A 56,269-nucleotide genomic window follows, 5' to 3' on the forward strand; every position below is an offset into this window, starting at 1 on the left:
TCTTCGGCGCGATTGGACGGGCCGCGCGCCTGCAGATCGGTGATGTCGATCGGCTCCATCAACGATTCCTTGGCCAGCAGCATCGCCTTCTCGGCGGTGCCGCCGATGCCGATGCCCAGCATGCCCGGCGGGCACCAGCCGGCGCCCATGGTCGGCACGGTCTTGAGCACCCAGTCGACGATGGAATCGGAGGGATTGAGCATGGCGAACTTGGACTTGGCCTCCGAACCGCCGCCCTTGGCCGCGACGATCACATCGACGGTATCGCCCGGCACGACCTTGACGTTGACCACGCCCGGCGTGTTGTCCCTGGTATTGGTGCGTTTGCCGGCAGGATCGGCCAGCACCGAGGCGCGCAGCTTGTTGTCCGGATGGTTGTAGGCGCGGCGCACGCCTTCGTGGACCATCTCCTCCACGCCCATCGTGGCGTCGTCCCAGCGCACGTTCATGCCGATCTCAAGGAACACCGTGACGATGCCGGTGTCCTGGCAGATCGGGCGGTGGCCTTCGGCGCACATGCGCGAATTGATCAGGATCTGCGCGATGGCGTCCTTGGCCGCCGGCGATTCCTCGCGCTCATAGGCGGCGGCGAGGTTCTTGATGTAGTCGACCGGGTGGTAATAGCTGATGTACTGCAGGGCATCGGCGACGGACTGGATGAGGTCTTCTTGCTTGATCGAAGTCATGTAGGCAAAAGCCGGGGCTGCCGGTGGGTAGCGGGCGGGAACCGCCATTTTAGGCCAAAGTAGCGCCCCGGCCGGTGTCACGGCCGGCCATCCTGCCCCGTCCTGGCGCCATGAACACAGAAAACGCCTTCGAAACCCACCGCTCCCGCCTGTTCGGACTGGCCTACCGGTTGCTGGGCAGCCGCAGCGACGCCGAGGACGTGGTGCAGGACGCCTGGTTGCGCTGGCGGCAGGCCGACCGCGCCAGCATCCGCGATCCCGAAGCGTGGCTGGTCACCGCAACCACCCGCCTGGGCATCGACCGCCTGCGCGCTGCGCATACGCAGCGCCAGCACTATGTCGGCCCATGGCTGCCCGAGCCGCTGGAGATCGATGAAACCCCGGGCCCCGGCGACCGGGCCGAACTGGCCGAACAGGTTTCGCTGGCGTTCCTGGCGGCGCTGGAACGGCTGGGCCCCGAGGAACGGGCGGCATTCCTGCTCAAGGAAGCCTTCGACTACGACTATGCGCAAATCGCTTCGCTGCTGGGCCAGAGCCAGGCCAACTGCCGGCAGATGGTGCACCGTGCGCGCGAGCGCATACAGGCCGGGCGGCCGCGCTTCCAGGTGGCGCCGGAACAGCACCGCCGCCTGCTGGAGCGCTTCATGCACGCCGCCCGCGTCGGCGACCGTTCCGCCATCGCCGCGCTGTTGAGCGAGGATGCGCGGCTGGTGTCCGATGGCGGCGGCAAGGCGGTGGCGGTGATTCGTCCCCTGTTGGGCGCCGTGCGCATCGCGCGGCTGTTCTGGGCCGCCTATCGCCGGGCCGACCCAGCGGTCGAATGGCGCATGGGCACGGTCAACGGCGAACCGGCGATCCTGCGCTACCGCCACGGCGCGCTTGCCGCGGTGATGGTGGCGGTCAGCGACGGCGACCGCATCAGTGAACTGCTCACCGTGGCCAATCCGGAAAAAATCGGCCGCGCTGTCACGCCGGCATCCGCTGGCGCGTCCTGGTAGTGAAGGCGGCCATGGTGGCCGCCACTCCCCACTGCCATGAAATTCCATCGCGTCGAATACCCCAGGTACGTTCCCGAAGCCTTCCGCGGCCTGTACACGATCAGCCAGAGCCTGCATGGCGGAAAACTGGGCAAGGAGTTCGTCGAACTGATCTTCCTGCGCGTTTCGCAGATCAACGGCTGCGGATTCTGCCTGGACATGCACTCCACCGCGCTGCGCAACGCGGGTGTGGAGGGACGCAAGCTCGACACCCTCGCCGGCTGGCGCGAAAGCCGCTTCTTCGACGGGCGCGAAGGCGCGGCGCTGGCCTGGGCCGAACAGCTGACCACCCTGCCCTCCGGTGCGCCGGCCGATGCCACCTATGAGGCATTGAAAGCGCATTTCGACGAGCACGAGATCGCCGAACTGACCATGGCCGTGGCCACCATCAACGCCTGGAACCGGCTTGGCGTGGGCCTGCAGCCCGAACTGCCGTAAGCGCAAGCGAGCCGGCTGCACCACCCTTGGTGCCGCGCCCAGGGCCGCCCTGGGCGCAATCTCACGAGCCGGGGCGAGCCTGGCGCTGCGCCGATGCGCCCAACCGAGGCACCGGCCCGACGAACCGTGAGGGCGCGCCGGGCCGGCGGGTTTACCATGGCCGCACCTGCGTCAACGCCGAACCGCCATGGCCATCGCCGCCTCCCACCCACTCGCGCTGCCGCGGCGCGAACAACTGTTCTGGCTGCTGCACATCGGCGGCTGGACCGGCTATTTCAGCCTGGGCTACCTGTCGGCATTGGCCTACGGCAAACCCGCCGGCTACTGGATGGTGCCGCTGACGGCAGCCATTACCGGCTCCGTGGTGACGCTGGGGCTGCGCCTGCTGTTGAGGGCCTGCTGGGGCCAGCCGCCGATGCGGCTGCTGGCGATCATGGTGCTGCCGGTGCTGGCCAGTTCGGCGGTGATGGATCGGGTGACCCGCAGCGTATTGATCGAGTTCTGCCCGACCTGCGGGCCGGACAGCCGGCTTGCCTATGTGGCTTACGCGTTCACCTACATCTACGTGGTGCTGGCCTGGGTCGGCCTGTACCTGGGCGTGAAGTACTACCGGCAATTGCAGGACCAAACCCAGCGCGCGCTGGCCGCGCGCAACATGGCGCATCAGGCGCAGCTGAAGATGCTGCGTTACCAGCTCAATCCGCATTTCCTGTTCAACACGCTCAATGCCATCTCCACGCTGATCCTGGACCGCGACAACGCCACCGCCAACCGCATGGTGCAGGGGCTGTCGGCATTCCTGCGCCATTCGCTGGACAACGACCCGATGCAGCGGGTCACGCTGAGACAGGAACTGGATGCGCTGACCCTGTACCTGGGTATCGAGAAGATCCGCTTCGCCGAACGGTTGCGGATCGAAACCGACATCGATGCCGACTGCTGGCGCGCGCTGCTGCCCAGCCTGCTGCTGCAGCCGCTGGTCGAAAACGCCATCAAATATGCCGTTGCGCGCGAGGTGTCCGGCGGAACGCTGCGCATACAGGCGCGCCGCGAGGATGCGCAACTGGTGCTGAAGGTGATCGACGACGGCCCGGGCTGCGCCGCGCTGGAAGGCGGCGAACTGCCGCCGGGCAAAGGCGTGGGCCTGCGCAACACGCGCGAACGGCTCAACGTGCTGTACGGCGACGCCGGCGGCTTCTCGGTGCGCAACCTGCCCCGCGGCATCGAGGTCTGCCTGCGCCTGCCGTTCGAAACCGCGGCCACCGCCATCGACAGGGCCGGACATGAAGACTGATGCGATCGCAGCGGTAGCGGCGCAGCGCATACGCACGCTGATCGTCGACGACGAACCGCTGGCAAGGCGCGGGCTGGAGCTGCGGCTGGCCGAACACGCCGACATCGAAATCGTCGGCCAATACGGCGACGGCGCCGCCGCGGTCGCCGCCGTGCACGCGTTGCGGCCGGATCTGATGCTGCTGGACGTGCAGATGCCGGGCGTGGACGGGTTCGGAACGCTGCGGAACATTCCGGCCGCGGAAATGCCGCTGGTGATTTTCGTCACCGCCTACGACCACTACGCGATCCGCGCGTTCGAGACCTCGGCGGTGGACTACCTGCTCAAGCCGGTGGAGGACAGCCGCCTGCATCAGGCGCTGGCGCGCGTGCGGCAGACGCGCGCCCAGCATGCGGCCAAAGGCCATTGCGCGCGGCTGCTTGGGTTGCTGGGCCAGCTCAGCGGCCGGCCGCTGGATCTCCACGAAGCCCTGCAGCCTGATTTCCTCGAGCAACTGCGCCGCGAAGACAAGCTGGCCGTGCGCGATGGCCAACGCACGGTCAAGGTCGACCTGGCCTGCATCCGCTGGATCGACGCCGCCGGCGACTACATGTGCATCCACACCGACGGCGACACACCGCAGGGCAACACCATCATCCTGCGCGCCACCATGCGGGAACTGGAACAGCAACTGGATCCTCAGCGCTTTCCGCGCATCCACCGCTCCACCATCGTCAACGCCAGGCGCGTGGTGGAACTGCGCCCGCACACCAACGGCGAAAGCTTCCTGCGACTGGACTGCGGGCAGGAACTCAAGCTTTCGCGCACGCATCGGGACAAGCTGGCGGTGTTGATCTGAGGCACCGGCAATCTCTCCTTGTGGGAGCGACGCGAGTCGCGATGGGCTAACGGCAACGCTTCATCGCGACTCACGTCGCTCCTACAGGGGAAGATCCCGGGCATCCGCCCAACGCTTCGGCGCACGCCTTCCACGGTTCAGCGCAACGCGCGCAGCGGTATGACTTCCGGCCCATTTCTGCATCGATGCACGCGCGCATCGTGCCGCCGCCCCCTCTGCAGATGCGCCGATGAAGATCACCGAATCCGCCCTCCGCAATCCCGCCGCCGTCGCTGCCGTGGTGGCGCTTGCCTGCCTGTTCGGCGCGCTGAGCCTGCGCAGTCTTCCGCTGCAGCTGTTTCCCGACATCGAGCGTCCGCAGATGTCCATCCAGACCAACTGGCGCGCCGCTTCGCCGCAGGAACTGGAATCGGAAATCGTCGAGCCCATCGAGGCGGTGATGCAGGGCCTGCCGGGGCTGGAGGAAATTGCCTCCAACATCAACACCGGCAACAGCTTCATCAACCTGACCTTCGCCGTCGGCAGCGACATGGATGCGATGCTGGTCGAGGTGCTGGCGCGGATGAACCGGCTGCCGCCGCTGCCGCGCGACGCCAATCCGCCGGTGGTGCAGGCCGGCGCCGACAACGCCAACAACTCGCTGACCTATTTCTTCGTGCAGAAGATGCCGGGGACGCCCGGCAACATTCTCGACTACCGGCAGATGATCGAGGACCGCATCGTGCCGCGCCTCGCTTCGGTGGAAGGCGTGGCCGGCGTGGACATCAACGGCGCCGCGCCGGAAGAACTGACCATCACGCTGAACCTGGAACGTGCCGCCGCGCTGGGCATCCAGATACCGGAAATCGCCGCGCAGGCCGCCCGCGCCACCGACGTATCCGGCGGCATGATCGAGTCCGGGCGCCGCGAATACATCCTGCGCTTCGCCGGCCGCTACTCGCCGGAGGCACTGGGCAACCTGATACTGGCCTGGCGCGACGGGCGACCGATTCGCCTGGGTGATGTGGCCACGGTGGAAGTCAAGCGCCCGGAGCAGCGCTTTTTCGCCTACCAGAACGGCAACCCCGCCATCGGTCTGCGCATCCTGCGCGAAAGCGGCGCCAATGTCCTGGATACGCTGGACGAGGTGAAACGGGTCGTGGCCGAAGTGCGCGAAAGCGAACTGCGCCCGCAGGGCCTGGATATCGCCCAGAGCTTCGATGCCTCGGTCTTCATCAACCGCGCCATCGGACTGCTTTCGGGCAGCCTGCTGGCCGGCGTGGTGCTGGCGGTGGGCTGCCTGTGGTGGTTCCTGCGCGACGTGCGCGCCACCGCGCTGATCGCCTGCGCCATTCCCATCTCGCTGTTGGCCACCTTCATCGTGCTGCAGCTGACCGGGCGCAGCCTCAATGTCATCTCGCTGGCGGGGCTGGCCTTTGCGGTCGGCATGGTCATGGACGCGGCGGTGGTGGTGGCCGAGAACATCGTGCGCCTGCGCGAATCCGGCCTGCCGGCCCGGCAGGCGGCGCTGGACGGCACGCGCCAGGTGGGCGGCGCGCTGGTGGCTTCCACGCTGACCACGGTGGCGGTATTCGTACCGGTGATCTTCATGGAGGACGTGGAAGGCCAGCTGTTCGCGGACCTGGCGTTGACCATCTCCATTGCGGTGGGCATCTCGCTGCTGATCGCGGTCACGGTGTTGCCGGCGGCTGCCGGCAGCTGGCTGCGGCAGCGCCAAACTGCCGTCCGCAGCGACAGCTGGCTGCGGGTCAGCCGCTGGGCGTTGCAGGTGACCGATGGCCGGCGCCGCCAACTGGCCTGGGTAGGCGCCCTGGTGCTGGCGCCGGCGCTGCTGGCGGTCGCGCTGATGCCGCAGATCGACTACCTGCCGCCGGTCAAGCGCGCGGCGGTGGACGCGTTCTTCAACTTTCCGCCCGGCATGAGTCCGGAACGGGTCAACCGCGAAATCGCGCCCATCCTGCTGCAACGCATGCGTCCGTACATGGACGGCGAAAAAGGCCCGCAGCTGAGCAACTGGTATCTGAACCTGTGGCCCGGCGGAGGCACGTTGGGCGCGCGCGTGGTCGATCCGGCGGACATTGGCGAACTCGAACGCATTGTCCGCGATGAAATCGTCGTCGGTTTTCCCGATACGCGCGCCTTCGCCAGCGAGGGCGAACTGTTCGGCAGTTTCGGCGGCTCCGCCCGCGCCATCGCCATCCATCTGCAGCATGCCGACGGCGATGCGCTGACCCAGGCCGCCGAAACCGGACGCCGGTTGCTCAGCGAACGCTTCCCCGGCGCCAATGTGCAGGCCTGGCCCAATGCCGATGCCGGCACCCCGGAGCTGCGCATCAATGCCGACGACCGGCGCCTGGCCGAAGCGGGCTGGCGGCGGCCGGAGCTGGGCACGGTGGTACGCACGCTCGGCGAAGGGCAATGGCTGGGCGAACATTTCGATGGCGACCGCCGCTTGCCGATCATCCTGCGCAGCGACCGCGACAACGCCTTCGAGCGGCTCGGCGCCGCGCCGCTGGCGACGCCGGCCGGCGGCATCCTGAGCCTGGGCGAGCTGGCGCAGGTCGACACCGTGCTGGCGCCCAACCAGGTGCGCCGCATCGATCGCCGCCGCACCGTCACCCTCACCGTCGACCCGCCCGCGGCGCTGTCGCTGGAGGCGGCGCTGGACATCATCGACAGCGACATCGTCCCGGAGTTGCGCGAATCGCTGCCCGCCGACGCCGCCATCCGTATCTCCGGCAGCGCCGACCGGCTGGGCGAGGTGGTGCGCAGCATGGCCGGCAATTTCGCGATGGCCCTGCTGGTGCTGTTCCTGCTGATGGCGGCGATGTTCCGCTCCCTGCGCGACAGCGCCTTCGTGATGGCGACGTTGCCGATGGCGGTGCTGGGCGGCGTGCTGGGCCTGCACGCGCTGGATCTGGCCGCCGGCCAGACCCTGGACCTGCTGTCGATGATCGGCTTCATCATGCTGCTTGGCATGGTGATCAACAACGCCATCCTGCTGGTCGCGCAGACGCGCGAAGCGCAGGCTGCCGGCGCGTCCATCGACGATGCGTTGCGGCAGGCGCTGGAACAGCGCCTGCGTCCGATCCTGATCGCAGCGCTGACCGGCGTATTCGGCGCGCTGCCGATGGCGATCAATCCCGGTCCCGGCGCCGCGATCTACCGCGGCCTGGCGGCGGTCACCGTCGGCGGCGTGGCGCTGAGCCTGCTGTTCACCATCGTGCTGGTGCCGGCGCTGTTGCGGCTGGCCGCGGCGCGGCAACCGGCCGTCGTGGCCGGCGCCGAAACCGGCACCCTGCCCCAATCCGCTTCCTGACGTTGTTGGAGACCCCCCATGCGCATGCTGCCAAAATGCCTGCTTGCCGTTGCCGTAACCACCGCAGCGGCGGCGCTGCTGTTCGACCGCGATGCCGATGCCAGCGCCCCGGCCAAACCGCCGGCGCCGCCGGCTGCGATCGTCGATGTGGCTCCGGCGGTCGCCACTTCGTTCGCCCCGCGCCATTGGGCGCCGGGCAGCGTGATCAGCCGCGACGATGCGCGCGTAGCCAGCGAACAGGGCGGCCGCATCGTCCGCATCGCCGAGGTCGGCACGCGTCTGCGCAGCGGCGATGCGCTGGCGGTGCTGGACGATACCGCATTGCGCCTGCGCGAACGCGAGGCCGCCGCCAACCTGGGCCGCATCCGTTCGCAACTGGATCTGGCCATCCGCCAGGAAGCCCGCTATGCGCAATTGGCCGCGCAGCAGAACATCGCCCGCGCCCAGCACGATCAGTTGCAGGCCGACCGCGACATGCTGGCGCAGGAACGCGCCAGCGCCGAGGCGCTGCTGGCGCAGATCCGCCACCAGCGCAGCCAGATGGTGATCCGCGCGCCGTTCCCTGGCCTGGTCGTCGAGCGCCTGGCGCAGTTGGGCGAATACCTGGCGGCCGGCGAGGCGGTCGCGCGGCTGGTCGATACCGACGACCTGGAAGTGCGCGTGCGCGCGCCGGTGGATCTGGCAAAGAACCTGCGGGTCGGCGGCAACGTGCTGGTGCGGGTGGCCGGTACCGAGTCGGTCAACACGATCAGTGCGCTGGTGCCGGTTGGCGATGAAGCCTCGCGGCAGCTGGAACTGCGCATCGCCATGGCTTCCCTGCAGTTGCCGGTCGGCACGGCGCTGGAAGTGGGGCTGCCCAGCGCAAGCGAGCGCAACGTGCTGGCGGTACCGCGCGATGCGGTGATCCTGCGCCGCGAAGGCAGTTTCGTGCTGCGGGTGGACGCAGCCGACAAGGCCGAGCGTATCGCGGTGGAAACCGGCGCCAGCCTGGACGGCCTGGTCGAAGTGCAAGGCGATCTGCGCGCCGGCGACCGTTTGATCGTGCGCGGCGGCGAGCGCGTGCAACCGGGCCAGACGGTGGCCATCCAGGAGCTGGCGCAGGCCACCGCGATGCGCTGATTGCCTGGCAGCTCTCGTCACCATGTTGTGGGAGCGACGTTGTAGGAGCGACGTGAGTCGCGATGGGCTTCCACGGTAGAGCTTCATCGCGACTCACGTCGCTCCTACATAGGTATCAGGAGCAGAACCGGCGCTTTACCCATTCAGAGGCGAGTGCAGGCACAATCCCGGCATGGTTTCGACCCACGCCCCCCATGCCGGCAGCGCCCCGCCAGGCGGCAAGCCCAACCTGCGCGAACGCTTCAATGCGATGCGCAACCTGCCGCCGTTCCTCAAACAGATCTGGCAGACCAGCCCCGGCCTGACCATCGCCAGCCTGGGCCTGCGCGTGATCCGCGCCTTGCTGCCCATCGTCACCCTGTACATCGGCAAGCTGATCATCGACGAGGCGATCCGGCTGGTCGGGCTGGGCCTGGGCTTCCAGTCGCTGGGCGGGGCCTGGCGCAGCGGCCAGCTCAATCCGCTGCTGTGGCTGCTGGTGCTGGAATTCGCGCTGGCAATCCTGTCGGACCTGCTGGGCCGGCTGGTCAGCTATGCCGATGCGCTGCTGTCGGAACTGTTCACCAACGCCACCAGCATCCGCCTGATGGAACACGCGGCCACACTGGACCTGGAGGACTTCGAAGACCCCGACCTGCAGGACAAGCTGGACCGCGCACGCCGGCAGACCATGGGCCGGATGAACCTGATGAGCATGCTGTTCGGCCAGATGCAGGACGCGATCACCGTGGTCAGCTTTGCCGCCGGCCTGCTGATCTACGCGCCGTGGCTGATCGTGCTGCTGGCCATCGCGCTGATCCCGGCCTTTGTCGGCGAGGCGCATTTCAACGCCTTGGGTTACTCGCTGAATTTCCAGTGGACGCCCGAGCGCCGCCAGTTGGAGTACATGCGGCAGATGGGCGCCAGCGTGGAGACGGCCAAGGAGGTGAAGATTTTCAATCTGCACCGCTTCCTGATTTCGCGCTACCGCACGCTGGCCGACAAGTTCTTCCTGGCCAACCGTTCGCTGGCGCGCAGGCGCGCGGTCTGGGGGGCGTTGCTGGCGGCGCTGGGCACGCTGGGCTACTACGTGGCCTATGGCTATATCGCCTGGCGCACCGTCCGCGGGGATTTCAGCATCGGCGATCTGACCTTCCTGGCCGGCAGCTTCCGCCGCCTGCGGCAGTTGCTGGAAGGCCTGCTGGTGGGGTTTTCGCAGGTCGCCGGACAGGCGCTGTACCTGGACGATCTGTTCTCGTTCTTCGAACTGGAACCGGAGATTACCTCGCCGGAAAACCCGGTGCCGGTGCCCAGGCCAATGGCGCGCGGCTTCACCTTCGAGAACGTCGGCTTCCGTTATCCCGATGCCGGGCGTTGGGCGGTGCGGCACCTGGATTTCGAATTGCGCGCCGGCGAGGTGCTGGCGCTGGTTGGCGAAAACGGCGCCGGCAAGACCACCCTGGTCAAGCTGCTGGCGCGGCTGTACGACCCCGACGAAGGCCGCATCCTGCTGGACGGCCGCGACCTGCGCGACTACGACATCGACGAGCTGCGCGCCAATATCGGCGTGATCTTCCAGGATTTCGTCCGTTACCACCTGACCGCCGGCGAGAACATCGGCGTCGGCCGGATCGAGGCGATGGACGACACCGCACGCATTCGCGAGGCGGCCCGGCGCGCGATGGCCGACGAGGTCATCGCCTCGCTGCCGATGGGATACGACCAGTTGATAGGCCGCCGCTTCAAGACCGGGGTGGATTTGTCCGGCGGACAATGGCAGAAGATCGCCATCGCTCGCGCCTATATGCGCGATGCGCAGGTGATGATTCTGGATGAACCCACCGCGGCGCTGGACGCGCGCTCCGAGTTCGAAGTCTTCCAGCGCTTCAAGGAATTGTCGGACAATCGCACCGCAGTGCTGATTTCTCACCGGTTTTCCAGCGTGCGCATGGCCGATCGTATCCTTGTACTGAATGAAGGCCGGCTGGAGGCCAGCGGCACCCACGAACAACTGCTGGCCGCCGGCGGGCGCTACGCCGAACTGTTCGAACTGCAGGCCGCCGGCTATCGTTGAACCCCCACAGGAGAATTCCCCTTGCTTTCGACATCCGTGCTTTCGACATCCTTGCTGCCGACCCCGCGTCGTCTGGCCCTTGCCATTGCGCTCTCGGTTTCCGTTGCCGCCTGCCAGCCACCCGCCAACGGCGAAGCCTCCGCCAATGGCGCCAGCGCCGCCACGGCCAGCGAGCAGTCGCCGCAGGCCCTGGCCAGCAGCGCCGGCCAGTACCAGATCACCGAAGTCGTCAGCGGACTGGACCATCCGTGGGCCATCGCATTTCTGCCCGACGGCTCATCGCTGATCACCGAGCGCTCCGGCGCGCTGCGCCGTCTGGGCAGCGACGGCACGCTGTCGGCGCCGCTGGCCGGCGTGCCTGCGGTTTTCGCCGAAGGCCAGGGCGGCCTGCTGGACGTGGCGGTGGCGCCTGATTTCGCAAGCAGCCAGCGCATCTACCTGAGCTATGCCGAGCCCGGCGAAAACGGCACCGCCGGCACCGCGGTGGCGATGGCCACGCTGGGCGATGCCGGCCTGAGCGAGGTCAAGGTGATCTACCAGCAGCAACCGAAGCTGGAAGGCCCCAACCATTTCGGCTCGCGGCTGGTGTTCGACGACCAGGGCCATCTGTTCATCAGCCAGGGCGAGCGCAACCATCGCCCGACCTCGCAGGAACTGGACAAGCTGCAGGGCAAGCTGGTGCGGCTGAACCTGGACGGCAGCGTGCCGCGCGACAATCCGTTCGTCGGCCAGGCCGGCGCGCGCCCGGAAATCTGGAGCTACGGCCACCGCAACATGCAGGGCATGGCCATCGATCCGCGCACCGGCAAGCTGTGGCAGAACGAGCACGGCCCGCGCGGCGGCGACGAGATCAACCTGCCGCAGCCGGGCAAGAACTACGGCTGGCCGGTCATCACCCACGGCATCAACTATTCCGGCCAACCCATCCCCGAAGCCGAAGGCCGGGAGAAGCCTGGCATGGAGCAGCCCCACCACGTCTGGGAAAAATCCCCGGGAGTGTCGGGCATGGCCTTCTACACCGGCCGTCCCGGCACGCCGTGGAACGACAGCCTGTTCATCGGTTCGCTGGCCGAGCGCAACCTGATCCGGCTGAGCCTGGACGGCGACAAAATCGTCGGCGAAGAGCGCCTGCTCAATGAAATCGGCGAGCGCGTACGCGATGTCCGCATCGGTCCCGACGACCATGTCTATGTGCTGACCGATGAAGTCGACGGCAAGCTGTTCCGCATCCAGCCGCCGAAGGCGCCATGAAGGGTCGCAAACGCCTTCGGGCAATCGCCTCGCACCGCATGCGGCAGTTTCTACCGGCGGCACTGGCCGTGCTCGCGGTCGCCGCACTGGCACAGGAAACCGAGGGCTACGCGCAAGCCAAGGCCAAGGCCGACGCCGATGAAGCATCGCTGCCGGCGGCCGAGAAGCAGCAGTTGGTGGCGGCGCAGGGTCGGTTGCTGGAACAACTGGCCTCGGCCTGCGCCACGCCCCGGCCCGACGTCTCATCGTTCGTGGTGGTGATGGAACTGGACGCCGAAGGCCGCGTCGTCGGTACCTGGCGCCAGGGCAGCACGCCACTGGCGATCTGCTTCCAGAAAGGCGTCGCCAACCAGACCCTGACGCCGCCGCCACGGGTGCCGTTCCATACCTCGCTGGAACTGACCTTCACCCCGTAGGCGCTGCGGCGGCGCCCAACTGCCGTCTTCCGGGAACCCAGGTCGCTGGGTCCCGGCCTGCGCCGGGATGACGAAGCTGTCAGCTAGATCGTCCGCGAATGCCGCACCGGCTGGCCGGGCAGATCCAGGTAGCGGTCGAAGCGCATCGCAATCACCCGCAGCAGTCCCCTGCCGCGGGCAGTGACCTGGATGCGATCCTGCAGCACCTGCACCAGGCCATCCTGGACCAGCGGCGCCAACGCGTCGATGGCATCGTGGAAGTAGTCGCCGAACACGATGCCATGCGAACGCTCGACCGGTTCGAACTCGACCTCGCCCAGGCACATCAGCCGCTGGATCACGTCCGCGCGCAGCACATCGTCGTTGTCCAGCAGCAGTCCGCGCATGATCGGCAGGCGGCCTTCCTCCAGCGCCGCCTGCCAGGCCGGCAGTTCGCGCTGGTTCTGGCAGAAGCTGTCGCCGACGTGGCTGATTGCGCTGACGCCCAGCCCCAGCAGATCGGTCTGGGCGTGCGTGGTGTAGCCCATGAAATTGCGGTGCAGATCGCCGCGCCGCTGCGCCACCGCCAAATCGTCCCCCGGCAGCGCGAAATGATCCATGCCGATGTAGCGGTAACCCGCAGCCGACAGCGCCTCCACCGCCAGGCCCAGCAGCGCCAGCTTCTCCTCGGCGCTGGGCAGGTCCTGCTCTTCGATCTGCCGCTGCGCCCGGAACAGCCGCGGCAGGTGCGCATAGCCGTAGACGGCCAGCCGGTCCGGCCGCAACGCGATCACCTGCTCCAGCGTGCGCGCAAAGCCGCGCTGCGTCTGCAACGGCAGGCCGTAGATCAGATCGATGTTGACCGAACGCATCTTCTGGTCCCGGCAGGCGTCGACGATCTCCCGAGTCTGCTCGAGGCTCTGGATGCGGTTGACCGCCAGTTGCACCTGCGGGTCGAAGTCCTGCACGCCCAGGCTGGCGCGATTGAACCCGGCCCTGGCCAGCACCGCGATGTCGTTGGCGTCGACAAAGCGCGGATCCAGCTCGATCGAAAAATCCCTGCCCGGGTCGTCGCTGAAGGCGAACAAGCGGCCCAGCTCGGCCACCAGATCCGCCAGCTGCGCCGGCCGCAGGAAGTTCGGCGTGCCGCCGCCCAGATGCAACTGGATGACCTCGCGGCTGCCGTCGAACAGCGGCGCGACCAGCGCGATTTCGCGCTTCAGCAGCGCCACGTACTCATCGCCCTGCGCCTGGTCGCGGGTGATGCTGCGGTTGCAGCCGCAATAGAAACACGGGCTGCGGCAGAACGGGACGTGCAGGTACAGCGAAAGCAGCCGCGAAAATGCCCCGACATTGCTGTTGACCGCCGCGCGGACGAAATCCTGGGCGGAAAAATCGGCGCTGAAATGCGGCGCCGTCGGGTAGGAGGTGTAACGCGGGCCGGGGCCGTCATAGCGCCGCAGCAGTTCGGCATCGAAAGGCCAGTCGTGCGGTTTCGGGAGCGGGAGCGTCATGGCCGGATCTTCCGCGTCCGTGGCGCAGGCCGCCTTGACTTGAATCAATGCCCGCTCAACGCAGGCCGCCGCCGCGTTCCCAGGCGACCTCTCTACCGCCGGTCCGGGTCAGGTTGCCGTTGCCACCTCCGGACAACAAAGCTTGTCCGGACCTTTCCCAGCGGCAGAGCCCTACTGCAGTTCGAAGCGATCGGCATCGAGCATCGCCGGGAAATTCTGCCGGTGCGCGGCCAGCGCCTGGGCGGAAATCACCGCGGTGGCGATGCCCTCCTGCTCCCCCATCTCGGCCAGCGGTTGGCCAAGGAAATCGATCACCGCGCTGTCGCCGGCATAGTCCAGGCGGTTGCCGTCGCGGCCGACCCGGTTGACCGCAGCCACGTAGCACAGGTTTTCGATCGCGCGGGCGCGCAGCAACGTCTTCCACGGGTAGGCGCGCGCGGCCGGCCAGTTGGCGACAAACAGCTGCAGGTCGAAATCCATGCCGCCAGGCCGCTCGACATCGAAACGGTTGCGGCAGAACACCGGAAAGCGCAGGTCGTAGCAGACCTGCGGATTGATCCGCCAGCCCTTCCATTCCACCGTCAGCCTGTCCCGGCCGGCGGCATAGCGGTGGTGCTCGTTGGCGTAGCGGAACAGGTGGCGCTTGTCGTAATGCCGCAGCTGGCCATCGGGCGTGGCCCACAGCAGACGGTTGAACACCCCCTGTGCAGTGCGCAGCTGCACGCTGCCGGTCACCGCCGCACCCAGCAGTTCGGCCTGGGTGCGGATCCACGCCACCGTTTCCCCTTCCATGCCTTCGGCCCGGTCGATGGCCTCGTTGCTGAAGCCGCTGGTGAAGGTTTCCGGCAGGATCACCAGATCCGTCTGCCCGGCCAGCGGCGCGATCAGCCCGCCGTAGTAGTCGCGGTTGCCTTCCGGGTCGTGCCAGCGGGTGGCGCCCTGGACCAGGGAAATTTTCAGGTCTTGCATCGGAAAGGCCTTTCAGTTCGCAAGTGTTCTGTGTGCGGAAAAACCGCCCGCTGCGCGGGCTGCGAAGCCGGCGGCGATGCCGCCTGCGCATGGCGAAGAAGACAGCGCCTGTTCTTCGCCCTTGGCAGGTGCCGCAGGCGCGATCTCACGGTTCATCATTTCCTTCTTTACAGCTTCTTCAAGCGTTCTATCGCCGCATCCAGCGTCGCCTGGTTCTTGGCGAAACACAGCCGCGCCAGCCGTTGGCCGGCGGGCGGCACCTCGTAGAACGGCGACAGCGGGATCGCGGTGACACCGTGTTCGACGGTCAGCCATTTCACGAATTCGGTATCCGGCAGGTCGCTGACCGCCGAGTAGTCCACCAGTTGGAAGTAGCCGCCCGGCACCGGCAGCGGCTTGAGCCGGGTGCCCAGCAACTGTTCGCGGAAATGGTCGCGCTTGGCCTGGTAGAACGCGCCCAGTTGCTCGTAGTGCTCCGGTTGCTCGCGGATCATCGCGGCGAACGCGAACTGCGCCGGGCTGAACGTGGTGAAGGTGTTGTACTGGTGCACCTTGCGGAATTCGGCCGTCAGCGCGGGCGGCGCGATCGCGTAGCCGACCTTCCAGCCGGTGCAGTGATAGGTCTTGCCGAAACTGGACACCACGAAGGCGCGCCCGGCCAGTTCCGGCCAGCGCAGCACCGACTCGTGGCGGCGGCCGTCGAAGATGATGTGTTCGTAGACTTCATCGGACAGCAGGAAAATACCGGTGTCACGCAGTATTTCCGTCAATTCCTGCAAGTCGGCTTCATCCAGCATCGCGCCGGACGGGTTGTGCGGGCTGTTGATCAGCAGCAGCCGGGTCCTGGGCGTGATGGCCGCGCGCACCCTGCTCCAGTCGACCGCAAAGGTCTGCGGGTCCAGCGCCACATGCACCGCGCGCGCGCCGGCCAGTTCGATCGCCGGTTCGTAGCTGTCGTAGGCCGGGTCCAGCACGATCACCTCCTCGCCCGGGCGCACCACCGCATGGATGGCGTTGAACAGCGCCTCGGTGGCGCCGCTGGTCACGGTGACTTCGTTGTCTGCATCCACTTGGCGCCCGTAGCAGCGCAGCGCCTTTTCGGCGATGGCCTGGCGCAGCGGCGCCACCCCGGTCATCGGTGCGTACTGGTTGTGGCCGGCGCGCATGGCCGCGTCCAGTTCGTCGACCAGCCGTTGCGGCACAGCAAAGTCGGGGAACCCCTGGCCCAGGTTGACCGCACCGTGCTCGGCCGCCAGCTGCGACATCACGGTGAAGATGGTGGTGCCCACCTTGGGCAGTTTGGTTTCTAGCGGCATCCGCCTTTCCGGTTGCGGGGGGGAAACCCACAGTGTACGCAATGACGAAGACCGGCGATGATGGGGCCATGGCTCAACACAGCGTTCCCGACGCGGAAAAGGTCCGGCTGGCCGCCGCCTGGGCGGCCGCCCATTATTTCGTCGCCATCGCCGGCCGCGACTGGCTGTTCACCATCGGCCAGCCGGCGACCGATATCGAACGCCAGCTGATGGCCGAACGCTATCTGTTCATCACCGCCTGGAACCCGCCACCGGGCCTGCAGCCGCGCGAAGCCAACCTGGCCGCCGACCAGCGCCTGCAAACGCGGCTGGTGCACGAGGGCCTGCGCCACCATCCGGCGTTGGGCTGCGACGCCCACGGCGGTGAAGTCGAACGCGGCTGGCTGGCGCTGGACGCGCCGCTGCCGCTGTCCGATGCGCTGGGACGGGAATTCGGCCAGGGCGGCACGCTGGCGTGGTCGCAGGGCGAACCGGTCAGATTGCGGATGCTGTGGCCGCGCCCGGCCGGCGCCTTTGACGATGGCTACACCGACTGGGTCGGTTGACGCTCGTCCCGCCAAGGCAAAACCTGCCGCTGCGAATACAATAAGCGGCTCCAATGCGCCGGTCTGCACCGACGCAGCGCCCGGCCGACGACGACTTGATGACCGATTCCCCGCATTCCCACCCGCCGCTGCTGGCCGCGCGGGGACTGGCGTTCTCGCGCAACGACGAGCCGGTGTTCGGCCCGCTGGACTTTGCGGTGGATGCCGGCGAAGCGCTGCTGGTGCAGGGCGGCAACGGCGCCGGCAAGACCACATTGCTGCGGGTACTGGCCGGACTGCTGCGGGCCGATGCCGGCGAAATCGACATCGGCGGCCACCCGGCCGGCCCGACCAGGCGTTCGCGCGCCATCGCCTACCTGGGCCATCTGCCGGCGCTGAAGGCGGATCTGGACGCGCTGGAGAACCTCGATTTCCTGTGCGGCCTGCATGGCCGCCGCGCGCGCCAGATCCCCGGCAACGCGCTGGCCATCGTCGGCCTGGCCGGCTACGAGGACACCCTGGCCCGGCAGCTGTCGGCCGGCCAGAAGAAGCGCCTGTCGCTGGCGCGGCTGTGGCTGTCGCCGGCGCCGCTGTGGCTGCTGGACGAGCCCTACGCCAACCTGGACCTGGAAGGCATCAACCTGGTCAACCGGATGATTTCCGCGCACCTGCGCGAAGGCGGCGCCGCCCTGGTCACCACCCACGGCGCCTACGCCGCGCCGCCGGTGCAGACGCGGATGCTGGTGCTGGGGGGAGACCGCGATGCGTAGCATGACCACGCCTGGCCTGCTCCAGTCCGCCCGCGCCCTGCTGGCCCGCGATCTGCGGCTGCTGTGGCGCCGCCGCGGCGACAGCCTGCAGCCGGCGCTGTTCGCGCTGCTGGTGGTGGTGATGTTTGCGCTGGGGCTGGGCGGCGAGCCGCAGGCGCTGGCGAACGTGGCCTCGGCGGTGTTGTGGGTGGCGGTGCTGCTGGCCGGCCTGCTGTCGCTGGACACGCTGTTCCGCGGCGATGCCGAGGACGGCTCGCTGGAGCAATGGGTGCTGGCGCCGGTACCGCTGGCCTGGCTGGTTGCAGTGCGCGTGTTCAACCACTGGCTGACCACCGTGCTGCCGCTGATCGTGGCCACGCCGCTGCTGGGCGAACTGCTGCATCTGCCGCGCGAGCAATTGCCGGTACTGCTGGTGTCGCTGGCGCTGGGCACGCCGCTGCTGAGCCTGCTGGGCGCGGTGGTGGCCGCGCTGACCGTCGGCATGCGCCGTTCGGGCATCCTGGTGGCGCTGCTGGCGCTGCCGCTGTACGTGCCGGTGCTGGTGTTCGGCGCCGGCAGCGTTGCCGCCAGCGCCCAGGGCCTGGACGCGGTTGGCGCGTTGCTGCTGCTGGCCGCCGGACTGGTCGTGGCGCTGGTGCTGGCGCCGCTGGCCGCCGCCGCAGCCATCCGCATTGCGCTGAACTGAATCGCGGTAATTGATCCAGCGCAATTACAGCCCCCCGGAAAGCGCCTAACGTGCGTCGGTATCCCTACCTTTCCGGAGCTTCCTGATGACCCGCAAGACCCCCTTGGCGCTGATGCTGACGCTGGCCCTGGCCGGCCTGGCCCCCGCCGCCTTCGCCGCCTGTTCGATCGAACTGGAAGGCAACGATGCGATGAAGTTCAACCTGGCCAACATCGACGTCAGCAAGAAGTGCACCACGTTCGAGGTCAAGCTCCGCCATACCGGCAAGATGGCGCGCAACGTGATGGGCCACAACGTGGTGGTCAGCCGCACCGCCGACATGGCCGCCATCAACGCCGACGGCATCAAGGCCGGCCTGGCGACCGAGTACGTCAAGCCGGGCGATGCCCGGGTCATCGCCCACAGCAAGGTGATAGGCGGCGGCGAAAGCACCTCGTTCGTGATTCCGGTCGGCAAGCTGAACGCCGCCAACGGCCCGTACTCGTTCTTCTGCAGCTTCCCCGGCCACGCCGCACTGATGAAGGGAACCGTCACCCTCAAGCCCTGAGCAAGGGCTTGGCCCGGCAGCGGCTGCGGCGCCTGCCGGGCCAGTAGCGGCGCACCCTTCCGGGCCTGTGCCGCCGCCGCCGCCAACAGACGGCCAGTATCGATATGTCGGCCGTTTGGCCGGGCTGGTATCCTTATGCGCTCGCGGGCGTTGCCTGGCGGCTGCCGCCGGCACGCAGGCCGGCAGGCGCCCATCACTGCCGGCGATGGCTGGCCCCTGGGGCGGATGCCCGCACCGCAATCCGAGTAGACCGCCCACGCATGAGTTCCGCCGCACGCAATCCCCTGGTCCGCTGGTTCCACCAGCTCGGCTCGCCGCCCTACTTCGACCGCTTCGCCGCGCGCTGGGCGCCGTGGGGCTATGGACTGGGCCTGCTGGTGATGGCCTACGGGATCTATGCCGCCCTGTTCGTCGCCCCGCCCCACGAAGAGCAATTGGACGGTTTCCGGATTTTCTATGTCCACGTACCCAGCGCCTGGATGAGCATGGCGGTGTTCGCGCTGATGGCGTTCTACGCGGCCATCGCGCACATCTGGCGGATCAAGCTGTGCGAGATCCTGGCCATGGCCTGCGCGCCGATTGGCGCCGCCTTCACCGTCATTACCCTGGTCACCGGTTCGATCTGGGGCTACCCGATGTGGGGCACCTGGTGGGACTGGGACCCGCGCCTGACCACGGAACTGATCCTGCTGTTCCTGTATCTGGGCGTGATGGGCCTGAACAACGCCATCGACGATCAGCGCGCCGCCGCCCGCGCGGCCGGGCTGCTGGCCATCGTTGGCGTGGTGCTGCTGCCGATCATCCGTTACTCGGTGGTGTGGTGGAACTCGCTGCATCAGGGCGCAACCATCAATATCTTCGGCGAGACGCAGATGCACCCGGACATGCTGTCGCCGCTGATCTGGATGCTGGTCGGCACCAAGCTGTGGTTCATCGGCGCGCTGCTGGCGCGTGCGCGCGCCGACAACCTGCGCCGCGAATCGGGCAAGGCCTGGGTGGCCACGCTGGCCGGAGGCCGGCAGCCATGACCCATCTGAATTTCATCATCGCCGCCTACGCGGTGTTCGTGGCGGTCCTTGGCTGGGACTACCTGTCCACCCGCCTGCAGATCCGCCGCCAGCTGCGCAACGCGCGCCTGCGCGCGGCGCGCGAAGCCAGCCGGCCCGGCCCGGGCGACAAATCCGCAACCGAGTTGATCCGATGAATCCTGTCCGCCGCCGCCGGTTGTTGTTCGTGCTGCTGATCGTGGCCGTCGCCGCGATCGCCACCACGCTGATCGTCCTGGCCCTGGAGCGCAATGTCGCCTACCTGTACACGCCGGCCGAAGTGCTGCGCGGGGAAGCCGGCGAACGCGCGCGCTTCCGCCTGGGCGGGATGGTCGAGAAGGGCTCGTTCCGGCGCGAGGCCGGTTCGCTGGAGGCGCATTTCCGCGTCACCGACGGCGATGCGCAGTTGCCGGTCGTCTACGACCGCATCCTGCCGGACCTGTTCCGCGAGGGCCAGGCGGTGGTGGCCACCGGAACGATGAAGGACGGCGTGTTCGTTGCCGAGAACGTGCTGGCCAAGCACGATGAGTCCTACATGCCGAAGGAACTGTCCGACAAGATGGGCACCGCGCACCAGAAGCACGATGTGCAGACGCCTGCGGCGGAGTCGGCGAATTGATCGCTCCAAGCGTTCTTTCCCTGTCTGGGTTCCTTGCATCACTGGCGACGAAAAGCGTTTCGCGCTGTACGCGCGGGTTACTTTCTTTGCTTGTGCAAAGAAAGGTAACCAAAGACAGCACACCCCGGCGGCACGCCCGATGCGCCGCGCACATCCGGTCCGCGTCCGGCACAGGGGGCCCGGAAGAACAAGGGCAAAAGCAGAACGCCCTTGAAAGCAACTCGCGCGTCAGCACGGCTTTCAACGCCGGGGCCGGCCAGGCTTCTGCTTTCGACTCGCGTTCAATCCCGAACCTCGGCACCACTGAATCATAGAATGCAAAAGCATGCTGCCTGAACTCGGTCAAATCACCCTCATCCTGGCGCTGCTGGTTGCCACCCTGCAGGCGGCGCTGCCGCTGGCCGGCGCCCGGCGCGGCCGCGACAGCTGGATGGCGGTGGCGCGGCCGGCCGCATACGCGCAACTGGGATTGCTGGCGCTGGCGTTCGCGCTGCTGACATACGCCTTCGTCACCCAGGATTTCTCGGTCAAGTACGTCGCCACCAATTCCAACACGCTGCTGCCGATGATCTACCGCTATTCGGCGGTATGGGGCGCGCATGAAGGATCGCTGCTGCTGTGGGTGCTGGTGATCGCGGTGTGGGGCGCGGGGGTGGCGCTGTTTTCGCGGGCATTGCCGCAGGTGGTGATGGCGCGCGTGCTGGGCGTGATAGGGCTGGTCAGCGTCGGTTTCCTGGCCTTCCTGATCTTCACGTCCAATCCGTTCGACCGTCTGCTGCCGGCGCCGCTGGAAGGCCGCGATCTGAATCCGCTGCTGCAGGACCCCGGCCTGGTCATCCATCCGCCGATGCTGTACTTCGGCTATGTCGGCTTCGTGGTGCCGTTCGCGTTCGCCATCGCCGCGCTGATCGACGGCCATGTCGATGCGCGCTGGCTGCGCTGGACGCGGCCGTGGACCAATATCGCCTGGGGCTTTCTGACCATCGGCATCGCGTTGGGCAGCTGGTGGGCGTACTACGAACTGGGCTGGGGCGGCTGGTGGTTCTGGGATCCGGTCGAAAACGCCAGCTTCATGCCGTGGCTGGCCGGCGCGGCGCTGATCCACTCGCAGGCGGTGACCGAAAAACGCGGCAGTTTCCGCGGCTGGACGCTGCTGCTGGCCATCGCCACCTTTTCGCTGTCGCTGCTGGGCGCCTTCCTGGTGCGCTCGGGCGTGCTGACCAGCGTGCATTCATTCGCCGCCGATCCGGCGCGCGGCCTGTTCATCCTGATCTTCCTGGGCCTGGTCATCGGCAGTTCGCTGCTGCTGTACGCGCTGCGCGCGCCGCGGCTGGAAGGTGGCGCGCCGTTCGCCGCGTCCTCGCGCGAAACCCTGCTGCTGGCCAACAACGTGCTGCTGACCTCGGCCTGCGGCATGGTGCTGCTGGGCACGCTGTATCCGCTGCTGGCCGACGCGCTGGGCCTGGGCAAGATTTCGGTCGGCCCGCCCTACTTCGGCCTGCTGTTCCTGTTGCTGATGACGCCGCTGGTGCTGTTGCTGCCGTTCGGGCCGCTGACCAAGTGGCAGCGCGAACAGCCGTCCAGACCGCTGTCGATGCTGTTGCCGTGGGCGGCGCTGGCAGTGGTTGCCGGGGTCATGGCCTGGTTCATGGCGCCGCAGGGGCAGTGGAAAACCGCCGCCGGCATTGCCGGCGCCAGTTGGGTGCTGCTGGGCACGCTGCGCTTCGTGTGGTCGCGGCTGAAGGCCAGTGGCCGGATGACGCCGGAAATGCTGGGCATGACGCTGGCGCATGTGGGCATTGCGGTTTTCGTGGTCGGTGCGTTGCTGGTCGAAGCGCTGAACGTGCAGCGCGAAATGGCAATGAAGCCCGGGCAGACCGTCGAGATCGGCCGCTATGCGTTCCGCTTCGAAAGCGTCGAGGAAAAGCGCGGCCCCAACTATCTGTCCGATCTTGGCCATGTGCAGGTATTGCGCAACGACCGACCGCTGGCGCTGCTGCATCCTGAAAAACGCGCCTACGCCAGCGGCGGCCAGGTGATGACCGAGGCCGGCATCCGGCCCGGTCTGTTCGGCGACGTCTACGTGGCGTTGGGCGAGTCGCTGGGCGACGGCGCCTGGGCGGTGCGCGTGCACATCAAGCCTTTCGTCCGCTGGATCTGGCTGGGCGCCGCGCTGATGGCGCTGGGCGGATTCGTGACCGCGGCGGACCGGCGCTTCCGCCGCCATTCCGCGGTTGAAAACCGGCAACCGGAGAAGAAAACGGCATGAGCGATACGAATACGCCTCCCCCGTCCCAGCAGCGCGCGCCCTCGGCCGGCGCGCTGACCTTCGCCATCGTCATCATCGGCCTGTTCTTCGTCGGCCTGATGGGACTGCTGTTCTACGGCGTCAAGCAATCCGGCCGCGCCGACCGCGAATCGCTGCCGTCGCCGCTGATCGGCAAGCCTTCGCCCGCGTTCGATCTGCCGCAACTGCATTACCCGGACCGCCGGGTGACCAATGCGGATCTGGCCGGCGAACCCTACGTGATGAACGTCTGGGGCAGCTGGTGCCCGGAATGCCGCGTCGAGCATCCGGTGCTGACCCGTTTCGCGCTGACCAAGCGGGTGCGCTTCATCGGCTACAACCTCAAGGACGAGCGCGAAGACGCCTTGCGCTGGCTCGAGCAGTTCGGCAACCCCTATGTGCTGGTGCTGGCCGACATCGAAGGCCGTACCGCCATCGACTGGGGCATCTACGGCGCGCCGGAAACCTTTCTGGTCGACGGCGACGGCATCGTGCGCTGGAAGCACGTAGGCGCGGTGACCGACGAGATCATCGCCAACGAGTTGCTGCCGGCGCTGGAAAAAGTGGAAGCGGGCAAATGAGCGCGCGCACGTCCGGCAAAACCGAGCTTGCCCGGCGGCTCTCCTTTCCGGCAGGGAGCCGGGCACGCTCGGCTCTACGGCTTGTTGCGTCGACCGGCCCGATAGCGGCGATGGCGCAATGGCGGGCCTGGGCCCGCCCCACGGCTTTGTTGGTGGTGCTGTTGATGGCCTTCTGCGGTCATGCATTCGCCCAGGCCAGCGATCCTACGCCGCTGCGGTTCAACAGCGCCGCCGAGGAAACCCGTTTCCACAAGCTCACCGCCGAGCTGCGATGCGTGATGTGCCAGAACCAGTCGCTGGCCGATTCCAATGCGCAGATCGCCCATGACCTGCGCCGCGAGGTGCTGGCGCAGATGCGGCTGGACAAGTCCGATGCGCAGATCAAGCAATACCTGGTCGAGCGTTATGGCGAATTCGTGCTGTACAAACCGGAAGTCCAGCCCGGCACCTGGCTGCTGTGGTTCGGACCGGCGCTGCTGCTGATCGGCGGCGCTTTCGTCGTGCTGCGCATTGTCCGCAAGCGCAGCCGCAACCCGGTCCCCGAACCCGACGACCACCAGGAGTGGTGATGCCCCTGTTCGCTGCCCTTGCCGTTTCGTTGACGCTGCTGGCGCTGATCGGCGCGCTGTGGCCGCTGTGGCGCAACTCGCGCGGACTGGCGCTGGGCATCATCGGCGCGCTGGTGGTTGCCACGCTGGCGCTGTACAGGCTGGTGGGCACGCCGGCGGCGCTGCAGATGGCCGAAACCGACCCCGCACGGATGCCGGCCAGCCTGACCGAAGCCATCGCGCAGCTGGAGGCCGAGCTGGTCAAGCACCCCAACGAGCCGGAAGGCTGGCGCCTGCTGGGCCGTTCGTACGCCTCGCAGGAACGTTATGCCGAGGCGCGGGACGCGTTCGCCAAGGCGGTAAAGCTGCTGCCGGACGATCCCAACCTGCTGACCGAAGCCGCGCAGTCGCGGTTGTTCGCCGACCCCGAGCGCAAGCTCGATGCCGAAGCGGTGTCGATGCTGCAGCATGCGCTGGTACTGGACCCGCAGCACCAGCGCGCGCGCTGGTTCCTGGGCGTATCGCAGCGCCAGAACGGGCAACCGGCCGAAGCGGCCAAGACCTGGGAACCGCTGCTGGCGCAGGTCGATGCCGGCACCGGCGCCACGCTGCGCGCGCAGATCAACGAAGTGCGTGCCGAAGCCGGGCTGCCGCCGCTGGCCGATGCCGCTGCCCCAGCCCCGGCCGCGTCGCCGAATGCGCTGACGGTGAAGGTCGCGCTGGATCCGGATTTCGCCGCGCGCATGCGCCTGCGCGGCGAGACCAGCGTGTTCGTCATCGCGCGCATTCCCGACGGCCCGCCAATGCCGGTGGCGGTGCAGAAGCACGGCCTGCAGGATCTGCCGCTCAACATCACGCTCAGCGACAACGACAGTCCGATGCCGACGCAGAAACTGTCGGCCTTGCGCGAAGTGGAGCTGGTGGCGCGGCTGTCGGCCAGCGGCAACGCCATGCGCCAGGAAGGCGATCTGGAATCGGCCCCGGTGCGCGTGAGCCTGCCAGCCAGCGCGCCGGTGGAACTGGTGATCGGCGCGCAATAGCGGAAGCTCCAGCCCTGTAGGAGCGACGTGAGTCGCGATAGATGAGCCCGAAGAGCATTCGAAGCCTGTTTATTCGTCATCTGGACGCGCTGCGGCGCGTTCTTCATCACGCGTACCGAATGACTGCCGGGGCGCCATCGCGACTCATGCCGCTCCCACAGGACTGCCCAAACACCGCTCACCGAAAACAGCATTCCATAACCATCGCGGCCAGCCCGCCGCCTGCACCCGTTAGAATCGCCGGATGACCGAATTCATTCCGCCCGGCACCCGATTCCATGCCCTGCCCTCGCCGTTTCCCATGAAACGCGGCGGCGAACTGCGCAACGCGCGCATCGCCTTCGAAACCTGGGGCACGCTGAACGCGGCGCGCGACAACGCCATCCTGATCGTCACCGGCCTGTCGCCGGACGCGCATGCCGCACGCAACGACGCCAATCCCGAAGACGGCTGGTGGGAAGCGATGCTCGGCCCCGGCAAGCCCATCGACACCGATCGCTGGTTCGTGGTCTGCGTCAATTCGCTGGGCAGTTGCAAGGGTTCCACCGGTCCGGCGTCGATCAATCCGGAAACCGGGCAGCTGTACCGGCTGGATTTTCCCGAGCTGTCGATCGAAGACGGCGCCGACGCCGCCTACCAGGTGGTGCGCGGCCTGGGTATCGACACGCTGGCCTGCATCATCGGCAACTCGATGGGCGGCATGACCGCGCTGGCCTACCTGCTGCGCCACCCGGGTGCGGCGCATACCCACATCAACATCTCCGGCAGCGCGCAGGCGCTGCCGTTCTCCATCGCCATCCGTTCGCTGCAACGCGAGGCGATACGGTTGGACCCCAACTGGAACAACGGCCAGTACGACGACGCCACCTACCCCGAGTCGGGCATGCGGATGGCGCGCAAGCTGGGCGTCATCACCTACCGCTCGGCGCTGGAATGGGACGGCCGCTTCGGCCGCGTGCGGCTGGAGTCCGACCGCCCCGACGAGGATCCGTTCGGCCTGGAATTCCAGGTCGAAAGCTATCTGGAAGGCCATGCGCGCCGCTTCGTGCGCCGCTTCGACCCCAATTGCTACCTGTACCTGAGCCGTTCGATGGACTGGTTCGACCTGGCCGAGTATGCCGGCGGCGACGCGATGCAGGGGCTGGCGAAGATCCGCGTGGACCAGGCGCTGGCCATCGGCGCCAGCACCGACATCCTGTTCCCGCTGCAACAGCAGGAACAGATCGCCGAAGGCCTGCGCCTGGGCGGCGCCCAGGCCGAATTCCTGCCGCTGGAATCGCCGCAGGGCCACGATGCCTTCCTTGTGGATATCGCCCGCTTCGGCCCGGCGGTGGCCGGCTTTCTGGACAAGCTGTAGCGTAGCGACCGTCCGACAGCTGTTCCCTTCTCCCTTCGGGAGAAGAGCCTGCCCCGTACTTCGATACGGGGTGGCGCGAAGCGCCGGATGAGGGAACGCACCATCAGCAGCTCACTATCCCGAGTCAACTCGTGCACCCCGCCCCGGCAAAAGGGTGCAGAAGGCCGACGGCGAAGCAGCAACGGTGCCGGCGCCGCTGCCTAGCCGCATTCCAGGTCCCGCATCATCCGCGCCCCATCGGCGCCACCCCGGCGGCAAGGGTCTAGAATGACCCCACACTTCTACCGGGCCTGACTTATGTCCCTCGACTTCCCCGGCCACGAAAGACTCATCGCCTCGCTGGACGCCGCGGTGGCACTGGGCGATGACCGCGCCATCACCGATGCATTGCGCAAATCGCTGTGCGAGCTGATCCGCGACGAAAACGTCAGCCTGCCCGAATGCGTACTGGAACCCATCGCCGACCACTACGCGCGCCGCGAGCTCTACACCAGCCCCGAGCACGGCTACAGCGTCATCGCAATGACCTGGGGCCCGGGCCAGGGCACCAAGATCCACGACCATTCCGGCATGTGGTGCGTGGAAGGCGTCTGGCGCGGCCGCCTGGAAATCACCCAGTACGAACTGGCCGAACACGACCAGCAGCGCTACCGCTTCGAACCGGCCGGCACCATCGAAGCCGGCACCGGCTCGGCCGGCAGCCTGATCCCGCCGCACGAGTACCACACCATCCGCAACCCCAGCGACCAGGCCATCGCCGTATCGCTGCACGTCTACCAGCGCACCATGGTCCGCTGCGGCATCTACACCCCCGAGGAAGGCGGCGACGGCCAATGGCAGCGCCGCGGCGAACGCCTGCTGGGCACCGATCAGGTGCTCTGAACCCGGTTCAGGCCGCCCAGGCGGCCTGCCCCCTGTCGGCGCCCCGCCCCGGTCGGCTATACTTCGCGTCCGCGCCGAAGTGGCGGAATGGTAGACGCAGCGGACTCAAAATCCGCCGCCGTTAAAAGCGTGTGGGTTCGAGTCCCACCTTCGGCACCAAACAAAACAAGGGGTTAGGCTTCGCGGCCTAGCCCCTTCGTTTTTCTGAAACACGTTTTGGCCCGTAGTTGGCCCGTAACCTGCGCTATGCGGTGTTACTCATAGTGCCGATGATTCACGTTGTCGCCGCACGCATAGCACTGGCGGTAAGCACCGCCCATGCGCTCGCGACCGATACGCTCGTGCCCCAGCGGGCCGCCGCAACGCGGGCAGTCGAACCCTTGGCCCCGCTGCCACTGCACCAGCCTGTACGTCGGCGCAGCCACCAGCCACAGCGTCGCCGCCAGCGCCAGCAGGGGCACCCAGCGCCCGACTGCCACGAACCCGGCCAGCAGCGGGCTTGCCTGCCACTGCGAAAGCACCGCCACCGACACCACAGCCACGAGCAGCGCGAATGCGGCGGGGCCGTAGGCCCGAACCGCCACCCAATTCCATCGATCCATAAACCCCTCCCGGCGAAATTGCCTAAGGCGATCTTCCAGGCGGGCAGTCGCAAGATATGAGACTTAGCAAGTAGACGCTCTCAAACACCCAGCAGAGTACTGAAAACGCTTCCAAAAATATTGGCGCGGGAAACGCTTGATTTCCAGCCCGTCCAACCCAATCGTGAACTGAGGGGATACTAAAAGGAGTTAATAGTGAGCGCAGCTTGGGAAGAGCGATTCTCGGCATGGGCGCAACCGCCCTGCACGACAGAAACACAGAAGATCGAACACGCAATCACCGCGATTGATAAGGCACTTGCCGCTTGGCCAAAGGTGGCTGGCGTGACGAGGGCCTTTGTTCAAGGTTCATATCGAAATCGCGTCAACGTCCGACAGAACAGCGATGTCGACATTGCGGCTCTGTATACACCGAGCATCTTCTTTCCGAAGTATCCGGCTGGCTTGAGCCGTCAGGACTTTAACCACATCACAGCCACATACACATACGCTGAGTTCAAAAACGACATTGGCGATGCGCTGTATAACTACCTAGGCCGCAACAATGTGACTCGCGGCGATAAAGCATTTGACGTCCACGAGAACTCGTATCGAGTCGATGCAGATGTGGTACCAGTTCTAGAGCATCGGTGGTACAGGGCCGACCGCACATACCTCAGCGGAACACAATTTCACCCGGATTCTGGGGGCGAAGTAATTAACTGGCCAGACCAGCACCATGCCAACGGAAACACTAAAAACGATGAAACGGGACGTGCTTATCGTGGCATGGTTCGAATCATCAAGAAGCTCTGGTACTTGATGGACGGAAACAACGTACCAGCGGCCAAGCCGCTAAAGGGTTTCAATATTGAGTGCGTGGTTTGGAACGTTCCCAACTACTGCTTTGCGCACGCCACTTGGTTCGACGCGGTATCTACCGTTCTAAATTATCTTTCCATCGACCTTTGCAGCATGCAATCTTGCGGCGAATGGACTGAAGTGAGCGGACTAAAGATGCTACTCGATGGTGACGACACGAAGCGCCTACAATTTAAGGCCTTCGTCGATCGTGCGCGCACTGAAATTGGAATCTCGTGATGCCGAACCGGACACAAATTAGCGCTGTGGTTATTCTAGCCGTCGGAATTTGGGCGCTTATCCTTTTGGCGACTGGCGTACCGGTAACGCTCGCCCATTTCGGCCCTTTTACCGCCGTTGTTTCAATACTTACCGGCGTCGCCGTGGCCATGGAGTATTTGCTCTGGCGATTGCCAATCATCCAGAAATTTGTATATGACAGGCCGGACATTCGCGGAACATGGAAGGTAACAATCCAATCAGAGTGGAAGGTAGATGGTGAGCGGATCGCTCCGATATCAGCCTATGCCGCTGTAACGCAAACCGGATCAAAATTAGAAATCCATTTGCTCACGCCCGAATCCGAGTCCTGCCTTTTGGCCCACTCGATCAAATCCAGCACATGCGCATCGCGCTTTGACATCACAATTGCGTATGCCAACACGCCTAACGTGTCATTGCGCGGAGTGCGTAGCGAAAGGCATGTGGGTGCGGCGGTGATCTCCACCCACGGCCCCAAGAAATACAAGCCTGCCGCTCTGGAAGCGGACTATTGGACAGACCGTAAGACCGTGGGCCACATGGAATTTTCAGATCGAACGGACGAAATATTCTCGCGATTCGTAGATGCGAAAGCCTACTTCGACGCAAAGGCGACGCCATGAACATAGCTATCGATATCGAATCATTCGACCGCCAACTCCCCTTCCTGATTGCAGACTCCAAGTCACTCCAAAGGGGCATGGTCATTGATGCGCCGGGCGGAGCAAAGCTGCATTTCCAAGGAGGTCTGGTTCGGAAAGCAGTAGATATTCCCGAGATCAGCCAATACATCCTGCAACTTGCCGTAGATATCGACGTAGGTCTTTTCTCTGCGTGGCTCTACGACAAGCTCAAGTCCCGAAGCGTCGAGCGAGTTATCATCAATCGGGTTGAGATTACGGAGATTACGGAGAACTCAATTCGGCGCGTTATCACCGAGCAGATTGAAGAAAGGCGTTAACGCGCCCACTCAACCCGCACGGTGTCCACGGGCTCCGGTCGGGACAGGCCGAACACGGCCAGCGCCAAAGCCAGAACAAGGTCGTCGTGCGCCCCTTCGCGGGCGTTAAACGTGGCATTGCCCGCCTCTGTAAACCGCACCCGAAAGTCCTGCAGCTCCCGCGCCAGTACAGCAGCATCGGGCAGGCTGGCAGCAATGCGGAGGTCGCCCGAGTGCAGCAGGGCTTGCAGCTTCGATACCAACTCCCCTTTTGGCACCGACCACCCTGCCCTGTTACCGGATATCTCGCGCCCCCCCTGTAATCACCACGCCCTGCGCCATGCGCAGTAGTCTGCGGCCCGCGAACATGCCGAAAACCGGGCGCCGACGCCTATGTAATTGACCGGCGCGTAGGGCGGAACGCCCAAAGGCGTTTCCGCCGAATGTCCGAAGGTCGCCTGCGATACCATGCAGCGGGCCTTTAACAGCGAAGCTGGTCATCCGCTCCGCCGGTTCCGCCCTACCCCGCTACATATGCGCGGTCGCTGCCGGTGGGTGATCCCAGTCGCCATGCCGGCCGTTCTCGTACTGGACGGGAATGGCGGCCATCTCTTCGTCGCTCAGGCCATCCAAGGTGTCGATATTGACGGCATGGAACCAGCTGTTGAACGGCGCCATTTCCAGCCCGCGTAGGGCGGAACCGCCGTAGGCGTTTCCGCCGAATGTCCGAAGGCCGCCTGCGATGCCATGGGGCGGGCCTTTAACAGCGAAGCTGGTCATCCGCTGCGCGGGTTCCGCCCAATACTTCTCCCGGCTGCGCCGCGTCAACGCTCGCCTGCGCCTTGCATTTCCACCGGCGATGCCCAATTGGCGGGATAGCGTCCCTGCGCTACGAAGTGGCGGAAGCTGGACAATGGCCAATCCATAGCCTGTGCGGCATGCCCGTGCTTGACCGGGTTGAAGTGGATGTAGTCGATATGCCGGTTCAGATCATCTTCGTCGCGTATCTGGTGTTCCCAGTAGCGGCGCTGCCAGACGCCCCGCTCACCGCGTGCCTGGCGCACCGCGGATAGTCTTTCGGTACGCGGCAGGCCACGGCTGAAGTCGGTCTTGATGCGCCGCCAGCGCGTCGGGAAGTCAGCATCGCCCTGCGGAAGCCGCCATAACCAATGCATGTGATCGGGCAATACCACCCCTGCCACTACGGAAAAAGGCCGCCTGCATCTCTCGCGCAGCATGCAATCCCGAAGCCGGGGATACTCGCGCACCAGTAGATCGTTGCCGTGCCGTTGCAGCAGGTTGACGGTGAAGAACCAGGTGGCGCCCGGCGTGGTGGCGCGACGGTAGTCGGGCATGTCATCAGTCCGTTGATGAGATGGGCGGAGCTTGGCACATCGGTGGCGGGCGATAAAGACGTCAACGGGGATGCAAACTTCGGCGGAATCCGCTGCGCGGGTTCCGCCCTACGCCGCTACGCATGCATCGGCAGCGGGCTTTTAACCGCGAAGCTGGTCAACGGCTCCGCCGGTTCCGCCCTACCTGCTACATCCCAGGTTCTTCGATCTGTCGCACCTCGCATTCAAGATCCCACTCGTCGCCATGCACCTGCAGGAAGCGCTGCGTCAGCGCCACCGCTTCCTGCAGCGAGTCCGCCTGCAGGATGGCGTAGCCGCCGACGACTTCCTTGGCTTCGGCGAACGGCCCATCGGTGACCATGAGCTTGCCGCCGCGCAGGCGCACGCGGGCGCCTGCGGCGGTCGGCTTCAGACCGGCGGTGTCGAGCAGCACGCCAGCCTCGCGCATTTCCGCGATCAGCCGCTCCATCTCGGCGATCAGCCGCTCGCTGGGTACCTGGCCGGTGTTCTCGTCGAGCCGAATCATTGAAAGAAAGCGCATTTCATTCTCCTGGTGAGGGACGGGGGCGGCCGCCGGACATCGGCGCCAGGACCCCGCTCCTTACCTGACGAACGAGACAGGCGGAAATCGACAACCAGGGGCCGCTACAGCCGGCGGCGAACGGCTGCACCGGCCGTACTCGAAAACTCAATCGGATCGCCGTTACTGCGCTTACCTGCGGCGCGGCGTCCACGGCTGCGGTGGCGTGGGCTTGTCCAGTTCATTCGAGCGGTACAGCACGTCCCCGCCCCGCAATGTCAGCAGCACATCGGCGAATGCGCGGGCGTCGTCGGCCGGATCCTGGCCCAGCAAGACCAGATCGGCGTCCATGCCTTCGGCGATGCGCCCCTTGCGCCCGGCATAGCCGAAGCGCTGCGCCGGTGCGGTGGTCAGCGAGGCCAGGATGGCGCGCCAGTCCAGGCCGGCTTCCTGCATCAGCGCCAGTTCGCGCACGGTATCGGCATCGTGGATGTAGCCCACGTCGGTACCGAACAGCACCTGCCCGCCGGCATCGGCGAAGGCCTTGAGCTGCTGCTTGGTGGCGCTGGCGAAATGATCGATCACCTCCTGCGGCGCACCCTTGAGTTCTTCCTCGAACAGCTTCAGCGACGGAATCAGCGCCATCCGGTGCGCCACCAGCCGCTGCACCAGTTCCGGCGACCAGGGACCATCGTTCGGGGCGGTATGCGCCAGGATATCCACCCCGCTCTGCAGGGCGACCTCGACGCCTTGCAGGTTGGTAGGATGCGCGAACACCGGCTTGCCGGCGGCATGGGTGGCCTGGACAACGCTGCGGGCGATGTCGACATCCATCGGCAGCACGCGATCTTCCCAGCCGACTATCGCGCCGACGAACAGCTTGCTGCCATCGGCGCCGGCGGCCAATTGCGCCTTTGCGCGCGCCGCAGCTTCTTCGGCCGTTGCCACCTCGGCGCTGGCAACGTTGTATTGGCGCATGAAGTCCCTGATGTAGATCGGCGTGCCGTCCTGCGGATAGAACGGCGCGTCGACGGTCAGCAGCATCGGGCCGCGCACCTCGCCGCTGTCGATGCGCCGCCGCAACGCCAGCGCATTGCCGGATATCCCGGCGATCTCGAATGCGCTGGTGAAACCCCAGCGGGTCAACAGCGAGCGCAGTTCCAGTTCCACGTCCGCCGCAGGATCCGTGCCTGCCCGCACCAGCCCGGGATTGATCAGGTGCACATGGCTGTTCCAGAAGCCAGCCACCAGGGTGCGGCGGCTGCCATCGATGACCGTTGCGTCCGCCGGCAACGCGACATCGTCGCGCGCCCCCACCGCCGCGATACGGCCATCGCGCACCAGCACCACGCCATCGGCAATCGGTGCGGCTTCCGGCGACGGCACGATGGTGGCGCCAACGATGGCCAGATCCTGCGCCTGCGCCGCCTGCCAGCACAGCAGCAAGGCCAGCAGGCAGACTTCCACAAGACGTTTCATCGCGCACCCCATCGAAAACAGGCCGGCAGTTTAGGCCGGGACCGGCAGGCAGGAAAAGATTGCGCCGCAACTCCCGGCGCGACCGGCCAGATGGAACCCAAGGCTCCTGCCGATGCATGCAGCCGTGCCGGTGCGTCCTTGCGCGCCGCGGTTGCAGTTCCTTTGCAGGCATGCAATACCCAGCCGATGTTAGCGCTATCGTTACTGACAGCCATCACAGCGATCTGCATGCAAGCCTGCGGCCGTGGCCGGCGACGCGCCGACGCGCCGACGCGCTGCCCGCCTTGTGTGGACAAGGTCGCGATGCGCATGTCGCCATCCTCACACACCAGATGCCGGGCTTTTGCTAGGCTGGCCCAGGGCAAGCCATCCAGGAGAGGGGATACCGTGCCGTTGAGCAATTCGTCCGAACTGCAGGAAAACGTTTACAGCAACGTAGACAACGCATCGCCGCTGCGTGCACTGCCGCAGGTTGACCTGTGCAAACGCGGGGAGATCCGCGCCGAACGCTTCCTTGATGCCGCGACCGAAGTGTTCATCGAAAAGGGCTACCAGCATGCGCGGCTGAGCGAAATCGTCGCCCGCGCCGGAGGGTCGCTGGCCACGCTGTACCGCATCTTCGGCGACAAGGAAGGCCTGGCGCACGCCATCCTGCAACGGCGCATGGATTCGCACATCGGCGCCTTGCGCGGGATAAGCCTGTCCGGCCTGCCGCCGGAGCAGGCCTTGCCGGAAATGGCCATGCGCATGGCCGCCATCATGTCGCAGCCGGAATCGCAGGTGGTCTACCGCATCGTGATTGGCGAAGGCCACTCGTTTCCGGCGCTGCGCGACTGGTTTTTCGATCATGCCGTCGCCGCCTCGCGTTCCACCCTGGCCGACTACTTCCAGCAGGAAGTCGATGCCGGCCGGCTGCAACTGGCTTCGCCGCGCATGGCGGCAGCGCAGTTCTACATGAGCCTGTTCGGCGACCTGGTGGTGCGCCTGGCCAGCGGCGCCTCCGGGCTGCCCAGTCCCGAACAGCTCAAGGCCGAGGTACAGGCATCGGTGGAATTGTTCCTGCGCGGCGCGCTGCCACGCTGAGCCGATGCCGCGAACCGCGGCTGCAGGGCGCGGCAATATCGGCCGGAATGCGCGGCAATCCGCTCGGGCGGACCATCGAAAAAGCCGGAAAGCCGAAAATGAGAAGGCCCGGTCAATCCGGTTTTATCCGGATGGCCAGGCCTTCCTTGCCGGCGTTCCGTTTGGCTCTCGCCTATCGGTTCTCCGGCACGGTTACGGTACCGCGCATGGCGTTATCCGTGCGTAAAAAACAGCCTACCGTTCGTCGGCCATCGCGCCAGGCCACCAGCCGCGCCCGGTCATCGCGTAGCGGTCGGCTGCGCGCTCGAACGGATTGCGCACGCTGATGCCGCCGCTGAGCAGGTAGACCGGCAGGAACAGCGGTCCCAGCACCATGTACTGCAGCACATGCGCGCGTTCGTGATCGCCCAATCGGATCGGCGGGTGCCGGCACAGCCCGGCCCGATGCTCGTAGGTGACGCAATCGGCGTCCAGCGTTGCGCCGGTATGCAGAATGCTGTTGCCGAAGGTGATGGCACCGCCCGGCCCCCACGGCCAATACTGGAACACGATGGCGAAATCGCGGCGGCTGAACCTGGCGCGGGCGCCGAACGGCAGGCCCGCCGCGCCGGCAATCAGGCCCACCAGCGTATTGGGCAGCGTCCACAGTACGCCCAGCACCCGCCCTGCGGTCGCCAGATGCCTCATGCCGGCGCTCTTCAGTCGGCTTCCAGCGGCATCAACAGCCACAGGATCAGGTAGACCAGGATGCCGGGGAATGCCGCAGAGGCGATCGAAACGATAACGAAGATCACACGCAGCAGCGTGGAACTCCAGCCGAAGCGGTGCGCGATGCCGCCCATCACGCCGGCGATCATGCGGTCGTTCAGTGAACGGGTAAACGGTTTTCCGGTACTCATTGGCGGACTCCCCTGCAGCGACTGGATTCAGTCTAACGTGGCCGCAAGGCTACTTGCCTGAACCACGCAGGCGCCGCAGTTGTTCGCCAAACCAACTGGCCGAGGCCTGTTCCGTTTGCCCCGGACAACGCACGCGATAGGCCTTGCCGCTCATGCTGCTCTGGCTGGCGGCGCGGTCGATGAACTGCTCGCTGCTGGCGACCAGATTCTTCTTTTGCAGATAGTCGTACTTGCGTTGCAGGTGGCTGCGCGCCTCGGCGGCGCCCGTACCAGCGGCCGTTGCGCTGGAACTGGCAATCCGAGTGCGCAAGCGCGTCCATCAGTTTTGAAATTTCCTGCTGCGCGGCCGGTGGCGGTGCGGCATGCGCCAGCATCGGCAGCGCAAACAACAGTACCCATGGCAATGTTCTTGTCACGCGGATTGCAATCCTTGGTGCGGGCCGGCACGGCGCAGTGAGCGCGGATTTTGCACAGTTCCATGTGAAGCGCTCCTGTCTTCGCAAGAAGCAACGCAGTATCGGCACGTCCCAAGGCGACCTCCCAGCGCCGCCCCGAGTCCCGAGTCCCGGCTCACCTGCTTCAACCCGCCCGCTTGGCCAACCACTCGTGGATGGCCGACGGCACTTCGCGCTGGGCGCGGCTGGAGACGTAGATGCCGATGTGGCCGCCCTTGAAGCTCAGTTCGGTGTAGTCGTCGGTGCCGGCCAGTTCCTTCAGCGCGCGCGAGGCATCCGGCGGAACCAGATGATCCTGTTCGGCGTAGATGTTCAGCACCGGCATGTCGACATAGCCCAGGTCGACCGGCTGGCCGCCAATCTGGATGCCGCCATTGACGAAACCGTTGCCCTGGTAGAACTGCTTGATGAACTGGCGGAAGGCTTCACCGGCCAGATCCGGCGAATCGAATATCCATTTCTCCATCCGCAGGAAATCCTCGATGGCATGCTTGTCGTCCAGGATGTCGATCAAGCCCACGTACTTCTGCAGATTCAGCCGGAACGGCTTCAGCATCAGGTAGCAGGCGTTCATCATGTCGGCCGGCACATTGCCCAGCGTGTCGACGAACAGATCCACATCCAGATCGCGCGTCCAGTGCGACAGCATGTTGTCCGGGGTGTGGAAATCCACCGGCGTGACCATCGTGATCAGGTTGCGGACCTTGTCCGGGTGCAGCGCCGCGTAGCACAGCGAGAACGAGCCGCCCTGGCAGATGCCCAGCAGGTTGATGGCATCCAGGCCGTGCGCCTGGCGCAGATGATCGACCACGCCATCGATGAAACGGTTGATGTAGTCGTCCAGTTCCAGGAAACGATCCGAGCGATCCGGGTACCCCCAGTCGAGGATGTAGACGTCCTCGCCCAGCGCCAGTAGCCCCTTGACCAGCGAGCGGTCGGCCTGCAGATCGACCATGTACGGCCGGTTGACCAGGGCGTAGGCGATCAGCAGCGGCACCTTCGCCGTCGGCGCCTTGTCGCCGATGAAGCGGTACAGCACCACTTTGCCGTCGCGCCAGACTTCCTGCTTGTGGCTGGCGCCATAGTGCACATCCTCCACTTCCGGCAGCGTGTGCAGGCCGGCGGAGAGCTTCTGCTGCAGCACCAGCGCTTCCTGCGCCAGCGCGTCCGGGGTGATGTCGAGCGGACCGTTCATTTGCGGCTACCGCGCTTGCGCTTTTCGCCGCCGCTCTTTTGCGGCTTGTGCGGCGGCGCGGCGACGGCGGCGTTGCGCGCCACCCAGTCCTTGATCGACACCACGGCGGCGGACGGCGCTGGCGTCGCTGCGGCCCTGGCTTTACGCGCCGGCGTCTTCGCTGCGGGCCTGCGTGCAGACTTGGCGGCTTTCTTTGTCGCGGCTTTCCCCGGGACGGTTTTTGCCGGAGCGGCCTTTGCAGAGACTGCCTTTGCGGAAACGGCCTTTGCAGAAACTTTTCTTGCGGCCTTCTTCGCAGCGTTCTTCAGCGGCTGGGTCGACGTTTTCCCTGCCGCTTTGCCGGTGGGCCTGGCGACTTGCCGGCTGCCCTTGGCGGCGGCCGGCGCCTTGACCGGCTTGGCGCGTTTGCGCTTCTGCCTGCTGTTGGCGCTCGCCGATGCGGTGGCTGCGCCGGCGGTCCGTAGCGGCGCCGATTCCTGCCTTTGCAACGGCGCCTCGGCGGCCGCTGCCGGCACCGCCCGCGTCGCTTCGGGCGGGCGGCGCCCTGCGCGCGCCTCGGCAGCAGGTGCCGCGGCGCGGCGCAGCTTGCGCTCCAGTTCGACGATCTTGCGATGGGCCGAATCCACTTCGGTACGCGTGGGCATGCCGAATAACCCGCAGATCTGTTCTATCTCGCGCTGCACGCTCTGGCGCAGGCGCATCTGCGCATTGGTCAACGCGCCATAGACGCTGCGGAATTCGGGCGACAGCGCCACTTCCGCATAGGCCGCCTCGGCCGCGTCGATCCAGGTGTCGAACAGGCCGCGCGCCGACGTGATCCTGCGGCCAGGTTCGGCATGGGCCTCCAGCTTCTGTTCGAACAAGCCGAACGCGCGCTGCGTCGCCTTCAGCATCAGCGCGTTGTACTCGCCCTGCTGGCGCTGGTAGTCCTGCTGCGCCAGCGCCAGTTGCTGCCAGCGCTCCTGTTGTTCGCGGTGCAAGCCGAAGGTGGGCGCATGCAGCCAGCGCGAGCCCTCGCGCTGCAGCGCGTCGATGTACGGGCGGGCCTGCTCCATCCAGCCGTCCATCCCAGATTGGCCGCTGCCCTGCATGGCACGGAACAGTTCGGCGAAGGGATTGTGCTGGGGGTGCTGATCGCCCGGCATGCCCAGCGCCTGCTGCCAGGCCTGGCGGATGTCGGCGGCGCTGTGGTCGCGGCCGGCGAACTGCGCCGCCACCTGCTGCATCTGCCCGTACCAGTGGCGCGCCTGCTGGTTGAACCGCTCGACGACGTCGTCGACCTGATGATTGCCGCCAGGCACCAGTTGCGACCACCAGTCGACCGCCTGCCGCCAGTCCGGCGTATGCGGCGCGGCGCCGCCTGCGCCCTGGCGCAGGGCATCGCCCCAGAGATTCCAGTACTGCCGCGCCATCGATTCGAAATCGCCCGACCATGGTGGTGCAAAGTTGGCCATATGCCCTCCCTTCGCCCCCGATTCTAACGGCCACGCATCGATGCTGCATTACACAGCGTTGCCGCAATGGCTCAGGGCTTGGGAATCCGCAGCGTCTTGCTGACCATCAGCGTGCCGGATACCAGGTACATCAGCACCAGCGGATGCAGTTGCCACGGCCCCAGTTGCAACTGGCCCAGCCACAGCTTCGGGCCCAGGTGGCCGCCGTTGGCGGCCACAGCCAGCACAATGACCAGCACCAGACTGGTCGGTATCGGCGTGCCTTCGAAGTACTTCACCTTGTCGCCACCGCCGGCCAGCGATTCGGCGGTGACGTTGTAGCGGGCCAGGCGGCTGACCCCGCAGGCCACGAAGTACGCCAGCACCGCCGCATCCCAGCCGCCCTGCATGCCGCAGGCGTACGCCAGCGCCGCCGGTGCCACGCCGAACGAAATCACGTCGGCCAGCGAATCCAGCTCGCGTCCCAGCACCGAGGACTGCTGGCGCCAGCGCGCGACCCGGCCATCCAGCGCATCGAAGATGAAAGCCAGCGGGATCAGCGCCATGCCGATCATAAGATCGCGCACGCCGCCTTCCTGCAGGAAGCGCATCGCCGCAAAGATGGCCGCGGTGCCGCAGATGGCATTGGCCAGCGTGAACCAGTCGGCCAGCTGGAAATCGCGGATCATCGAGAAGTGTCGGGACATGGCGGCGGCCGCTTCGGAGAACCGGCAAGAGTATGCCGAAATGCGCGCAACCGTGTAGAGCCGGGCTTGCCCGGCGGCATATCTTGGAACGAGTTCAGCCGAGCAAGCTCGGCTCTACAGACGGACGGCTACCGCGGCATCGCGAGCTGCGCCGCTTCCACCGCGCCGGCGCCGCGCGGGCGGGCGTCGATCACCGCGTCAGTGGGCAGGCTGCCGTTGCCGTCCAGGTACGCCTGCACGCGGTCCAGCGCGGCGTACATGTACGGCAGCAGCGGCACATAACGTGCGCCGTAGGCCGGCAACGCCAGGAAGCCGTCGAAATGTTGGGCGTTGCGCACCTGCCAGTAACGCACATAGCGGCCGGCGGCCTGCGCCTTGGCGACGTACGGCGCGCTGCTGAAAGCCTGCGGAATCAGGCCGTCGTCGGTGCCGTGGATGACCACCACCGGCAATCCCTGCCGCGGCAGTCCGGCGGCCGTGGCGGCGATGCCCTGGCGCACCCGCACGGCGGCGGCGCTGTCGCCGGTCTGCAACTGGCGCAGGCATTGCAGGCCCGGCAAGGTGAAATCGGGAGGCGCCAGTTGGCTGTCGATGATACCCACGCCCGCGCCCGGCGGAATGCCGCTGCCATCGGACCACCACAGGCTGCGTTCGGCGGCGGTGGCCGCGCGTGCACTGAAGTCGGGGTTCTGCGCGGCGAACGCGAAGCCGCAGGGGTGCTCGCCCACGCCGTAGCGGCCATAGGCCGAGGCATAGGTCACCGCGACCGCTCGCCACAGATCGAAGCCCACGCTCAATGCGCCGGCGGTCAGCGCGGCATCGGTCCAGCCGCTGCCGCGCAACTGTTGGTAAGCCGACGCCGCCTGCGCGGCAAGGTTGTCGCCCTCGACCAGGCCGGCGGCCTTCAGGCTGGCGCAGCGCGCGGCCCACAGCGGCTCGGCCTGCGCGCGCAGCGGCGGTTGCGGCAGCGACTCGGCCGGCAGATGCAGCAAGGCGCAAGGCATCAGCAGTGCGGCTTCGGTGCCATAGTCATAGGCGGGACGGCCGCCGTGGCCTTCGACCAGCACGTTCGGCTCGCCCGCCACTACCGCATCCAGCCAACCGGCATCGGCGCCAGTGCCTTCCAGTTCGGCTGCGCGCAGCACCGCGGCACCGCCATTGGAAACGCCCACCGCGATGACCCGGGTGTTGTCGAAACGGAATGGCGCAGCGTCGGGAAACGCACGGTCCAGCGCCGCCAGCGCGAATTCCGCCGCCTGCTTCACATGGCGACCCCAATCGGCCTCGGGGTTGTCCTTGGAATGCGCGTGCTTGACCGCAACGCCAGTGGCGCCCAGCGGCGCATCCGGCACGAACGCCAGGCCGCCGCCGTCCAGTTGCCCGGTGGTGCCGTCCTCGCGGCTGCCGGATTGGGTGTCCAGGTCGAAATAATCCGAACCGGCGCCCTTGTCGGTATAGGCCACCGCGCAGCCGTTCGGCAGTCCCCAGGCGCCGGCAACGGCGATCGAGCCATAGATGCCGCGCGAACCGGACGAGGCGGTGACCACCACGCAGCGTTTGGCCAAATCGAAACCATCCGGCACCTGCACCATCATGCGATGCGGTTGGCTGGCGCCGGGCAGCGTCGCCAGCGCGGAGAATTCGCGCCCCGGCACCGCCGCAGTGCTGCCGTAGACCTGGCCGTAGCCGCCGCTGGGCGACAGATCGGCGATACCGCGCCAGTTGTTCCAGATGGCGCGCCGGCGCAGTTCCGCCGGGGTCGGCCTGGCGGCATCGGCGAACGCCGGCGGCGTCATTGCGCGCACGCCATCCAGTCCCAGCCCGGCGGTCAGCAGATCGTCGCTGCCGCGATGCTCGCTGACGCGCTGCGGCTCAATCATGGCCGCCGCCGCATCGCTGCGCGTCCCGCTGGTGCTGCAACCGGCCAACGCCATACCCAACAGCAACGCGCACGGCAATCGAGACATTCTTTTCGTCCAAGGTTCCGGTCAGTGCCATCAAGCTACCCGCTTGCCAATGCCCCGTCATCGTACTTTGGTACCACGATGCCGTTCGCCACGAGTTGCTACGCTAGGGCCTGGGCCAACGGAGACCCCCATGCAGCAGACCCACACCTACCTCATCACCGGCGCGGCCAGCGGCATCGGCGCCGGCATTGCGGCGCAACTGGCCGAAGCCGGCCGCCATATCATCGTCAGCGATCTGAACCTGGAAGCGGCCGAAGCGGTCGCTGAGAAGATTCGCGCCGATGGCGGCTCGGCCGAGGCGGTCGTGCTGGACGTGACCTCCGATGCCAGCGTTGCCGCCGCCCTGGCGGCGATTTCGCGACCGGTCGATGTGCTGGTCAACAACGCCGGCCTGCAGCATGTCTCGCCGCTGGAAGATTTCCCCATCGAAAAATGGGATTTCCTGATCCAGGTGATGCTGGTGGGCGTGGCGCGACTGACCCGCGCGGTGCTGCCGGGCATGCGCGAACGCGGTTTCGGCCGCATCGTCAACATCGGCAGCATCCACGCACTGGTCGCCAGTCCGTACAAGAGCGCCTACGTGGCGGCCAAGCACGGCCTGGTCGGCTTTTCCAAGGTCATCGCGCTGGAAACCGCCGACACCGACATCACCATCAACACGGTCTGCCCCAGTTACGTGAAGACGCCGCTGGTGGACAAGCAGATAGCCGACCAGGCACGCACCCGCGGCATTCCCGAAGCCGAGGTGATCAACCAGATCATGCTCAAGCCCATGCCCAAGGGCGTCTTCATCGAAATCGACGAACTGGCCGGCGTCACCGCCTTCCTTTCCTCGCCCGCAGCGCGCAACATGACCGGACAGACGCTGGTGCTGGATGGCGGCTGGACGGTGCAGTGAAGCGAGAGAAGCTAGAAACGAGTGATGAGGAACGAGAAACGAGTGTATGAAGCTTAGAAATGAGTGATGGGGAGTGAGAAACGAGTGGGAGTATGCTAACGCCACTCGCATTCTCTGGCTGCCACACTCGTTTCTCACTCCTCTCCACTCGTTCCTAGCTCTTATGCCTACCCTCCTCATCGCCGATGATCATCCGCTGTTCCGCGCCGCGTTGCGGGGCGCGGCTGCGGATGCGGTGGCGCAGTTGTCGGTGCTGGAGGCCGAGTCGCTGGACGGGGTGCTGGCGGCGCTGGAATCGCACGAGGACATCGATCTGGTGCTGCTGGACCTGCATATGCCGGGCAATCACGGGTTGGCGGGGCTGGCGGCTATTCGCGCGCAATACCCGGCGGTGGCGGTGATTGTGGTTTCCGCCAACGACGATCCGCGCGTGGTGCGGCGGGCGCTGGACCACGGCGCGGCCGGCTACCTGCCCAAGAGTTCCGGCCTGGACGAGCTGCGCGAGGCCATCCGCAGCGTGCTGGCCTGCGAACAATGGCTGCCGGCCTCGCTGCGCGCGGCGGTGACGCGCGCGCAGTCCTCGCAACACGACACCGAGCTGGCCTCGCGGCTGGCCAGCCTGTCGCCGCAGCAGTTCCGCGTGCTCACGCTGGTGGCGCAAGGCCTGCTCAACAAACAGATTGCCGACCGCCTGGATGTGCAGGAACGCACCGTCAAGGCGCACCTGTCGGCCATCTTCGACCGCCTGGGCGTGCGCAACCGCACCCAGGCCAGCGTGGTGCTGCGCGAGCTTGAGCTTTCCGATCCGGCACGGCAGCTGGAAGCCGGCTGAATCTGTGTAGGAGTGGCGCTGGCATGCCACAGCGCCGGTCAGTCGCGATGGATGCACCCGAAGAGCGGTTGAAACTTGTTCGTTCGCCCATCCGAACGCGCTGCGGCGCGTTCTTCATCATGCACACCGAATGGCTACCGGGGCGCCATCGCGACTGACGTCGCTCCTACAGGAAAGGACATCGAGTCAGGCCCACATCGCGGTGTTTATGAGGTGCCCCGCACGTCAGGCCACCGGCCCCCTCATGAACGTTCGCTCGCTTGGGATAGTACCGAAAAAAAACCTGGCCATTTTTTCGCCATGGTTCTTGACACGCTTGCGGCACAAGGGCGCTTGCGGCTTATCCACATGTTTGCCGACAAAGCATCCACACCGGTTGTGGACAACTGCGGGCCCGCCCGCAATTCCGCGTTCCACGGACGTGAAACGGGCTGGCTGTTTTTTCGCCATATCGCTTGACAGGCTTGCGGCGCAAGGCGCCTACGCGGTTATCCACATCTTTGCCAGGCTTTCTTCCACATCAACTGTGGAGAACTGCGATGCGGCTGCGGCGCCACAGCCGGTCGCCGCTGATGCCGCTTCCACAGATCTGCTCCTCTGCGGAGTCGGCGGGTTTGCGAATTGAAGCCTGGGCTACGGCGCGCGATTCCAGCTGACGTTGGGCGCCATCATCGCGCCGGGCTGGCGGCAGCTCCACAGCTCGAGCGCGGCACTGCCCGCATCTTCCGGCGGCCCCAGCAACGCCGACATCGGCTGGCAGCGCCCGTCGATGCAAAGCTCGTAATCGGCGCTGTAGCCGCTGCGCGTCAGCCGCAGCGGCTGCAGCGCCGGCAGCTGCGGCCGGTAGGTCCAGTAGCCGTTCTCGAAGCGGGCATCGTCGGGAATCTCCATGCCGGCGCCGCTGCCGCGCACGCGCGCGTACTGCAGGTGCAGGCCGTCGTCGCGGACCAGGTAGTGCTCTTCCCAGCGGGTCTTCTCGACGCTGTGCCACCAGGCCAGGGTGAAGCCGCTACCGGGTACCGCCAGCGTAGCCGCGATGGCGCCGGCCAATCCCAGGCACAGCGCGCTCATCGCGCAGACGGCTCGGCTGCCGCAGCCGGGGCGGCGCGGCGGCTGCGGCGCCAATGCAACAGCACCAGCAATGCGGCCAGGCCGAAGCCCAGTTCATCGGTGATCGGCAGCGCCAGCACCAGCAGCGCGCCCGCAACCGCCATCAGCAGGCGTTCCAGCCGGGACGCCGGCAGCAGCCAGAAGCCGATGGCCGACACGCCCCACAAGCCAATCGCCAGCAGTGCTTTGCCCATGACATAAAGCGTGGCCAACACCGAATCGCCCTGCAGCATCAATTCCGGCGAGTACACCGCCATGAACGGCACCACGAATCCGGCCAGGCAGACCCGCAGCGCCCAGCCGCTGATCCTCAGGCCCGATTCCTTGGCAATCGGCGCGGCCGCGAAACACGCCAGCGCCACCGGCGGCGTCAGGTCGGCCAGGATGCCGAAATAGAACACGAACATATGCGAGACCAGCAGCGGCACGCCCAATGCCAGCAGCGCTGGCGCGGCGATCGAGCTGGTGATGATGTAATTGGGAATGCTGGGAATGCCCATGCCCAGCACCAGGCAGGTCACCATGGTCAACAACAGCGACAGCAGCAGGCTGCTCTGGCCGACCTGGATGACGAAACCGGCAAACGTACTGGCCACCCCGGTCAGCGACACCACACCGATGATCACGCCGACCAGGATGCAGGCAATGGCCACCGGCAACGCCTGCCTGGCGCCGTTGGCCAAGGCGGTCACGCTGATGCGCAGGGTCTCGCGGCCGTGTCTCTTCAGCAGCAGGCAGGCCACCGCCAGCACCGCCAGCACGATGAAGATCGGGCCGTTGCCCAACTTCAGCGCGCCCGCGGCGATCAGCCCCAGCGCGATCCAGAACGCGATCCGCAGCGGCATGCCCTTGAGATTCAGCGCAATGGCCGAACCGAGGATGACGGTCGCCGTGAGCACCAGCCCAATCGTACCGGCCAGCATCGGCGTGCGCCCGGTCATCAGCAGGCCTACCAGCACCGCCAGCGGAATCAGCAGGTACCAGCGCTGGCGGATCGCCGCCCACGGATTAGGGCACTGGTCCTTGGGCAGGCCGCGCAGATTGGCGCGGTGCGCCTCCAGTTGCACCATCCAGTAGATGCCGACGAAATACAGCACCGCCGGAATGATGGCGGCCTTGACGACTTCGATATAGGCCACGTTGATGGTCTCGGCCATGATGAAGGCGACCGCGCCCATCACCGGCGGCATCAGCTGGCTGCCCATGCTGGCCGCACTTTCCACGCCGCCGGCGAATGCCGGCGCATAGCCGAAGCGCTTCATCAGCGGAATGGTGAACTGCCCGGTGGTGACCACATTGGCCACGCCGGAGCCGGAAATGGTGCCCATGAACGCCGACGACGCCACCGCGACCTTGGCCGGCCCGCCGCGGCGGTGGCCGAACAGCCCCATCGCAAAATCGGTGAACAGCTGGATCATGCCCGACTGTTCCAGAAACGCGCCGAACAGCACGAACAGGAAGATGTAGGTCGCCGAGACATAGGTCGGCGTGCCGTACAGGCCTTCGGTGCCGAACGCCAGCTGGTTGACGATCTGGTCCAACCCGAACGGACGGTGGCCGAGCGCGCCGGGAATGTATTCGCCAAACAGCGCATACAGCAGGAAGATCAGGCAGATGATCGGAAGCCCCAGTCCCATCACCCGGCGCGCGGCTTCGAACACCAGCAGCACGGTGACCGTGCCGATCACCATATCGCCGGTGGTCAGGCTGCCGGAACGCTGGATCAGATCGGCCTCGAAGATCCACTGGTAAGCCGCCCCGGCCACGGCCAGCGCGCCCAGCGTCCAGGCTATCCAAGGATTGGGCCGGCCCTCGCCGCGGCTGGGGTAGATCAGGAAGGTCAGCAGCAACGCGAAGCCCACATGCGCCGCACGCAACACCTGCGAGGACACCAGGTGGAAACCAGCGGTCGCCACCTGGAACACCGAGAACGCCAGCGCGATATAGAACAGCACGCGCGGCCAGTCATTGGGTTCGGTACGGGCAAGAATGGGCTGCGAAGACATGGGAAGGAATTTCCGGGTCGATCAGAAGAACGTCCGGACACAGCCATCCAGGGCCGTGTTCGGACAGTACGCCATTCCCTGGCATCGATACGCTGGCAGGTTCACAGGAGCACTCGGTGCGCACAACGACTCAGGCCGGCGTTGTGCGCACCGATGCATCATTGCAGCAGGCCCTTTTCCCGGTAGTAGCGCTCGGCGCCGGGGTGCAGCGGAATCGGCAGGTCCTTCGGCGCATTCTCCAGGCTGATGGCCTGGGCCGCGGCGTGCGCGGAAACCAGCTGGTCCAGGTTCTCGAAGATGGCGCGGGTGATTTCGTACACCGTCTGCTCATCGACATCGCTGCTGGTGAACAGCAGGTTGGGGATCTTCACCGTCGCCACGTCGGCGGTCTGGCCGTCGTAGGTATTGGCCGGAATCACGCCAACCTGGTAGGCGGCATTGCCGATGGTGCCGACCACGTCTTCGGGCACCGGCACGAATGCGATGGGCAGCGTCGCAGCCAGATCGCGGTAGGCGGCCATGCCCAGGCCCGACGACTGCAGGGTGGCGTCGAGCTGGCGGTTCTTCATCAGTTCGACCGATTCGGCGTACGGCAGGAACTCCACCGTCATGTCGTCATAACTCATGCCCGCGGCCTTGAAGATGGTGCGCGCATTGACCTCGGTGCCCGACTTGGGGGCGCCGACCGAGATGCGCTTGCCTTTCAGGTCGGCAAGGCTGTGGATGCCCGAATCGGCGCGCGCGACGATCTGCACGTAGTTGGGATAGGCGTTGGCGATGGCGCGCAGCTTGGTCAGCGGCTTGTCGAAGCCGATTTCCTGGTTGCCCTTGTAGGCGTCGTCGACGGTGTCGGCCAGGCCGATGGCCACTTCGCCGCGGCCGGCTTCGATCAGGTTGGCGTTCTCGACGGTGGCCTTGGTGGCCTGCACCGAGCTGCGCACGTTCTGCATGTTCTTGTCGATGAGCTGCGATATGCCCACGCCGATCGGATAGTAGATGCCGCTGGTGCCGCCGGTGAGGACGGTAATGTTGGTGGCCTGCTGGCCGCAGGCGGCCATCGCGGCGACGGATGCCGCCAGCGCCAACACGGCCAGGCGGCGGTTCAGTGAAAGTTTCATGCGGGTGTCTCCTTGGGGCGGCGTTGCGTATCGTACCGCCGCCGGTGATGCTGCGATGGGGATCGGCCTAGAAGCTGTACTTGACGAAGGAATGCAGGCGGTACAGCTCGCCGCTCTCGCCGGTTTCTATCCTGCGCATGCCCCACAGCAGCTCGCTGCCGATGTCCAGGTTGGGCAATGGCGAATACACCAGGTTGGCGTGCGCCGAGCGCGAGGAGCGGTTGATGGCCAGGCCGGTGACATCGGTATCGTTGTCGTAGCTGGCCACCGATACATAGAGATTGCTGCGCAGCCTGGGCGTGAAGCTGTGCTTCCAGCCGAAGAAGCCGGCCAGCACGTCCAGGCTCTCGATATCGCCCTGCGCATCGAGCACGCCGTCGGGGTTGAGCGAATACCCCAGATAACGGCCGATACCGCTGCCGGCGGTGAGCATGCCGCCGATCTCGTCGCGCTCGCCCAGCTTGACCTTGCCCGACGCGCTCAGGCCGTAGCCGATTTCGTCGGTGGAACGATCGGCGGTCTGGTAGCGCAGCTGGCGCAGGATGCCGGCGACGCTGAAATGCGCATTCTTGCCCTTGAGCGTGTAGCGCGCGGTCAGATCCGGGAAATTGTTGTCGTCGCTGCTGATGCGCGCGCCGACGCCCCGGTACGGCGACAGCAGCGTTTCCGGATTTTCCGCGGTGAACACCCAGGGGCCCTTGCTGTAGCGCAACTGCACCTGGCGCACGAACACCGTGCCCTCGGTCGGGCCGAGCAGCGGGCCGGCTTCCGGCAGCACCGACACGTCCTGGAAATTGCTCCAGGTCTGCCCGGCCAGCCAGTTGTTCCAGCTGACGTAGGCATGGCGCAGGCGCGGCGTGTAGCTGTTGGTGCTGAGCTGGTTGCCGTTGATGTCGGTACCGAAATCCATCTCGATATGGCCCTTCACCTTGTCGCCGTTCTCGTTGGTGTTGTCCACCGTGAACCAGAACCGCGAGTGCTGCGCGGTGGTGTTGAAGTCGGTGCCCTCGCCGTCGCCGCCGATGGGGATGCTGGCTGGCACGTACTGGCGGCGGCCCAGACTGTTTTCGGCGATCTCGCCGTCGGGCGTTCGGGTGTAGATCGCCTCGGCGCGGATGAAGCCGCCGTAGCTGAAAGTCGTGGCTGGGTTGCCCTTGGGCACGATAGGCGCGCTCTGGATGGCCGCCTTTGCCGGCGCCGCGGCGCCCTGGGCGACGGCCTGCGCCGTGGCCGGCGTCTGCGCGTTCCTTTCGGCCTTGAGCGCGTCGAGTTCCGATTGCATGGCCTGCATCATCTGTTCGAGCTGCGCCAGTCGTGCGCGCATGGCCGCGTCGCCGTCCTGGCCCTGCTGCGCATAGGCCAGCGGCGTAATCGCCAGCGCGGCGAACAGTGCCGCGGCAAGGCGTTGCGGGCGCGGGCGGCGCAACGCCTGCGGATAATCTGGTTGCATGGTGGTTCCTCTCCCGGAATGGCGCCCGCGGCGGCGGGCACCGGGAGCCTAGGAGCCTGGCGCCACCGGGGCTATACACCCATGGGATTAGTTGACGCGTATACGCCTGATTCCCTGCCCGCGGCACGGTACAGTTGCCGGGTCCGAACCGGTTGCAGATCCATTCCCATGAGCCCTCCCGCAGTCGAGCTGCTGATCGCCGACGATCATCCCCTGTTCCGCGAGGCATTGACCCGCGCGGTGAACCGGGTGATGCCGCATGCGCGCATGCACGAGGCCGACAGCGCGGACAGCCTGATGACGCTGGTCGCCGAGCATCCGGGTGCGGAATTGCTGCTGCTGGATCTGAACATCCCCGGCGCGCAGGGATTCAGCGCCCTCGCCCACCTGCGCAAGCTGCGCCCGCAACTGCCGGTGGTGATGGTGTCGGCGAAGGAAGACCACGCCACCATCCGCCGCGCGCTGGCGCATGGCGCGGCCGGGTTCATCCCCAAATCGGCCGACCTGGCGACACTGGATCATGCCCTGGCCACGCTGCTGGCCGGCGATGAATGGACGCCGGAAGGCGATTTCGACGCGATCGACGTGGATGCCGGCGAGGTGGCGGCGGCAGCGAAACTGGCCGAATTGACGCCGCAGCAGTTCCGCGTGCTCGGGCTGATCTGCCAGGGGCTGCTGAACAAGCAGATCGCCTACGAACTGGGCCTGGCCGAAGCCACCGTCAAGGTGCATGTCGGCGCCATCCTGCGCAAGCTGGAGGTCAATACGCGCACCCAGGCGGTGATGCTGATGCACCGGCTGTCCTCCGACCCCAGTACGGAACTGGCGCTGCCCGACAGCGGACACGAGGACGATTGATCGCGGCGGGCGAAAGCAAAAGCCGTCACGCTTGTGGGAGTCGTACCGGCATGCCGGCACGACTCCCGCAAGGATCTGTCCGCTTCACGCCACGCGCGGCAACGACGCCAGGTACGCCCGCAGCATCGCCGGCTTGACCGGCTTTTGCAGCAACGGAATTGCGCGCCGCTCGCATTCGCGTTCCACCTCCTCGCCCGGATCGGCGGCCAGGATCGCCACCGGCGCCTTGCTCACCGCGGCGAAGCGGTCCAGCGCCTGCAGCGAAGTCTCGCCATCGTCGAGCTGGTAGTCGGCAAGGATGGCGTCGATCGGTTGGCGGCGCAGGATCGATTCGGCCGCCGCGATGGAATCGGCCAGATGCACCTGCACACCCCAGCGCGACAGCAACGCCCGCATGCCGGCCAGGATTTCGATTTCGTTGTCCAGGCACAGCACGCGCAGGCCGGCCAGCCTTCCCCGCGCCGGCGGCGCCGGGCCGTCGGAAGGCGGCGGGGCCGCGACCGGCGCCAGCGGGATGCGCAATGTAAACGTGCTGCCGCGTCCGGGCACGCTGCGCAGCGCCAGCGGGTGCGACAGCAGTTGCGCGATGCGCATGCAGATGTTCAATCCCAGTCCCATGCCCTTCTCGCCCCACGGACTGGCCAGGCCGGTGCGGCTGAACTCATCGAACACCTTGCTCTGCAATTCCGGCGCGATGCCGGGGCCGGTATCGCATACCAGCAACTGCAGGGCGCCGCCGCGCCGCCGCACGCCGACCAGCACGCCGCCCGCGGCGGTGTAACGCAGGGCGTTGCCGATCAGGTTCTGGACGATGCGCCGCAGCAGCTTGCGGTCGCTGACCACGCTCAATCCTGCCGGCGCGTGCAGGCGGAACTGCAACTGGCGACGTGCGGCCAGCGGTTCGAACTGCGCGCGCAGATCGTCCAGCAACGGTTGCAGCGCGAACGCGCGGATGTCCGGCTGCAGCACGCCCGACTCCAGCCGCGACAGGCCCAGCAGGCCATCCAGCAGTTCCTCGGCCGCACGCAGCGAGGCATCCACGCGCTCGGCCAGCTCGGCCGCGCCGGCGTCGAGCTGCGGATGATCGCGCAATGCCGAGACGAACAGGCGCGCCGCGTTCATCGGCTGCAGCAGGTCGTGGCTGGCCGCAGCCAGGAAGCGGTTCTTGGAGACGTTGGCCACCTCCGCTTCCTGCTTGGCCTGTCGCTGCGCCTGCAGCGCCTGTTCGAGCTCGGCGGTGCGCTCGGCCACGCGCTGTTCCAGGTTGCCGGTCAGTTCGCGCAGTTCGCTTTCCACGCGCTTGTAGTCGGTCACGTCGGTGAAGGTGGTGACAAAGCCGCCGCCCTGCATCGGCATGCCGCGCGATTCCAGCACCTGGCCGTTGCGGCGCATGCGCTGGGCGCGGTAGGCGGAGCCGCTTTGCAGAAAGGCCACGCGCTTGCGCACCTGTTCTTCCACCTGTTCCGGCGTCAGTTCGCCCAGTTCGCCGCGGCCGACGTTGTAGCGGATCAGATCCACGACCGGCCGGCCGACATAGAGCATGCCGGGCGGATAGTCGAACAGTTCCTGGTAGCGGCCGTTCCAGGCCACCAGCCGGCCTTCCGCGTCGACCACGCTGATGCCGTGGCTGACGTTTTCCATCATCGCTTCCAGCAGGTGCCGGTTGGCGCGCAACTCCTGCCCGGTCACGTCCAGCAGCCCCACCACCTGCTCGATCTGCACGCCGGTGCGGTGCAACGCGCTGGTCAGCACGATGCGCGCGGTACGCGCACCGACCGCACCGGCCAGCGTACGCTCCACATGCTGCAGCAACCCGCGGTCGGCCACGCCTCTGGCCGGCAACGCCTGCCCCACCCGCTGCCGGTATTCGTCCAACGCCCGCCGTGCCGCCTCGGCACCGACGATGCGCGTCAGCAGCGCATCCAGATCGACCACCTGCACCGCCGCCGGCAGCGCCTCGGCCGGCGGCGGCGCGCTGTTCCAGCGATCGCGCAGCAGGAAGGCATCGGCCCACAACCGCTCATGCAACGACGGCGGCCGCAGCCGCGAAAACGCCAGGAACAACGCCATGTTGGCCGACAACGACCACAGCAGGCCATGCGTGATCGGGTCCAGCCAGCCGATGCCCAGCAGCGCCTGCGGACGCAGCAGGGCGATGCCCCAAGGTCCCTGCTGCAACCACAACTGTCCGGCGGGTTCGCCCGCCACGATGCTGGGAACGAACAGGCAGTACGCCCACAGCGCCATGCCCGCCACCAGCCCGGCGGCGGCGCCAACCCGGCTGGCACGCGGCCACAACAGGCCGCCCAGCAACGCCGGCGCGATCTGCACGACCGCCACCATCGAAATCAGTCCCAGCGTGGCCAGGCTGACCTGCGAGGCCTGGCTGCGCGAATAGCCGTACGCGGCCAGCGCCAGACACAGGATGGTCGCGCGCCGGATCCACAGCACGATCCGGCTCAGATCCTCGCGCCGCTCCAGTCCCAATGCACGGATGCGGGTCAGCAACGGCATCACCAGCTCGTTGCTGACCATGGTGGCGGTGGCCACGCTGACCACGATCACCATGCCGCTGGCTGCCGCCAGCCCGCCGATGAACGCCACCAGCATCATCGCCTGTCCGCCCTCCACCTGGGTCAGCCATAGCACCAGCGCATCGGTCGGCAACGCGGTCGGCCGCGCCACCCGCGTGGCGGCAATCGCGATCGGCAACACCAGCAACGCGAACGCGCCCAGATACGCCACCATGGCCCAACGCCCCCAGCGCAGATCGCGCGCATCGGCGCATTCGACCACGCCGACCTGGAACTGCCGCGGCAGGCAGAAGAATCCCAGCGCCGCCAGCAGCCCCTGCAGCCAGAATTCCGGCGCCAGCCACTGCGTCTTCGCCAACGGCAGCGACTGCGCGGCCCATTCCATCCGCCCCAGCGACGGCAGCACCTGCCAGGCCAGCCAGGCTACCGCAGCAAAGGCCAGCAGCTTGACCAGCGATTCCAGCGCCACCGCCAGCATCAGGCCTGGGTGGTGCTCGGTGGCGTCGACCTTGCGCGTGCCGAACAGCACTGCAAACAGCGCCAGCACCGCGGCGGCATACAACGACGTGTCGCTGGCCCATACCGGCAGATCGTCCGGCGGCGGGCCCAGCAGCGCCCGTACGCTGAAGGCCAGCGCCTTGTACTGCAGCGCCACGTACGGGAGCATCGCCACCAGCGCCGCGCAGGTGACCAGCATCGCCAGCCAGGCGCTCTTGCCGAAGCGCGAACCGATGAAGTCGGCGATGGAGGTGATGTTGTGCACGCGCGCCAGCCGCAGCAGCCGTGCATACAGACCATGCCCGAACAGCAGCAGCAACATCGGGCCGATGTAGATGGTCAGGTAGTACCAGCCGCTGGTGACGGCGGTTCCGACGGCGGCATAGAACGTCCAGGCCGTGCAGTACACGCCCAGCGCCAGGCTGTACACCAGTGGCCGCAGCCAGGCGCGATCCGGGTACAGCGAGCGGCGGTCGCCGTAGTAGGCGACTCCGAACAACAATCCCAGGTATGCCAGCGACACCAGCAACAGCAGCCATTGCGGCAACAGCATCGACACGGTCCTCAATCGGCGTCGGCCGCTATGCTAGAGCGTGTTATGGACTTTGGGGTGAGTGCGAAGGCCGCTGTCGCGGTGGCAGGCAAGGCGCACGCCGCCGGTCAGGCTGGTGGCCTGGCCAAGGCGTGCAACGCCGCATGGCGCCGCGACAGCGGCCTTCCCGGAGGGTTGCCCGCCAGCATCGCCGCAGCCGCGTTGCCCGGCTGGCCTTGGGCACCACCCAAGGACGGCACCGGACGCCTTGCTGCGACGGCGCTGGCGAGCAACGCATCTCATCCCAAAGTTCATAACACGCTCTAGAGCGTGCTGGCGCTGTCGGGATAGGCCGCGCCAAACCGGCCAGATACCCTGAACGGGAATCTCGCAGATACGCGATGCCCTCGCGCTTCCTGGGTTCTTCTTCGATTTGCGGGGATAGCGGCATCGAGATGAGTCGCCACCCGCCGAGGCGGGAGTGGATCAGCCCTCATATTGGCTGTCCTGCCTCATGCGGGCCGCAGGCCGTGCATGGCCTACTCTCCCCCCACCCGGCCGGTCATCGCCTTTTGGCGAGCATGAGATGAGTAGATCTCATCCTTGTAGGAGCGACGTGAGTCGCGATTCGGCTTTACCGGTAGCGCTTCATCGCGACTGACGTCGCTCCTACAGAAAACGCAGCTTCGGATGTTTTTTCGCAACCGTTGGCAAGCTGTGAAGCCAGCGACCACGCTACTGCGATGTCATGGACCGGTTGTTCCATCTGCTGCTGTGCGGCCTTCCGCATGCCGCCGGCTGACCGCTCACACCCGCGAATAGCGCCAGGACACCATGCGTCCGTCGCGGTACGGCATCACGCCGTGGAAAGCGCGCGCATCGTCGTCGAACACCAGCGGCAGGAAATGGCGGTCGCCGTCCCATAACGGCAGATCCATGATGTTTTCCACCGGCACCCATTCCAGCGTGCCCTCGGGATTGCTGGTGTACGGCGTACCGGAATAGTCGGTGATGACGAAGATGAAACCCAGCCAATCCTCGCCGTGCTTGCCGAAGCCCGGCCAGCTGATGGTGCCGCGCAGGCTCAACTCATTGCAGTCGATGCCGGCCTCCTCGTGGATCTCGCGGCGCATGCCGGCCACCACGTCTTCGTCCGGTTCCAGCTTGCCACCCAGTCCGTTGTATTTGCCCAGATGCAGATCCTCCTGACGCGCATTCCGGTGGACCAGCAGGACCTGGGAACGATCCGGCGACAACACATAACCCAGGGTAGCGACGATGGGGGTGTAAGGCATCAGCTTTGTCTTTGGCGAATCCGCGGGCGATTCTACGCGAGCCGGTATCCCTGTAGGAGCGATGTGAGTCGCGATGGCGCCCCGATAACTGCCCGGTGTGCGCGATGAAGAACGCGCCGCAGCGCGTCCGGCAGACAAACGAACAGGCTGTTGTCGATTCCGGCCGTCTATCGCCATCGCGACTCACGTCGCTCCTACAACGTCGCTCCACAAGGAAATTGTCGACGCTTACGACACCACCAGCCGCGCTGCCAGCAAACGATCCATGACCGACTTCAGCGCCAGCGGCCGCACCGGCTTGGGCAGCAGCGGGAGCTCGGCTTCATGTACCGCGCGCCGCACCGCTTCGGTCTGGTCGGCGGTCAGGATCAGGCATGGCCGTGCGCCGAAACGCTGCGACAGCCGCTGCATCAGCTGCACGCCGGTGTCGCCATCATCCAGGTGGTAGTCGAACAGCCACAGATCGGCAGGCTGTTGCGCCAGCACCGCTTCCGCCTGCGCCTGATCGGCCGCGGTCGACACCCGGCAGCCCCAGCCTTCCAGTACCTGCGTCAAGGCCGACAGCGCCAACGGATCGTTGTCCACCGCCAGCACCCGCTTTCCAGCCAGCCCCGACTTGCCGCCGCCGGCCGATACGCTGCGTTCCGGGGCCGCGGCGCGCGGCAAGGTCACCGCGAACACCGTTCCCCGCCCCACTGCGCTGCGCAGGGTCAGCGGTGCATGCAGCAGCCGTGCGATACGGTCGGCGATCGACAGGCCCAGTCCCAGGCCCTGCCCGCTGGCGTCTTCGCCACGGCGAAATTCCTCGAAGATGACGGACTGCTCGGCGACCGGAATGCCTGGGCCGGTATCGCGCACTTCAATCCGCAGCCGCCCCGGTCCGGCGCGGCGCACGCCTATCGCCACGCGTCCGGCGCCGGTGTAGCGCACCGCGTTGGCCAGGAAATTCTGCAGCACGCGCCGCAGCAGTTGCGGATCCGAATGCACCCAGGCGCGCGTGGGCAGGTAGTCGAAGCCCAGGCCGCGTTCGCTGGCCAGCGCGCGGAATTCCGAAGCCAGCGGCTCCAGCACTTCGGCCAGCGGGAAATCGCGCGGCTCCGGCACCAGCCCGCCGGCTTCCAGCCGCGACATGTCCAGCAGGCCGGTCAGCAGGTCGGTGGTGGAATCCAGCGCGCCGCGGATCTGTTCGGCCGATTCGCGCTGGCGCCGGTCCGGCAGTTGCTGCACCAGCGCATCGGTGAACAGGTGCGCCGCGTGCAGCGGCTGCAACAGGTCGTGGCCGATGGCGGTGAGGAATCTGCTCTTGGCGTCGTTGGCGTGTTCGGCCTCGCGCTTGGCCGTTTCCAGCCGCGCGGTGCGGTCGGCCACGCGCTGTTCCAGGGTCTCGTTGGCCTGCTTCAGATCGCGCTCGGCATGGCGCGAGGCGGTGACGTCGGTATAGGTGGCGACAAAACCGCCGCCGGGCATCGGATTGCCGCGGATCTCGACGATGCTGCCGTCGGGGAATACCCGTTCGGTCAGATGCGCGGTGCCGGCGCGCATGAACGCCAGCCGCCGTTCCAGGGCACGTTCGTCGTGGCCACGGTGCGGCATGCGTTGCAACGCCCAGCGGGTCAGATCGGCGATCGGACGGCCAACCTGCAAATAGTCGTCGGGGAAGCCGAACAGCTCGGCGTAGCGCCGGTTCCACGCCACCAGCCGCTGTTCGCGGTCGACCACGCTGATGCCCTGGCTCATGTTCTGCAGCGCCGCTTCCAGCACCTGCTGGTTGAAGCGCAGCGCCTGGGTCGCCTCGCCGACCAGTTCGGCCACGGTATCCAGCGGCGCGCGTTCGCCGCGCCAGGCCGCATCGATCAGCAGCCGCGCGCTGGAAACACCAACCACCGCGGCCAGTTCGCGTTCGACCGCCGCCACCGTTGCCTCGTCGGCGGTGGCGTCTTGGCCGCATTGTTCGGCCAGCTTGCCCACATAGTCCTTGGGCAGGAAGCGCCGCGCCACGTTTTCCAGCGCGGCCAGCGCAATGCCGCCGCGCGCCGCATCCGGCTTGAGCGGCGTGAACCGCGCCACCATGAAGATGGTGGCGATATTGACCAGCAGGCTGACCAGCACGCCGCGGGCGACCGGATGCAGCTCGCCCAGCCCCAGGAATCCCTCCGGCGTCAGCCAGCGCCAGCCCGCGCCGGGGTCGAACTGCGGCACCAGCCCGGCCTGCATCGCGGTGGGCACCAGCATCAGCCACAGCCATACCAGCGAACCCAGCAACAGCCCGGCCAGCAACGCGCCGGAT

General features: G+C 66.6%; 53 protein-coding genes, 1 tRNA gene and 1 pseudogene (2 of these 55 only partly in view). 30 read left to right on the forward strand and 25 right to left on the reverse strand.

All coding sequences use genetic code 11. The annotated features are described in order from the left end of the window. On the reverse strand, positions 1-686 hold the start of the coding sequence (locus CRO39_RS12895) for a fumarate hydratase (RefSeq protein ID WP_097122367.1). It extends 832 nt beyond the left edge of the window; the window shows 686 of its 1,518 coding nt (coding positions 1-686); the start codon lies at positions 684-686; its stop codon lies off the left edge, out of view. Positions 687-796: 110 nt separating this feature from the next. On the opposite strand from CRO39_RS12895, the gene CRO39_RS12900 reads away from it, so the two are divergent. From CRO39_RS12900 to CRO39_RS12940, 9 genes are all read left to right on the forward strand, one after another. Further along, positions 797-1,684 carry an RNA polymerase sigma-70 factor gene (locus CRO39_RS12900; RefSeq protein WP_097122368.1) on the forward strand — a complete coding sequence of 296 codons (888 nt, stop codon included), beginning with the start codon at positions 797-799 and terminating at the stop codon, positions 1,682-1,684. A gap of 36 nt (positions 1,685-1,720) precedes the next feature. Then, positions 1,721-2,161 (forward strand): carboxymuconolactone decarboxylase family protein, encoded by a 441-nt coding sequence (locus CRO39_RS12905; RefSeq protein WP_097122369.1) that lies wholly within the window; start codon positions 1,721-1,723, stop codon positions 2,159-2,161. Positions 2,162-2,348: 187 nt separating this feature from the next. Further along, positions 2,349-3,455, forward strand: a complete 1,107-nt coding sequence (locus CRO39_RS12910) for a sensor histidine kinase (protein ID WP_097122370.1) — start codon at positions 2,349-2,351, stop codon at positions 3,453-3,455. Then, positions 3,445-4,293 carry a LytR/AlgR family response regulator transcription factor gene (locus CRO39_RS12915; protein ID WP_097122371.1) on the forward strand — a complete coding sequence of 283 codons (849 nt, stop codon included), beginning with the start codon at positions 3,445-3,447 and terminating at the stop codon, positions 4,291-4,293. Before CRO39_RS12910 ends, CRO39_RS12915 begins: the two co-directional genes overlap by 11 nt. Positions 4,294-4,522: 229 nt before the next feature. Then, positions 4,523-7,612, forward strand: coding sequence for an efflux RND transporter permease subunit (locus CRO39_RS12920; protein ID WP_097122372.1), 3,090 nt, complete (start codon positions 4,523-4,525; stop codon positions 7,610-7,612). Positions 7,613-7,630: 18 nt separating this feature from the next. Further along, positions 7,631-8,731: an efflux RND transporter periplasmic adaptor subunit gene (locus tag CRO39_RS12925; RefSeq protein ID WP_097122373.1), complete on the forward strand. Its 1,101-nt coding sequence runs from the start codon at positions 7,631-7,633 to the stop codon at positions 8,729-8,731. A 172-nt stretch (positions 8,732-8,903) separates the two neighbouring features. After that, positions 8,904-10,784, forward strand: coding sequence for an ABC transporter ATP-binding protein (locus CRO39_RS12930; RefSeq protein ID WP_097122374.1), 1,881 nt, complete (start codon positions 8,904-8,906; stop codon positions 10,782-10,784). A gap of 21 nt (positions 10,785-10,805) precedes the next feature. Continuing rightward, the gene (locus tag CRO39_RS12935) at positions 10,806-12,035 is read left to right on the forward strand and encodes a PQQ-dependent sugar dehydrogenase (RefSeq protein WP_238394556.1); all 1,230 of its coding nucleotides are present in this window, start codon (positions 10,806-10,808) and stop codon (positions 12,033-12,035) included. Then, positions 12,032-12,451 carry a hypothetical protein gene (locus CRO39_RS12940; protein WP_097122375.1) on the forward strand — a complete coding sequence of 140 codons (420 nt, stop codon included), beginning with the start codon at positions 12,032-12,034 and terminating at the stop codon, positions 12,449-12,451. Before CRO39_RS12935 ends, CRO39_RS12940 begins: the two co-directional genes overlap by 4 nt. Positions 12,452-12,534: 83 nt before the next feature. Here CRO39_RS12940 and hemN read toward each other — a convergent pair whose 3' ends face one another. The 4 genes from hemN to CRO39_RS12955 form a co-directional block, all read right to left on the reverse strand. Next, the gene (gene hemN, locus CRO39_RS12945) at positions 12,535-13,944 is read right to left on the reverse strand and encodes an oxygen-independent coproporphyrinogen III oxidase (protein WP_097122578.1); all 1,410 of its coding nucleotides are present in this window, start codon (positions 13,942-13,944) and stop codon (positions 12,535-12,537) included. Positions 13,945-14,115: 171 nt separating this feature from the next. Next, complete coding sequence (locus CRO39_RS12950) at positions 14,116-14,913, reverse strand: amidohydrolase (protein WP_097122376.1); 798 nt, start codon at positions 14,911-14,913, stop codon at positions 14,116-14,118. A gap of 12 nt (positions 14,914-14,925) precedes the next feature. Further along, positions 14,926-15,069, reverse strand: a complete 144-nt coding sequence (locus CRO39_RS20950) for a hypothetical protein (protein ID WP_162125716.1) — start codon at positions 15,067-15,069, stop codon at positions 14,926-14,928. Positions 15,070-15,080: 11 nt separating this feature from the next. Continuing rightward, positions 15,081-16,229 (reverse strand): pyridoxal phosphate-dependent aminotransferase, encoded by a 1,149-nt coding sequence (locus CRO39_RS12955; RefSeq protein ID WP_097122377.1) that lies wholly within the window; start codon positions 16,227-16,229, stop codon positions 15,081-15,083. A 68-nt stretch (positions 16,230-16,297) separates the two neighbouring features. Here CRO39_RS12955 and CRO39_RS12960 point away from each other — a divergent pair, with 68 nt between their 5' ends. From CRO39_RS12960 to CRO39_RS13025, 14 genes are all read left to right on the forward strand, one after another. Continuing rightward, on the forward strand, positions 16,298-16,774 hold the full coding sequence (locus tag CRO39_RS12960) for a DUF3293 domain-containing protein (RefSeq protein WP_162125715.1): 477 nt from the start codon (positions 16,298-16,300) through the stop codon (positions 16,772-16,774). A 98-nt stretch (positions 16,775-16,872) separates the two neighbouring features. After that, positions 16,873-17,523 carry a heme ABC exporter ATP-binding protein CcmA gene (ccmA, locus tag CRO39_RS12965; protein ID WP_097122579.1) on the forward strand — a complete coding sequence of 217 codons (651 nt, stop codon included), beginning with the start codon at positions 16,873-16,875 and terminating at the stop codon, positions 17,521-17,523. Continuing rightward, positions 17,516-18,208 (forward strand): heme exporter protein CcmB, encoded by a 693-nt coding sequence (gene ccmB, locus CRO39_RS12970; RefSeq protein ID WP_338015726.1) that lies wholly within the window; start codon positions 17,516-17,518, stop codon positions 18,206-18,208. Before ccmA ends, ccmB begins: the two co-directional genes overlap by 8 nt. A gap of 85 nt (positions 18,209-18,293) precedes the next feature. Then, positions 18,294-18,755, forward strand: a complete 462-nt coding sequence (gene azu, locus CRO39_RS12975; RefSeq protein ID WP_097122380.1) for an azurin — start codon at positions 18,294-18,296, stop codon at positions 18,753-18,755. A 260-nt stretch (positions 18,756-19,015) separates the two neighbouring features. Further along, positions 19,016-19,783 carry a heme ABC transporter permease CcmC gene (ccmC, locus tag CRO39_RS12980; RefSeq protein ID WP_097122381.1) on the forward strand — a complete coding sequence of 256 codons (768 nt, stop codon included), beginning with the start codon at positions 19,016-19,018 and terminating at the stop codon, positions 19,781-19,783. Further along, positions 19,780-19,959, forward strand: a complete 180-nt coding sequence (locus CRO39_RS12985; protein ID WP_097122382.1) for a heme exporter protein CcmD — start codon at positions 19,780-19,782, stop codon at positions 19,957-19,959. The genes ccmC and CRO39_RS12985 overlap by 4 nt, the downstream gene beginning before the upstream one ends. Then, positions 19,956-20,420, forward strand: a complete 465-nt coding sequence (gene ccmE / locus CRO39_RS12990) for a cytochrome c maturation protein CcmE (RefSeq protein WP_097122383.1) — start codon at positions 19,956-19,958, stop codon at positions 20,418-20,420. The genes CRO39_RS12985 and ccmE overlap by 4 nt, the downstream gene beginning before the upstream one ends. Before the next feature lie 325 nt (positions 20,421-20,745). Continuing rightward, complete coding sequence (locus CRO39_RS12995; protein ID WP_097122384.1) at positions 20,746-22,689, forward strand: heme lyase CcmF/NrfE family subunit; 1,944 nt, start codon at positions 20,746-20,748, stop codon at positions 22,687-22,689. Then, positions 22,686-23,288, forward strand: coding sequence for a DsbE family thiol:disulfide interchange protein (locus CRO39_RS13000; RefSeq protein WP_097122385.1), 603 nt, complete (start codon positions 22,686-22,688; stop codon positions 23,286-23,288). Before CRO39_RS12995 ends, CRO39_RS13000 begins: the two co-directional genes overlap by 4 nt. Before the next feature lie 110 nt (positions 23,289-23,398). Beyond that, entirely contained in the window at positions 23,399-23,857 is a 459-nt protein-coding gene (locus CRO39_RS13005) for a cytochrome c-type biogenesis protein (protein WP_097122386.1), read from the forward strand. Continuing rightward, entirely contained in the window at positions 23,857-24,876 is a 1,020-nt protein-coding gene (locus tag CRO39_RS13010; protein ID WP_097122387.1) for a tetratricopeptide repeat protein, read from the forward strand. The genes CRO39_RS13005 and CRO39_RS13010 overlap by 1 nt, the downstream gene beginning before the upstream one ends. A gap of 244 nt (positions 24,877-25,120) precedes the next feature. Continuing rightward, complete coding sequence (gene metX / locus CRO39_RS13015; RefSeq protein ID WP_097122388.1) at positions 25,121-26,233, forward strand: homoserine O-acetyltransferase MetX; 1,113 nt, start codon at positions 25,121-25,123, stop codon at positions 26,231-26,233. 297 nt (positions 26,234-26,530) lie between these two features. Further along, complete coding sequence (locus tag CRO39_RS13020; RefSeq protein WP_097122389.1) at positions 26,531-27,115, forward strand: cysteine dioxygenase family protein; 585 nt, start codon at positions 26,531-26,533, stop codon at positions 27,113-27,115. Between the two features lie 73 nt (positions 27,116-27,188). Beyond that, positions 27,189-27,274: transfer RNA gene (locus CRO39_RS13025), tRNA-Leu, on the forward strand. 95 nt (positions 27,275-27,369) lie between these two features. Here CRO39_RS13025 and CRO39_RS13030 read toward each other — a convergent pair. After that, entirely contained in the window at positions 27,370-27,717 is a 348-nt protein-coding gene (locus CRO39_RS13030; RefSeq protein ID WP_097122390.1) for a hypothetical protein, read from the reverse strand. A gap of 195 nt (positions 27,718-27,912) precedes the next feature. Between CRO39_RS13030 and CRO39_RS20535 the strand changes: the two genes are divergently transcribed. From CRO39_RS20535 to CRO39_RS13040, 3 genes are read left to right on the forward strand one after another with little or no spacing between them, the layout of a single operon-like run. Further along, a complete protein-coding gene (locus tag CRO39_RS20535; protein ID WP_141400794.1) occupies positions 27,913-28,797 on the forward strand; it encodes a nucleotidyltransferase domain-containing protein in 885 nt (294 codons plus the stop codon). Further along, a complete protein-coding gene (locus CRO39_RS20540; protein WP_141400795.1) occupies positions 28,797-29,441 on the forward strand; it encodes a Cap15 family cyclic dinucleotide receptor domain-containing protein in 645 nt (214 codons plus the stop codon). Before CRO39_RS20535 ends, CRO39_RS20540 begins: the two co-directional genes overlap by 1 nt. Continuing rightward, positions 29,438-29,779 carry a hypothetical protein gene (locus CRO39_RS13040; protein WP_097122392.1) on the forward strand — a complete coding sequence of 114 codons (342 nt, stop codon included), beginning with the start codon at positions 29,438-29,440 and terminating at the stop codon, positions 29,777-29,779. Before CRO39_RS20540 ends, CRO39_RS13040 begins: the two co-directional genes overlap by 4 nt. Here the strand turns inward: CRO39_RS13040 and CRO39_RS13045 are convergent. The 5 genes from CRO39_RS13045 to CRO39_RS13060 all read right to left on the reverse strand — a co-directional run bounded on the left by CRO39_RS13045 (position 29,776) and on the right by CRO39_RS13060 (position 33,112). After that, the gene (locus CRO39_RS13045) at positions 29,776-30,021 is read right to left on the reverse strand and encodes a hypothetical protein (RefSeq protein ID WP_176520205.1); all 246 of its coding nucleotides are present in this window, start codon (positions 30,019-30,021) and stop codon (positions 29,776-29,778) included. The two genes, CRO39_RS13040 and CRO39_RS13045, sit on opposite strands and share 4 nt — an antisense overlap. 265 nt (positions 30,022-30,286) lie before the next feature. After that, positions 30,287-30,586, reverse strand: coding sequence for a hypothetical protein (locus tag CRO39_RS20545; RefSeq protein ID WP_141400796.1), 300 nt, complete (start codon positions 30,584-30,586; stop codon positions 30,287-30,289). Beyond that, a complete protein-coding gene (locus CRO39_RS13050; RefSeq protein WP_097122393.1) occupies positions 30,583-31,113 on the reverse strand; it encodes an REP-associated tyrosine transposase in 531 nt (176 codons plus the stop codon). The genes CRO39_RS20545 and CRO39_RS13050 overlap by 4 nt, the downstream gene beginning before the upstream one ends. A 187-nt stretch (positions 31,114-31,300) precedes the next feature. Continuing rightward, on the reverse strand, positions 31,301-31,654 hold the full coding sequence (locus CRO39_RS13055) for a YciI family protein (protein ID WP_097122394.1): 354 nt from the start codon (positions 31,652-31,654) through the stop codon (positions 31,301-31,303). Positions 31,655-31,825: 171 nt separating this feature from the next. After that, positions 31,826-33,112 carry an amidohydrolase family protein gene (locus CRO39_RS13060; RefSeq protein ID WP_162125714.1) on the reverse strand — a complete coding sequence of 429 codons (1,287 nt, stop codon included), beginning with the start codon at positions 33,110-33,112 and terminating at the stop codon, positions 31,826-31,828. 393 nt (positions 33,113-33,505) lie between these two features. Here CRO39_RS13060 and CRO39_RS20955 point away from each other — a divergent pair, with 393 nt between their 5' ends. Further along, entirely contained in the window at positions 33,506-34,195 is a 690-nt protein-coding gene (locus tag CRO39_RS20955; RefSeq protein WP_162125713.1) for a TetR/AcrR family transcriptional regulator, read from the forward strand. Between the two features lie 234 nt (positions 34,196-34,429). On the opposite strand, the gene CRO39_RS13075 is transcribed toward CRO39_RS20955, so the two are convergent. The 7 genes and pseudogenes from CRO39_RS13075 to CRO39_RS13105 all read right to left on the reverse strand — a co-directional run bounded on the left by CRO39_RS13075 (position 34,430) and on the right by CRO39_RS13105 (position 40,851). After that, the gene (locus tag CRO39_RS13075; RefSeq protein WP_097122396.1) at positions 34,430-34,882 is read right to left on the reverse strand and encodes a hypothetical protein; all 453 of its coding nucleotides are present in this window, start codon (positions 34,880-34,882) and stop codon (positions 34,430-34,432) included. A gap of 11 nt (positions 34,883-34,893) precedes the next feature. Continuing rightward, the gene (locus tag CRO39_RS13080) at positions 34,894-35,094 is read right to left on the reverse strand and encodes a PspC domain-containing protein (RefSeq protein WP_097122397.1); all 201 of its coding nucleotides are present in this window, start codon (positions 35,092-35,094) and stop codon (positions 34,894-34,896) included. A gap of 49 nt (positions 35,095-35,143) precedes the next feature. Next, positions 35,144-35,468 (reverse strand): annotated as a pseudogene (locus CRO39_RS13085) (YfeK family protein). 205 nt (positions 35,469-35,673) lie between these two features. Beyond that, a complete protein-coding gene (locus CRO39_RS13090; RefSeq protein ID WP_097122398.1) occupies positions 35,674-36,744 on the reverse strand; it encodes a class III poly(R)-hydroxyalkanoic acid synthase subunit PhaC in 1,071 nt (356 codons plus the stop codon). Next, positions 36,741-38,198 (reverse strand): class III poly(R)-hydroxyalkanoic acid synthase subunit PhaE, encoded by a 1,458-nt coding sequence (gene phaE, locus CRO39_RS13095; RefSeq protein WP_097122399.1) that lies wholly within the window; start codon positions 38,196-38,198, stop codon positions 36,741-36,743. The genes CRO39_RS13090 and phaE overlap by 4 nt, the downstream gene beginning before the upstream one ends. Before the next feature lie 71 nt (positions 38,199-38,269). Beyond that, complete coding sequence (gene pssA / locus CRO39_RS13100; protein ID WP_162125712.1) at positions 38,270-38,884, reverse strand: CDP-diacylglycerol--serine O-phosphatidyltransferase; 615 nt, start codon at positions 38,882-38,884, stop codon at positions 38,270-38,272. A gap of 128 nt (positions 38,885-39,012) precedes the next feature. Continuing rightward, the gene (locus CRO39_RS13105) at positions 39,013-40,851 is read right to left on the reverse strand and encodes a 3-hydroxybutyrate oligomer hydrolase family protein (protein ID WP_244904261.1); all 1,839 of its coding nucleotides are present in this window, start codon (positions 40,849-40,851) and stop codon (positions 39,013-39,015) included. 130 nt (positions 40,852-40,981) lie between these two features. On the opposite strand from CRO39_RS13105, the gene CRO39_RS13110 reads away from it, so the two are divergent. Together CRO39_RS13110 and CRO39_RS13115 are read left to right on the forward strand one after the other, a co-directional pair. Beyond that, on the forward strand, positions 40,982-41,749 hold the full coding sequence (locus CRO39_RS13110) for a 3-hydroxybutyrate dehydrogenase (RefSeq protein WP_097122401.1): 768 nt from the start codon (positions 40,982-40,984) through the stop codon (positions 41,747-41,749). A gap of 163 nt (positions 41,750-41,912) precedes the next feature. Then, positions 41,913-42,581, forward strand: coding sequence for a response regulator (locus CRO39_RS13115; RefSeq protein WP_097122402.1), 669 nt, complete (start codon positions 41,913-41,915; stop codon positions 42,579-42,581). A 633-nt stretch (positions 42,582-43,214) separates the two neighbouring features. Here CRO39_RS13115 and CRO39_RS13120 read toward each other — a convergent pair. From CRO39_RS13120 to CRO39_RS13135, 4 genes are all read right to left on the reverse strand, one after another. After that, positions 43,215-43,652, reverse strand: a complete 438-nt coding sequence (locus CRO39_RS13120; protein WP_097122582.1) for a DUF1850 domain-containing protein — start codon at positions 43,650-43,652, stop codon at positions 43,215-43,217. After that, a complete protein-coding gene (locus CRO39_RS13125; protein ID WP_097122403.1) occupies positions 43,649-45,697 on the reverse strand; it encodes a TRAP transporter permease in 2,049 nt (682 codons plus the stop codon). The genes CRO39_RS13120 and CRO39_RS13125 overlap by 4 nt, the downstream gene beginning before the upstream one ends. Before the next feature lie 158 nt (positions 45,698-45,855). Next, positions 45,856-46,815, reverse strand: a complete 960-nt coding sequence (locus CRO39_RS13130; protein WP_097122404.1) for a TAXI family TRAP transporter solute-binding subunit — start codon at positions 46,813-46,815, stop codon at positions 45,856-45,858. A gap of 67 nt (positions 46,816-46,882) precedes the next feature. Then, positions 46,883-48,265 carry a DcaP family trimeric outer membrane transporter gene (locus CRO39_RS13135; protein ID WP_097122405.1) on the reverse strand — a complete coding sequence of 461 codons (1,383 nt, stop codon included), beginning with the start codon at positions 48,263-48,265 and terminating at the stop codon, positions 46,883-46,885. Between the two features lie 168 nt (positions 48,266-48,433). Here CRO39_RS13135 and CRO39_RS13140 point away from each other — a divergent pair, with 168 nt between their 5' ends. Continuing rightward, the gene (locus tag CRO39_RS13140; protein ID WP_097122406.1) at positions 48,434-49,123 is read left to right on the forward strand and encodes a response regulator transcription factor; all 690 of its coding nucleotides are present in this window, start codon (positions 48,434-48,436) and stop codon (positions 49,121-49,123) included. A gap of 84 nt (positions 49,124-49,207) precedes the next feature. On the opposite strand, the gene CRO39_RS13145 is transcribed toward CRO39_RS13140, so the two are convergent. The 3 genes from CRO39_RS13145 to CRO39_RS13155 all read right to left on the reverse strand — a co-directional run. Continuing rightward, complete coding sequence (locus tag CRO39_RS13145; RefSeq protein WP_162125719.1) at positions 49,208-52,708, reverse strand: PAS domain-containing hybrid sensor histidine kinase/response regulator; 3,501 nt, start codon at positions 52,706-52,708, stop codon at positions 49,208-49,210. 785 nt (positions 52,709-53,493) lie between these two features. Beyond that, a complete protein-coding gene (locus CRO39_RS13150) occupies positions 53,494-53,982 on the reverse strand; it encodes an NUDIX hydrolase (RefSeq protein WP_097122407.1) in 489 nt (162 codons plus the stop codon). Positions 53,983-54,210: 228 nt separating this feature from the next. Next, positions 54,211-56,269 carry the 3' portion of a hybrid sensor histidine kinase/response regulator gene (locus CRO39_RS13155; RefSeq protein ID WP_097122408.1) on the reverse strand. The gene runs 1,280 nt beyond the window's last position, so the window shows 2,059 of its 3,339 coding nt (coding positions 1,281-3,339); its start codon lies off the right edge, out of view; it ends in the stop codon at positions 54,211-54,213.

The organism is Pseudoxanthomonas wuyuanensis (assembly GCF_900215535.1).
Lineage (GTDB): Bacteria > Pseudomonadota > Gammaproteobacteria > Xanthomonadales > Xanthomonadaceae > Pseudoxanthomonas_A > Pseudoxanthomonas_A wuyuanensis.

Bases quoted from the DNA above. Each gene is read 5' to 3' on its own strand.
- CRO39_RS12900 (WP_097122368.1), top strand. From the start codon at position 797: ATGAACACAGAAAACGCCTTCGAAACCCACCGCTCCCGCCTGTTCGGA.
- CRO39_RS12905 (WP_097122369.1), top strand. From the start codon at position 1,721: ATGAAATTCCATCGCGTCGAATACCCCAGGTACGTTCCCGAAGCCTTC.
- CRO39_RS12910 (WP_097122370.1), top strand. From the start codon at position 2,349: ATGGCCATCGCCGCCTCCCACCCACTCGCGCTGCCGCGGCGCGAACAA.
- CRO39_RS12915 (WP_097122371.1), top strand. From the start codon at position 3,445: ATGAAGACTGATGCGATCGCAGCGGTAGCGGCGCAGCGCATACGCACG.
- CRO39_RS12920 (WP_097122372.1), top strand. From the start codon at position 4,523: ATGAAGATCACCGAATCCGCCCTCCGCAATCCCGCCGCCGTCGCTGCC.
- CRO39_RS12925 (WP_097122373.1), top strand. From the start codon at position 7,631: ATGCGCATGCTGCCAAAATGCCTGCTTGCCGTTGCCGTAACCACCGCA.
- CRO39_RS12930 (WP_097122374.1), top strand. From the start codon at position 8,904: ATGGTTTCGACCCACGCCCCCCATGCCGGCAGCGCCCCGCCAGGCGGC.
- CRO39_RS12940 (WP_097122375.1), top strand. From the start codon at position 12,032: ATGAAGGGTCGCAAACGCCTTCGGGCAATCGCCTCGCACCGCATGCGG.
- hemN (WP_097122578.1), bottom strand. From the start codon at position 13,944: ATGACGCTCCCGCTCCCGAAACCGCACGACTGGCCTTTCGATGCCGAA.
- CRO39_RS12950 (WP_097122376.1), bottom strand. From the start codon at position 14,913: ATGCAAGACCTGAAAATTTCCCTGGTCCAGGGCGCCACCCGCTGGCAC.
- CRO39_RS20950 (WP_162125716.1), bottom strand. From the start codon at position 15,069: ATGAACCGTGAGATCGCGCCTGCGGCACCTGCCAAGGGCGAAGAACAG.
- CRO39_RS12955 (WP_097122377.1), bottom strand. From the start codon at position 16,229: ATGCCGCTAGAAACCAAACTGCCCAAGGTGGGCACCACCATCTTCACC.
- CRO39_RS12960 (WP_162125715.1), top strand. From the start codon at position 16,298: ATGGCTCAACACAGCGTTCCCGACGCGGAAAAGGTCCGGCTGGCCGCC.
- ccmA (WP_097122579.1), top strand. From the start codon at position 16,873: ATGACCGATTCCCCGCATTCCCACCCGCCGCTGCTGGCCGCGCGGGGA.
- ccmB (WP_338015726.1), top strand. From the start codon at position 17,516: ATGCGTAGCATGACCACGCCTGGCCTGCTCCAGTCCGCCCGCGCCCTG.
- azu (WP_097122380.1), top strand. From the start codon at position 18,294: ATGACCCGCAAGACCCCCTTGGCGCTGATGCTGACGCTGGCCCTGGCC.
- ccmC (WP_097122381.1), top strand. From the start codon at position 19,016: ATGAGTTCCGCCGCACGCAATCCCCTGGTCCGCTGGTTCCACCAGCTC.
- CRO39_RS12985 (WP_097122382.1), top strand. From the start codon at position 19,780: ATGACCCATCTGAATTTCATCATCGCCGCCTACGCGGTGTTCGTGGCG.
- ccmE (WP_097122383.1), top strand. From the start codon at position 19,956: ATGAATCCTGTCCGCCGCCGCCGGTTGTTGTTCGTGCTGCTGATCGTG.
- CRO39_RS12995 (WP_097122384.1), top strand. From the start codon at position 20,746: ATGCTGCCTGAACTCGGTCAAATCACCCTCATCCTGGCGCTGCTGGTT.
- CRO39_RS13000 (WP_097122385.1), top strand. From the start codon at position 22,686: ATGAGCGATACGAATACGCCTCCCCCGTCCCAGCAGCGCGCGCCCTCG.
- CRO39_RS13005 (WP_097122386.1), top strand. From the start codon at position 23,399: ATGGCGCAATGGCGGGCCTGGGCCCGCCCCACGGCTTTGTTGGTGGTG.
- CRO39_RS13010 (WP_097122387.1), top strand. From the start codon at position 23,857: ATGCCCCTGTTCGCTGCCCTTGCCGTTTCGTTGACGCTGCTGGCGCTG.
- metX (WP_097122388.1), top strand. From the start codon at position 25,121: ATGACCGAATTCATTCCGCCCGGCACCCGATTCCATGCCCTGCCCTCG.
- CRO39_RS13020 (WP_097122389.1), top strand. From the start codon at position 26,531: ATGTCCCTCGACTTCCCCGGCCACGAAAGACTCATCGCCTCGCTGGAC.
- CRO39_RS13030 (WP_097122390.1), bottom strand. From the start codon at position 27,717: ATGGATCGATGGAATTGGGTGGCGGTTCGGGCCTACGGCCCCGCCGCA.
- CRO39_RS20540 (WP_141400795.1), top strand. From the start codon at position 28,797: ATGCCGAACCGGACACAAATTAGCGCTGTGGTTATTCTAGCCGTCGGA.
- CRO39_RS13040 (WP_097122392.1), top strand. From the start codon at position 29,438: ATGAACATAGCTATCGATATCGAATCATTCGACCGCCAACTCCCCTTC.
- CRO39_RS13050 (WP_097122393.1), bottom strand. From the start codon at position 31,113: ATGCCCGACTACCGTCGCGCCACCACGCCGGGCGCCACCTGGTTCTTC.
- CRO39_RS13055 (WP_097122394.1), bottom strand. From the start codon at position 31,654: ATGCGCTTTCTTTCAATGATTCGGCTCGACGAGAACACCGGCCAGGTA.
- CRO39_RS13060 (WP_162125714.1), bottom strand. From the start codon at position 33,112: ATGAAACGTCTTGTGGAAGTCTGCCTGCTGGCCTTGCTGCTGTGCTGG.
- CRO39_RS13075 (WP_097122396.1), bottom strand. From the start codon at position 34,882: ATGAGGCATCTGGCGACCGCAGGGCGGGTGCTGGGCGTACTGTGGACG.
- CRO39_RS13080 (WP_097122397.1), bottom strand. From the start codon at position 35,094: ATGAGTACCGGAAAACCGTTTACCCGTTCACTGAACGACCGCATGATC.
- CRO39_RS13090 (WP_097122398.1), bottom strand. From the start codon at position 36,744: ATGAACGGTCCGCTCGACATCACCCCGGACGCGCTGGCGCAGGAAGCG.
- phaE (WP_097122399.1), bottom strand. From the start codon at position 38,198: ATGGCCAACTTTGCACCACCATGGTCGGGCGATTTCGAATCGATGGCG.
- pssA (WP_162125712.1), bottom strand. From the start codon at position 38,884: ATGTCCCGACACTTCTCGATGATCCGCGATTTCCAGCTGGCCGACTGG.
- CRO39_RS13105 (WP_244904261.1), bottom strand. From the start codon at position 40,851: ATGTCTCGATTGCCGTGCGCGTTGCTGTTGGGTATGGCGTTGGCCGGT.
- CRO39_RS13110 (WP_097122401.1), top strand. From the start codon at position 40,982: ATGCAGCAGACCCACACCTACCTCATCACCGGCGCGGCCAGCGGCATC.
- CRO39_RS13115 (WP_097122402.1), top strand. From the start codon at position 41,913: ATGCCTACCCTCCTCATCGCCGATGATCATCCGCTGTTCCGCGCCGCG.
- CRO39_RS13120 (WP_097122582.1), bottom strand. From the start codon at position 43,652: ATGAGCGCGCTGTGCCTGGGATTGGCCGGCGCCATCGCGGCTACGCTG.
- CRO39_RS13125 (WP_097122403.1), bottom strand. From the start codon at position 45,697: ATGTCTTCGCAGCCCATTCTTGCCCGTACCGAACCCAATGACTGGCCG.
- CRO39_RS13130 (WP_097122404.1), bottom strand. From the start codon at position 46,815: ATGAAACTTTCACTGAACCGCCGCCTGGCCGTGTTGGCGCTGGCGGCA.
- CRO39_RS13135 (WP_097122405.1), bottom strand. From the start codon at position 48,265: ATGCAACCAGATTATCCGCAGGCGTTGCGCCGCCCGCGCCCGCAACGC.
- CRO39_RS13140 (WP_097122406.1), top strand. From the start codon at position 48,434: ATGAGCCCTCCCGCAGTCGAGCTGCTGATCGCCGACGATCATCCCCTG.
- CRO39_RS13145 (WP_162125719.1), bottom strand. From the start codon at position 52,708: ATGCTGTTGCCGCAATGGCTGCTGTTGCTGGTGTCGCTGGCATACCTG.
- CRO39_RS13150 (WP_097122407.1), bottom strand. From the start codon at position 53,982: ATGCCTTACACCCCCATCGTCGCTACCCTGGGTTATGTGTTGTCGCCG.